This window comes from Psychrobacter sp. AOP7-A1-24 (assembly GCF_052376235.1).
Lineage (GTDB): Bacteria > Pseudomonadota > Gammaproteobacteria > Pseudomonadales > Moraxellaceae > Psychrobacter.
The window spans coordinates 1-57,671 of the sequence record NZ_JBQSVM010000002.1; the positions used below are offsets into that span (position 1 = coordinate 1).

45 protein-coding genes (1 of these 45 running past the window's edge) are annotated in these 57,671 nt (G+C 43.6%); 13 read left to right on the forward strand and 32 right to left on the reverse strand.

Going from position 1 to position 57,671, the window contains the following annotated elements; translation table 11 throughout:
- Window positions 1–636: hypothetical protein (locus ACT3QQ_RS01070; protein WP_444526567.1), on the reverse strand; the 636-nt coding region annotated here is incomplete at its 3' end.
- A 51-nt stretch (window positions 637–687) separates the two neighbouring features.
- Window positions 688–1,491: a sulfite exporter TauE/SafE family protein gene (locus ACT3QQ_RS01075; protein WP_444526674.1), complete on the reverse strand. Its 804-nt coding sequence runs from the start codon at window positions 1,489–1,491 to the stop codon at window positions 688–690.
- A gap of 169 nt (window positions 1,492–1,660) precedes the next feature.
- Between ACT3QQ_RS01075 and ACT3QQ_RS01080 the strand changes: the two genes are divergently transcribed.
- Both ACT3QQ_RS01080 and ACT3QQ_RS01085 read left to right on the forward strand, forming a co-directional pair.
- A complete protein-coding gene (locus ACT3QQ_RS01080) occupies window positions 1,661–2,650 on the forward strand; it encodes a biotin--[acetyl-CoA-carboxylase] ligase (protein WP_444526568.1) in 990 nt (329 codons plus the stop codon).
- A 71-nt stretch (window positions 2,651–2,721) separates the two neighbouring features.
- Window positions 2,722–3,450, forward strand: a complete 729-nt coding sequence (locus tag ACT3QQ_RS01085) for a pantothenate kinase (RefSeq protein WP_444522150.1) — start codon at window positions 2,722–2,724, stop codon at window positions 3,448–3,450.
- A gap of 111 nt (window positions 3,451–3,561) precedes the next feature.
- Here ACT3QQ_RS01085 and ACT3QQ_RS01090 read toward each other — a convergent pair whose 3' ends face one another.
- The 11 genes from ACT3QQ_RS01090 to ACT3QQ_RS01140 all read right to left on the reverse strand — a co-directional run bounded on the left by ACT3QQ_RS01090 (window position 3,562) and on the right by ACT3QQ_RS01140 (window position 17,660).
- Entirely contained in the window at window positions 3,562–4,749 is a 1,188-nt protein-coding gene (locus ACT3QQ_RS01090) for an isovaleryl-CoA dehydrogenase (RefSeq protein ID WP_444526569.1), read from the reverse strand.
- Between the two features lie 42 nt (window positions 4,750–4,791).
- The gene (locus tag ACT3QQ_RS01095; RefSeq protein ID WP_444526570.1) at window positions 4,792–5,712 is read right to left on the reverse strand and encodes a hydroxymethylglutaryl-CoA lyase; all 921 of its coding nucleotides are present in this window, start codon (window positions 5,710–5,712) and stop codon (window positions 4,792–4,794) included.
- 15 nt (window positions 5,713–5,727) lie between these two features.
- Complete coding sequence (locus ACT3QQ_RS01100) at window positions 5,728–7,839, reverse strand: acetyl/propionyl/methylcrotonyl-CoA carboxylase subunit alpha (protein ID WP_444526571.1); 2,112 nt, start codon at window positions 7,837–7,839, stop codon at window positions 5,728–5,730.
- A 77-nt stretch (window positions 7,840–7,916) separates the two neighbouring features.
- The gene (locus tag ACT3QQ_RS01105; protein WP_444526572.1) at window positions 7,917–8,726 is read right to left on the reverse strand and encodes an enoyl-CoA hydratase/isomerase family protein; all 810 of its coding nucleotides are present in this window, start codon (window positions 8,724–8,726) and stop codon (window positions 7,917–7,919) included.
- A gap of 151 nt (window positions 8,727–8,877) precedes the next feature.
- Window positions 8,878–10,488 (reverse strand): carboxyl transferase domain-containing protein, encoded by a 1,611-nt coding sequence (locus ACT3QQ_RS01110; protein ID WP_444526573.1) that lies wholly within the window; start codon window positions 10,486–10,488, stop codon window positions 8,878–8,880.
- Between the two features lie 135 nt (window positions 10,489–10,623).
- Window positions 10,624–12,378 carry an AMP-binding protein gene (locus ACT3QQ_RS01115; RefSeq protein ID WP_444526574.1) on the reverse strand — a complete coding sequence of 585 codons (1,755 nt, stop codon included), beginning with the start codon at window positions 12,376–12,378 and terminating at the stop codon, window positions 10,624–10,626.
- A 372-nt stretch (window positions 12,379–12,750) separates the two neighbouring features.
- Entirely contained in the window at window positions 12,751–14,004 is a 1,254-nt protein-coding gene (locus ACT3QQ_RS01120) for an FAD-dependent oxidoreductase (RefSeq protein WP_444526575.1), read from the reverse strand.
- A gap of 254 nt (window positions 14,005–14,258) precedes the next feature.
- A complete protein-coding gene (locus tag ACT3QQ_RS01125; RefSeq protein ID WP_444521041.1) occupies window positions 14,259–14,990 on the reverse strand; it encodes an amino acid ABC transporter ATP-binding protein in 732 nt (243 codons plus the stop codon).
- A 189-nt stretch (window positions 14,991–15,179) separates the two neighbouring features.
- Window positions 15,180–15,848, reverse strand: a complete 669-nt coding sequence (locus tag ACT3QQ_RS01130) for an ABC transporter permease subunit (protein WP_444520974.1) — start codon at window positions 15,846–15,848, stop codon at window positions 15,180–15,182.
- Complete coding sequence (locus ACT3QQ_RS01135) at window positions 15,845–16,591, reverse strand: amino acid ABC transporter permease (RefSeq protein ID WP_444520975.1); 747 nt, start codon at window positions 16,589–16,591, stop codon at window positions 15,845–15,847. The genes ACT3QQ_RS01130 and ACT3QQ_RS01135 overlap by 4 nt, the downstream gene beginning before the upstream one ends.
- Window positions 16,592–16,688: 97 nt before the next feature.
- A complete protein-coding gene (locus ACT3QQ_RS01140) occupies window positions 16,689–17,660 on the reverse strand; it encodes a glutamate/aspartate ABC transporter substrate-binding protein (RefSeq protein ID WP_444520976.1) in 972 nt (323 codons plus the stop codon).
- Window positions 17,661–18,036: 376 nt separating this feature from the next.
- On the opposite strand from ACT3QQ_RS01140, the gene hslO reads away from it, so the two are divergent.
- Window positions 18,037–19,017: an Hsp33 family molecular chaperone HslO gene (gene hslO, locus ACT3QQ_RS01145; RefSeq protein ID WP_444526576.1), complete on the forward strand. Its 981-nt coding sequence runs from the start codon at window positions 18,037–18,039 to the stop codon at window positions 19,015–19,017.
- Between the two features lie 78 nt (window positions 19,018–19,095).
- Here hslO and ACT3QQ_RS01150 read toward each other — a convergent pair whose 3' ends face one another.
- From ACT3QQ_RS01150 to ACT3QQ_RS01195, 10 genes are all read right to left on the reverse strand, one after another.
- Window positions 19,096–20,589, reverse strand: coding sequence for an alpha/beta fold hydrolase (locus tag ACT3QQ_RS01150; RefSeq protein ID WP_444526577.1), 1,494 nt, complete (start codon window positions 20,587–20,589; stop codon window positions 19,096–19,098).
- Between the two features lie 238 nt (window positions 20,590–20,827).
- Window positions 20,828–23,044: a PhoX family protein gene (locus ACT3QQ_RS01155; protein ID WP_444526578.1), complete on the reverse strand. Its 2,217-nt coding sequence runs from the start codon at window positions 23,042–23,044 to the stop codon at window positions 20,828–20,830.
- A gap of 296 nt (window positions 23,045–23,340) precedes the next feature.
- A complete protein-coding gene (locus tag ACT3QQ_RS01160) occupies window positions 23,341–23,970 on the reverse strand; it encodes a fumarylacetoacetate hydrolase family protein (RefSeq protein WP_444526675.1) in 630 nt (209 codons plus the stop codon).
- Between the two features lie 181 nt (window positions 23,971–24,151).
- A complete protein-coding gene (locus ACT3QQ_RS01165; RefSeq protein WP_444526579.1) occupies window positions 24,152–24,877 on the reverse strand; it encodes an ABC transporter permease in 726 nt (241 codons plus the stop codon).
- A 12-nt stretch (window positions 24,878–24,889) separates the two neighbouring features.
- Window positions 24,890–25,624, reverse strand: a complete 735-nt coding sequence (locus ACT3QQ_RS01170; protein ID WP_444526580.1) for an ABC transporter permease — start codon at window positions 25,622–25,624, stop codon at window positions 24,890–24,892.
- A 436-nt stretch (window positions 25,625–26,060) separates the two neighbouring features.
- Window positions 26,061–26,942: an ABC transporter substrate-binding protein gene (locus ACT3QQ_RS01175; protein WP_444526676.1), complete on the reverse strand. Its 882-nt coding sequence runs from the start codon at window positions 26,940–26,942 to the stop codon at window positions 26,061–26,063.
- A gap of 126 nt (window positions 26,943–27,068) precedes the next feature.
- On the reverse strand, window positions 27,069–27,944 hold the full coding sequence (locus ACT3QQ_RS01180) for a transporter substrate-binding domain-containing protein (protein WP_444526581.1): 876 nt from the start codon (window positions 27,942–27,944) through the stop codon (window positions 27,069–27,071).
- 48 nt (window positions 27,945–27,992) lie between these two features.
- Window positions 27,993–28,793 (reverse strand): transporter substrate-binding domain-containing protein, encoded by an 801-nt coding sequence (locus tag ACT3QQ_RS01185; RefSeq protein ID WP_444522165.1) that lies wholly within the window; start codon window positions 28,791–28,793, stop codon window positions 27,993–27,995.
- 311 nt (window positions 28,794–29,104) lie between these two features.
- A complete protein-coding gene (locus tag ACT3QQ_RS01190; RefSeq protein WP_444522166.1) occupies window positions 29,105–29,902 on the reverse strand; it encodes an ABC transporter ATP-binding protein in 798 nt (265 codons plus the stop codon).
- A 333-nt stretch (window positions 29,903–30,235) separates the two neighbouring features.
- Complete coding sequence (locus tag ACT3QQ_RS01195; RefSeq protein WP_444520985.1) at window positions 30,236–30,541, reverse strand: hypothetical protein; 306 nt, start codon at window positions 30,539–30,541, stop codon at window positions 30,236–30,238.
- A 425-nt stretch (window positions 30,542–30,966) separates the two neighbouring features.
- On the opposite strand from ACT3QQ_RS01195, the gene ACT3QQ_RS01200 reads away from it, so the two are divergent.
- The 5 genes from ACT3QQ_RS01200 (at window position 30,967) to ACT3QQ_RS01220 (ending at window position 35,832) form a co-directional block, all read left to right on the forward strand.
- On the forward strand, window positions 30,967–32,268 hold the full coding sequence (locus ACT3QQ_RS01200; RefSeq protein WP_444526582.1) for a glutamate-5-semialdehyde dehydrogenase: 1,302 nt from the start codon (window positions 30,967–30,969) through the stop codon (window positions 32,266–32,268).
- A 122-nt stretch (window positions 32,269–32,390) separates the two neighbouring features.
- Window positions 32,391–33,143, forward strand: a complete 753-nt coding sequence (locus ACT3QQ_RS01205) for a ribonuclease domain-containing protein (RefSeq protein WP_444526583.1) — start codon at window positions 32,391–32,393, stop codon at window positions 33,141–33,143.
- A gap of 1 nt (window position 33,144) precedes the next feature.
- Window positions 33,145–33,495, forward strand: coding sequence for a barstar family protein (locus ACT3QQ_RS01210; protein WP_444526584.1), 351 nt, complete (start codon window positions 33,145–33,147; stop codon window positions 33,493–33,495).
- 162 nt (window positions 33,496–33,657) lie between these two features.
- On the forward strand, window positions 33,658–34,932 hold the full coding sequence (locus tag ACT3QQ_RS01215; RefSeq protein WP_444520989.1) for a sodium/glutamate symporter: 1,275 nt from the start codon (window positions 33,658–33,660) through the stop codon (window positions 34,930–34,932).
- A gap of 201 nt (window positions 34,933–35,133) precedes the next feature.
- Window positions 35,134–35,832 carry a ZIP family metal transporter gene (locus ACT3QQ_RS01220; RefSeq protein WP_444526585.1) on the forward strand — a complete coding sequence of 233 codons (699 nt, stop codon included), beginning with the start codon at window positions 35,134–35,136 and terminating at the stop codon, window positions 35,830–35,832.
- A gap of 117 nt (window positions 35,833–35,949) precedes the next feature.
- Here ACT3QQ_RS01220 and ACT3QQ_RS01225 read toward each other — a convergent pair whose 3' ends face one another.
- The 4 genes from ACT3QQ_RS01225 to ACT3QQ_RS01240 all read right to left on the reverse strand — a co-directional run bounded on the left by ACT3QQ_RS01225 (window position 35,950) and on the right by ACT3QQ_RS01240 (window position 41,567).
- Entirely contained in the window at window positions 35,950–37,485 is a 1,536-nt protein-coding gene (locus ACT3QQ_RS01225) for an alanine/glycine:cation symporter family protein (RefSeq protein WP_444526586.1), read from the reverse strand.
- 430 nt (window positions 37,486–37,915) lie between these two features.
- Window positions 37,916–39,172 carry a serine hydroxymethyltransferase gene (gene glyA / locus ACT3QQ_RS01230; RefSeq protein WP_444522173.1) on the reverse strand — a complete coding sequence of 419 codons (1,257 nt, stop codon included), beginning with the start codon at window positions 39,170–39,172 and terminating at the stop codon, window positions 37,916–37,918.
- A gap of 449 nt (window positions 39,173–39,621) precedes the next feature.
- Complete coding sequence (locus ACT3QQ_RS01235) at window positions 39,622–40,122, reverse strand: chorismate--pyruvate lyase family protein (protein ID WP_444526587.1); 501 nt, start codon at window positions 40,120–40,122, stop codon at window positions 39,622–39,624.
- A gap of 86 nt (window positions 40,123–40,208) precedes the next feature.
- Window positions 40,209–41,567 (reverse strand): GNAT family N-acetyltransferase, encoded by a 1,359-nt coding sequence (locus ACT3QQ_RS01240; RefSeq protein WP_444526588.1) that lies wholly within the window; start codon window positions 41,565–41,567, stop codon window positions 40,209–40,211.
- 607 nt (window positions 41,568–42,174) lie between these two features.
- On the opposite strand from ACT3QQ_RS01240, the gene ACT3QQ_RS01245 reads away from it, so the two are divergent.
- Entirely contained in the window at window positions 42,175–44,394 is a 2,220-nt protein-coding gene (locus ACT3QQ_RS01245; protein ID WP_444526589.1) for an NADP-dependent isocitrate dehydrogenase, read from the forward strand.
- A gap of 248 nt (window positions 44,395–44,642) precedes the next feature.
- Here ACT3QQ_RS01245 and icd read toward each other — a convergent pair whose 3' ends face one another.
- Window positions 44,643–45,902 (reverse strand): NADP-dependent isocitrate dehydrogenase, encoded by a 1,260-nt coding sequence (gene icd, locus ACT3QQ_RS01250; protein ID WP_444526590.1) that lies wholly within the window; start codon window positions 45,900–45,902, stop codon window positions 44,643–44,645.
- A 437-nt stretch (window positions 45,903–46,339) separates the two neighbouring features.
- Here icd and ACT3QQ_RS01255 point away from each other — a divergent pair, with 437 nt between their 5' ends.
- Both ACT3QQ_RS01255 and copM read left to right on the forward strand, forming a co-directional pair.
- The gene (locus tag ACT3QQ_RS01255; RefSeq protein WP_444522178.1) at window positions 46,340–46,954 is read left to right on the forward strand and encodes a pseudouridine synthase; all 615 of its coding nucleotides are present in this window, start codon (window positions 46,340–46,342) and stop codon (window positions 46,952–46,954) included.
- A gap of 212 nt (window positions 46,955–47,166) precedes the next feature.
- Window positions 47,167–48,012: a CopM family metallochaperone gene (gene copM / locus ACT3QQ_RS01260; RefSeq protein WP_444526591.1), complete on the forward strand. Its 846-nt coding sequence runs from the start codon at window positions 47,167–47,169 to the stop codon at window positions 48,010–48,012.
- Window positions 48,013–48,160: 148 nt separating this feature from the next.
- On the opposite strand, the gene ACT3QQ_RS01265 is transcribed toward copM, so the two are convergent.
- Window positions 48,161–50,191 carry a M61 family metallopeptidase gene (locus ACT3QQ_RS01265; protein WP_444526592.1) on the reverse strand — a complete coding sequence of 677 codons (2,031 nt, stop codon included), beginning with the start codon at window positions 50,189–50,191 and terminating at the stop codon, window positions 48,161–48,163.
- A 324-nt stretch (window positions 50,192–50,515) separates the two neighbouring features.
- On the opposite strand from ACT3QQ_RS01265, the gene ACT3QQ_RS01270 reads away from it, so the two are divergent.
- The gene (locus ACT3QQ_RS01270) at window positions 50,516–51,001 is read left to right on the forward strand and encodes an FKBP-type peptidyl-prolyl cis-trans isomerase (RefSeq protein WP_444520999.1); all 486 of its coding nucleotides are present in this window, start codon (window positions 50,516–50,518) and stop codon (window positions 50,999–51,001) included.
- Window positions 51,002–51,496: 495 nt separating this feature from the next.
- Here the strand turns inward: ACT3QQ_RS01270 and ACT3QQ_RS01275 are convergent, their stop codons facing one another.
- Window positions 51,497–53,707, reverse strand: a complete 2,211-nt coding sequence (locus ACT3QQ_RS01275; RefSeq protein WP_444526677.1) for a carboxy terminal-processing peptidase — start codon at window positions 53,705–53,707, stop codon at window positions 51,497–51,499.
- 460 nt (window positions 53,708–54,167) lie between these two features.
- Here ACT3QQ_RS01275 and nagZ point away from each other — a divergent pair, with 460 nt between their 5' ends.
- Window positions 54,168–55,259 (forward strand): beta-N-acetylhexosaminidase, encoded by a 1,092-nt coding sequence (nagZ, locus tag ACT3QQ_RS01280; protein ID WP_444526593.1) that lies wholly within the window; start codon window positions 54,168–54,170, stop codon window positions 55,257–55,259.
- 126 nt (window positions 55,260–55,385) lie between these two features.
- On the opposite strand, the gene ACT3QQ_RS01285 is transcribed toward nagZ, so the two are convergent.
- Both ACT3QQ_RS01285 and ACT3QQ_RS01290 read right to left on the reverse strand, forming a co-directional pair.
- On the reverse strand, window positions 55,386–56,972 hold the full coding sequence (locus ACT3QQ_RS01285) for an OmpA family protein (RefSeq protein WP_444526594.1): 1,587 nt from the start codon (window positions 56,970–56,972) through the stop codon (window positions 55,386–55,388).
- Window positions 56,973–57,257: 285 nt separating this feature from the next.
- Window positions 57,258–57,671: the 3' portion of a hypothetical protein gene (locus tag ACT3QQ_RS01290; RefSeq protein ID WP_444526595.1), read on the reverse strand. The gene runs 1,221 nt beyond the window's last position; only the last 414 of its 1,635 coding nucleotides appear in the window; its start codon lies off the right edge, out of view — the gene reads right to left on this strand; its stop codon occupies window positions 57,258–57,260.

Below are 57,671 nucleotides of genomic sequence, written 5' to 3' on the forward strand. Positions count from 1 at the left end.
GATAAAACCTTTCTCTAATAAATGCTCATACATCAAACAGTATTTTAGGATTGGGTCTGGGTTTTTTCGTCCAGCGAGTTTTAACTCATTGGCTATCAATACATTCGCCTGATGGTTATAGGCTAGGTTGTCCATATACATTGCTTTTAGTTCTGTACTGTTTTCAAACATACCGCTATTACCATGTGTCGACCATGACCCACTTGGCTCAAAGTTGATAAATTGCTGATAAAATAAGTTCAGATAAACATCACTGCACAAACTCAGAAAAATATCGAATTCTTTATTTAGGTAGTCTTCAGAAAAAAACTTAACGCGGCGAACAGCTTCTCTCGCATTACAGATACCTATCGTTTGCGTTGAATACGTCTCTAGCTGCTCAGTCTCATTCATTTTTGTATTGAGCTTTTTGATGACTAATTGTTCAATCTCTTCTATATTTTTGTCCCTTACCTCTGGATGGGTTGCCCACTCAATGATTTGGCGTACGTATTGCTTTTTAGTGACACCTAAAATACGCTGCGGCTCCCATGCCAAAAACTCCACCATATTAGAGAGCCCAGTCGTCCATGATAACTGGTCTTTTAGATGATTCATTGATCCAAAAACTCGGCGATATTTTTCTGCAGCTTTCATACTAATAATGTCTCACGGTTTGCTTACTGATTTTATCAAAACTCATTATTGCTATAAAACGCCTAACCCACTCAATAATAACTGCCCTCCAGCAAATATCAATAACACGCCAAACGCACGCTTAAGCATCAGTGCGGGCAACACATGGGCAAGCTTGGCACCAACTTTTGCCATCGCAAAGCTGGCGACTGAGATAAACAAGAATCCTGTGACATGGACAAACCCTATCGTACCCTCAGGCAGATTGACCACGTCTTGACCGAACCAAGCAAAGCCTGCTGCCCCAGCCAATGCAATCGGTAGACCGCACGCCGCTGATGTGCCGACCGATTGTTTCATTGGTAGTCCTGCCCAATTCAAAAACGGTACGGTTAAACTGCCGCCACCAATACCGAAGATAGAGGACGCCATCCCAATGCCAGTACCTGCGCCAAACTGTACACCAGCCGACGGTAACGGTTTACCTACCTGTTCTTTATTAGAAAAGAACAGCATTTTTAGAGCGACCAACAACGCACCGAAACCGATGATCGCCTGTAGTGCCTGTCCATCAATCATATCCGCGATACCAGCGCCGACCAAACTACCAATAACCAATCCGAGCGCCATCTTGCGCCATACTTCCCAGCGCACGCCGCCACGCTTGTTATGGGCAGTCAGTGAGCTGATTGAGGTCACAACGATTGTCGCCAGTGACGTCCCAATGGCCAAATGAGTGATTACTCCTGGCGAAAAGTCATAAGCGGTAAAAATCCAAACCAATGCGGGCACGATAATCATGCCTCCGCCAACGCCAAACAAGCCCGCGCTGACACCCGCAAACGCGCCTGCAATCACAAACCACACATATAACATCATAGAACAAACCTTTTATAATACTCACTGGCGCTATAGTACTCGCTTAGGCGTGCTTAATTGTATTTGCCAAATTTCAGCGTGACCTTTATGCTGTTTACTCGGTACTGTCTGACCACAACAATCGCTCAGTATATCAAAGTTTCCTTTAACCACATCGACTAAACTTATGCCGCCACTCACTGGTTTTTCTACCTATTTATCCGAGCTCAATCACCGTCATGTGGCTAGTAGCGCCTCGACCAATAGCGAGCTAATAGAAGCCTTACAAAACGGCTCGTTAGATGTCGCAACCGTACACGTTTTGACAGCGGAAACCCAAAGCGCAGGTCGTGGTCAGCATGGCCGCTCATGGCAATCACCGCGCGGTAACGTCTATCTGTCGCTATATCATCCCGTGCATATGCCGATCAGTGGCTTGCTATCGCTCATCATTGGTCTCGAACTGGCAAAAATGCCTGTGATCCAAACGTTGAACGAGCAGCTACAAGCCCAAGGATTGACGCCAATTGGGGTGAAGTGGGCAAACGACTTGGGATTTTATCAGCAAGCTCAGAGACAATCTGAAAAGCTATCTAAAGAGCAATCTATAACGGACAGCTCGGTATTGGATTCAGTGTTGAATAATGATGTAGCAAATCAGCGTACGCTACCCTTTAATAAGCTGGCTGGAATTTTGATAGAGCCAGTGGCTCACTCTGGCAGGCTGGTTGGGGTGGTGATAGGTGTGGGAATTAATGTACAAGCGACACCAAAGCTCACAGCAAAAACTGCTGAAGGCATGAGTTACCAAGCGATTAGTCTACAAGATATTAATGAGATGCGACCTTTAGAGACGCAATCTGCGAGCCTACCAGAACTACCAATGCTCTATCAGCAGATGAGCAAAGCTTTGATGGCGGCGATGACACGCTTTGAGCATTTAGGTATAGAACAGCCAACAGGTCATACTTATTATTTGGATGGTTTTTTGGAGCAGTTTGCGATGATGGATGCATTGGCAGGTCTGCGTTTACGCGTTACTCAAGACTATAATAATCAACAAAAAGTTGTAACAGGAATTGCTTGCGGTATCGATACTCATGGGTGTTTGCAATTGCGTCAAGATAACGGTAAGATTTCTACGCTTTTTACTGGACGCATCGACGTTATTGATTAGGAACTGTCCTATACTTAGGCAACTATACTGATGAGTATCATCATCAACGAGCACTATATAAAGGGACTTTTATGCTCTGGCTTGATCTTGGAAATACCCGCCTAAAATACTGGCTAACCGATGATATCGGACAAATAGTCGCGCATGATGCCAAACAGCATTTGCAAGCGCCTGCTGAACTACTCATGGGTCTGACAGATCGCTTTGAGCGTTATGCGCCTGATTTTATTGGTATCTCATCGGTATTGGGCGACAATCTCAATGCCAAAGTATCAGAGACGCTCAGTCGTTTGAATATTCCGTTTGAGTTTGTCCATGTCGATGCAGCACATGCGTTGATGAAAAGTGATTACAATGATGAGCAGCTCGGCTGTGATCGTTGGTTACAGATGCTGGGTGCAGTCGATAAGAAGAAGCGCCAATGCGTGATTGGCTGTGGTACAGCGGTGACCATTGATTTGATTGATCATGCTGAACATTTGGGTGGATATATCTTCCCCAGTATCTACCTACAGCGTGAATCACTGTTCTCTGGTACTAAGCAAATCACTATCTCGAACGGTACTTTTGATAGCGTCAGCCAAGGCTTGACCACTCAAGACGCCGTACATCGCGGTATCTTGCTCTCTATTGTCGGCGCGATCAATGAGATTAGTCATCGTCACCCTAATTTTGAATTGATTATGACAGGTGGCGATGCCGCTATTATTTCGCAGCATGTCAATCGCCCCGTACGCTTGCGTGATGATTTATTATTAAACGGTTTAGCAAGATATTTTGATTACCGTAATAAGTCGTAGTCGATTATCGATGACTAAATAGCACTAAGTCACATTGTTATATTGGCGCAAAAAAGGCAGTACGTTTGAAACGTACTGCCTTTTTTATTTAGATAATGCTCTAGTCGCTTCTTATTTAGTCTCGTTAAACAGCTCACGACCGACTAGCATACGGCGGATTTCACTGGTACCTGCGCCAATTTCATATAGCTTGGCATCACGCCAGTAGCGGCCAAGTGGATACTCGTTGGTGTAGCCATTACCGCCAAATATTTGGATACCTTCGCCTGCCATCCACGTCGCTTTTTCGGCACACCATAGAATCACACTGGCACAGTCTTTACGTACTTCTCGACTATGACCAGCACCGCGCGCGTCCAACATATCGAGATTTTTGCCGACGGTGTATAAGAAGCTACGACCGGCCTGTAGTATCGTATACATGTCGGCAACTTTACCTTGGATAAGCTGAAACTCACCGATGGCTTGACCAAACTGCTTACGATCATGGATATAAGGCACGACATTGTCCATCACTGCTTGCATGATACCGATAGGACCTGCGGCCAATACGGCACGCTCATAATCTAGGCCGCTCATCAGCACCTTAACGCCCTCATTTAGACCACCCAAAATATTTGCACTTGGTACTTTTACATTATTAAATGTCATTTCGCCAGTATGGCTACCGCGCATGCCGAGCTTATCAAGCTTTTGCGCGGTACCAAAACCATCCATGCCTTTTTCGACGATAAAAGCCGTCATGCCTTTTGCGCCCATTTCAGGATTGGTCTTGGCATAGACAACCATTACATCTGCATCAGGACCATTAGTAATCCACATCTTGCTGCCATTTAAAATATAGCTACCATCTTTTTCTTCGGCTTTGAGCTTCATACTAACGACATCTGAGCCAGCGCCTGTCTCACTCATTGCTAAGGCACCGATGAACTCGCCACTGATTAGCTTTGGTAAATACTTTTGCTTTTGTTCCTCAGAGCCATTACGTTTGATTTGATTAATACACAGATTGGAGTGTGCGCCATAGCTAAGCGCGACCGATGCCGAAGCGCGGCTAATCTCTTCCATCGCGACCATATGTGCGACATAGCCCATGTTAGAGCCGCCGTACTCTTCAGGAACGGTAATACCATGTAGACCGAGGTCACCCATCTTCTGCCAGAGATCCATTGGGAACTCATCGCTACTGTCAATCTCCGCAGCACGTGGGGCGATCTCGTTTGCCGCAAACTGCTGCACGACATCACGTAGAGCGTCAATATCTTCACCAAGTTGAAAATTTAATCCAGGTAAACTCATAACCATTCCTTGTATTTTAATATTTAATTTTTACGATAACTTCTAAGACTGACGTTTATTGATTAAGGCACGTGCTACGTTTGAGCCATTTGGACGCTTTAAGAACTCACTGATACGTTCGCCTGCTACAACCAATTTGTTCAAATCAATACCAGTACTGATACCCATGCCATGTAGCATGTAAACCACATCTTCGGTCGCAACATTGCCAGTTGCGCCTTTAGCATAAGGACAACCACCTAGGCCAGCGACGGAAGTATCAAACTCGCTAACACCTATTTGTAAGGCAGCCAAGGTATTGCTGAGTGCTTGACCATAAGTATCATGGAAGTGCCCAGATAGCATAGAGATATCAGCATGCTCAAGCGCCGCTTGTAGGGCACGCTGTACTTTGAGCGGTGTACCAACACCAATTGTATCCGCAATACCGATCTGCTCTGAACCGATCTCAACCAATCGTTTGGTGACGTAGGCTACTTGATTAGGATCAATCTCACCTTCATAAGGACAACCGACCGTACAAGAGATAACGCCTCGTACCTTGATGCCTTGTTCTTTTGCCGCAGCAGCCACTGGCGCGAACCGCTCAATACTCTCATCGATACTACAATTGATGTTTTTTTGGCTAAAGGTTTCGCTGGCTGAACCAAAAATGACAATCTCGTCAGGACGATGCAAGATAGCATTTTCAAAGCCGCGCATATTAGGTACTAGTACCGAGTAGCAAACGTCCGTCTGCCGCGTAGGCGCGAGTGCATCAAGCAACTCACTGTTATCGCCCATTTGTGGCACCCATTTTGGCGAAACAAAACTGGTCGCTTCCAATTTTTTGACACCCGCCGCAATCAAATCATTGATAAGCGTCTGCTTAACCTCAGTCGGTACCGTCATTGATTCGTTTTGTAGTCCATCGCGCGGGCTGACATCAACGATGGTGACATGCTCTGGATACGAGTGGCTCATACTTATTATCCTTTTCTATTCGCTTTCACTATCGATACGTAATAGCTCATCACCATCAGCGACTAAGTCACCTGCTCCAAACAACAGCTCTGCTACCACACCATTCGTCGGTGCCGTAATAGTATGTTCGATTTTCATGGCTTCGATGACTGCTAACGGCTCGCCTTTTTTCACAGTATCGCCAACGCCTACTTTGAATGCAACCACTTGCCCTGGCATCGGTGACTTCAAACTACCAGCCGCTGCTGTGTCTTCGCCCACATGTGCCATGATATCAATAAGCGTAATTTCATCACGTCCACTATCTGTGAATACGTAGACCGTCTCATTATTCACCCAGCTTTGAGCATTGATGCGGGCACCTTCTAACCACAAAGTATGATTATGCACGTCACTACTATCATAACTCACCTGACCCTCATAAACCGTTTCGGTCTGAGAGGCCACATTGATATTGCGATCATCTTGCGTATTCGAGATTTCTTTGCCAATGACGAGCATAAAACTACTGAGATTATCGCTGCCCTTTTTACTATCAACACAATTCGCATTGTGCCAATTACTGATGCGAGCGCTATAGGTCTGCTCATCATAAACCAAGCTAAATGAACGGGTATAATCGCTATAAGCACGGAAACCAGTTGACTTGCTAAATGGATCTGAGCCTTGCGTGGTCGCTTCGCTCGCTAATTGCTGCGCAATAGCTGTCACCACAAGCGTCGATAACCCAAGAGGATGCTGGTCAAAAAGCTTATCCTGCTCACGCTCAATCAATGCGGTATCAAGATTGGCTTTGCTAAATGAATCGGTATTTAAAATATAGCGCAAAAATGCTACGTTATTTGGCAGACCAACGATACGCGTTTGTGCCAATGCCCGATCAAGTCTCGCCAACGCTTGCTCGCGTGTGGGAGCATGGACGATAAGTTTGGCAATCATAGAGTCGTAAAATGGACTGATGACGTTACCCTCACGTACGCCATCATCGATACGCACATCAGTGCCACTTTTATCAATAATGAACGTACTATGCTCAGGCTTTTGATAAGTGAATAACGTACCTGTCGCTGGCAAGAAATTGTTATCAGGGTTTTCAGCACAGATACGTGCCTCAATTGCATGACCATTAATAGCCAGATCATCTTGCGTTTTTGGCAACGGCTGACCTGCAGCGACCGACAGCTGCCACTCAACCAAATCGACACCAGTAATCGCTTCACTAACAGGATGCTCAACTTGCAAGCGCGTATTCATTTCCATGAAATAAAAATTCATAGCGTCTTCACGCTGCTCAACGATGAACTCAACCGTACCTGCACCAACGTAATCAACTGCACGTGCTGCTTCAATTGCCGCTGTACCCATTGCTTCACGCATGGCAGTATCAACACCCGGCGCTGGCGCTTCTTCTAGTACTTTTTGATGGCGACGCTGTACTGAGCAATCACGCTCAAACAGATGCACATAATTACCATGCGTATCACCGAATACTTGGATTTCGATATGTCGTGGTTTTAGCGCGTATTTTTCGACCAATACTTGATCATTACCAAAGCTGGTAATCGCTTCACGGCGACACGAGTCGAGCAGGTCAATAAAATCGCTGCTTTGCTCCACGATACGCATGCCTTTACCGCCGCCACCTGCACTGGCTTTAATCAAGACAGGATAGCCAATACTATCGGCCTGCTGCTGCAAAAACTGTGCGTCTTGGTTATCACCATGATAGCCCGGTATCAGCGGCACGCCAGCCGATTCCATCAAGCGCTTAGACTCAGACTTGCCACCCATGGCGCGAATAGCATCGGCTGATGGACCAATAAACACCAAGCCAGCATCTTGGCAAGCCTGTGCAAAATCTGCGTTCTCACTTAAAAACCCATACCCTGGATGAATTGCTTGAGCACCGGTCTGCTTAGCAATAGCGATAATAGCATCACCTTTTAGATAACTGTCTTTCGGTGCCGAACCGCCCAAATAAATAGCTTCATCACAGACAGCCACATGCTTAGCACTGCGGTCCGCATCAGAATAAACAGCAACGGTACTGACGCCAAGACGCTTAGCAGTCGCAGCCACTCGGCAAGCAATTTCACCACGGTTGGCGATTAGAATTTTAGAAAACATAACTATCCCTGTGTCTTGTCGTTGTTATTTGACGTCTTGTCTATTTGCCCATTTGCCTATCATTGTTCTGCTACTAGTTAGTCTGCTGTCAGCCAAGCAGGCTTGCGCTTTTGTAAAAATGCTTGCACGCCCTCTTTACCTTGTGTTGATGAGCGGATATCAGCGATACCTTTGACCGTGTCAGCAATCAGCTCATCGGTAATAGGTGCACCAGCGACATCGTGTAATAGCTGCTTGCAGGTTTTGACTGCATCAGGGCTATTTTTGACGACTTTGTTACAGAACGCAGCCACTTCATCGCCTAGCCACTCTTCGCTAACACGCTCATGGATAAAGCCAAGCTGACGCGCCTTTTTGGCATCAAACACCTCAGCACTTAGGAAATAACGCTGCGACGCTCTAGCACCTAGCGCTCGGATAACATAAGGGCTAATGGTGGCAGGTGCCAACCCTAAACGGACTTCGCTGAGGCAGAAATTAGCAATCTTGACCGCAATGGCTACGTCGCAAACAGCGACTAAACCCATACCGCCTGCATATACATCACCTTGAATGGCCGCAACGGTTGGCTTAGGACATTCATAAATAGTTTTAAGCATTTGTGCCAATTTATCAGCATCCGCTAGATTTTCTTCATAGCTATAATCTGCCATGGCACGCATCCAATTGAGATCAGCGCCTGCACAGAATGCTTTGCCAGCCGCAGCCAAGACAATAACACGTACCTCATCATCAGCACCCAACTTCGTGAAAGCCTCTGTTAGCTCGGCAATCATCTCATCGTTAAAAGCGTTACGTATTTCAGGACGATTCAATGTCACTGTCGCCAAGTGCTGCTCGACGTTAACCAATAGGCTTTTATAATTTTTATCGCTGTCTTTTTGCATAACTTTCTCTATATTTCCATGTAAATACTTAAACAAACTCTTGGTCAACTCATAATAATGTTAATACAAGGAAACCGAATGTAGATGTACAAATCGTACTTTAAATAAGATTGATGCAGTAGTCGCTTATTATGGGAAAACTTTAGAACGCTTACATTCTAAAGACACCAAATTTTGTCTCTTCAATCGGTGCGTTATAAGCCGCGCTCAACCCTAATGCTAATACATTCCGGGTATCGGCAGGGTCAATCACGCCGTCATCCCACATGCGCGCGGTGGCATAATACGGGTGACCTTGCTCTTCATACATTTCACAAATCGGTGCTTTAAATGCCGCTTCCTCTTCGTCGCTCCACGCTTCACCTTTACGATCAAAGTTATCTCGCTTGACTGTTGCCAATACCGAGGCAGCTTGCTCACCACCCATGACAGAGATACGAGCATTTGGCCACATCCATAAGAAACGCGGGCTATAGGCACGACCGCACATACCGTAGTTACCCGCGCCGAACGAGCCACCGACGATAACCGTAAATTTTGGCACTTTGGCATTGGCAACTGCCATTACCATTTTGGCACCATGACGAGCAATGCCTTCGTTTTCATATTTTCGACCAACCATAAAGCCTGTAATATTTTGCAGGAATACTAATGGAATTTTGCGTTTACAGCACAGCTCGATGAAGTGCGTGCCTTTTTGCGCAGATTCACTGAACAGAATGCCGTTGTTAGCAATAATACCAACAGGCATCCCTTCGATATGAGCAAACCCGCACACCAAGGTAGTGCCAAAGCGCGCTTTGAACTCATCAAAGGCACTGTCATCAACGATACGGGCAATGATTTCTCTGATATCAAATGGCTTGCGCTTATCTGTGGGAATAACACCATATAGCTCTTTGGCGTCATAACGTGGCGGACGTGGTGTGATTTGATTAAGGATGTTTTTTGCAGGACGATTTAGATGACTGACGATATTACGGGCGATCGATAGCGCGTGGGTATCATTTTGCGCTAGATGATCAACCACACCTGACAGCCGCGTATGTACATCACCGCCGCCCAAATCTTCTGCGGTGACCTCTTCGCCCGTCGCTGCTTTGACCAGCGGCGGACCACCCAAAAAGATTGTGCCTTGCTCTTTAACGATAATAGATTCATCGCTCATAGCAGGCACATAAGCACCGCCAGCAGTACAGCTACCCATGACCACAGCAATCTGCGGAATACCTGCCGCACTCAGATTGGCTTGGTTAAAAAAAATACGGCCGAAATGCTCTTTATCAGGGAACACATCATCTTGGTTCGGTAAATTGGCACCACCTGAGTCAACTAGATAAACGCACGGCAGATTATTTTCTTGCGCGATTTCTTGGGCACGTAGATGCTTTTTGACCGTCATTGGGTAGTATGTGCCGCCTTTTACCGTGGCATCGTTACAGACAATCATACACTCGATGCCATTGATACGACCAATACCTGCAATCACACCAGCCGCCGGAATCTCTTCACCATACATATCATGTGCAGCCATCGGTGCCACTTCTAGGAACGGGGTGCCTACATCCAATAAACGCTCGACGCGCTCACGGGGTAACAGCTTACCACGCGCTAAATGCTTGGCTCGTGCGCGCTCTGAGCCGCCTTGAGCAACCTTACGCAAGTGTACATACAGGTCATCGACTATCTCTTGCATCGCGGCACTGTTTTGCTGAAAGTCGCTTGAGTTTGGACTCAGTTTACTGGTTATGATAGCGCTCATGATATCCCTTTTTTTCTTATACATAGATAGATACATAGATGTGAGTGGCTTTTTATATAAATGATACTAACTGCTATTGTTAAGCATTACTCACATGGTTAGTCTTATATTTTTTAGAATGGATAAGTAAATTTACTACAAACCCAATTCTTCTTTCATTTGCTCAATTATTTTATACTTTTGAATTTTGCCAGTGATGGTCATTGGATATTCAGTCACAAAGCGATAGTAAGCGGGCACTTTATAATGAGCGATATGCTCACTACAGAACTCGCGGACTTCTTCTTCAGTCAAACAGCCAGGTTCTTTCGGAATAATCCAAGCTGCTAGCACTTCTCCATAGCGCTCGTCTGGTATCCCGACGATTTGTACATCACGGATTTTCGGATGGCGGTAGAGATAATTTTCAATTTCTACTGGATAGATGTTTTCACCACCGCGAATCACCATGTCTTTACTTCGACCGACGATTTTGACATAACCGTCCTCGTCCATTGTGGCCAAATCACCCGTATGCATCCAACCGTCTTGGATAGCTTCACGCGTTTTAAAACGACTGCCCCAATAGCCTTTCATAATCGAGTAGCCACGTGTGAGTAGCTCGCCTGTCTCACCCAGCGGTACAATTTCGCCCGTTGCGGTATCGACAACTTTGACCTCAAGCGCAGGCTGTACCAGACCTACCGTCGAGACCTGTTTATCAAGTGGCGTGTGCTCATTGGTCTGGCAAGATACCGGACTGGTCTCTGTCATACCATAAGCAATAGTGACTTCGCTCATGTGCATTTTATCGATGACGCGGCGCATGACTTCAATCGGACAGCTAGACCCCGCCATGATGCCTGTGCGCAGAGTAGATAGATCAAAGTCTTCAAATTCAGGATGGTCAAGCTCTGCGATAAACATCGTAGGTACGCCATGTAGACCCGTACACTTCTCTTCTTCGACTGCTTGCAATACGGTCAATGGCTCAAAGCCATCGTTTGGATAGACGATACAACCGCCATGCGTGAGAATCGCCAAATTACCAAGTACCATACCAAAACAATGATACAAAGGTACTGGAATACACAGTCTATCTTCTTCCGTAAGGTTCATGGCCTCACCGATGAAGTAGCCGTTGTTAAGGATGTTGCGATGGCTCAGGGTAGCGCCTTTTGGGGTACCCGTCGTACCACTGGTGAACTGTACATTGATAGCATCGGTATTTTTAAGCTGCGCTTGACGCTCGGCTACACGGGGATCGTTGGCATCGCCTTCGCTCATCCATGCAGAGAATCTCTGCATAAAACTAAAGGTCTCGTCCGACTCTGGCTCATCAATCCAAATAATACGTTCAATCGTTGGAATTTCAACCAAATCAAGCTGAGTATAGTCTTTATGGTAAATCTCAGGGCACAGTTCACGAATTAAACTGGCATAGTCACTGGTTTTGAAATGACGCATAAGCACGAGTGCTGAGCAGCCCAGTTTATTTAAGGCATATTGCAGCTCAAAGGTACGGTAGGCAGGATTGATATTAACGAGGATAACGCCGACTTTTGCCGTAGCCAATTGCATGAGTAACCATTCAGCATTGTTATGCGACCAAATACCGATACGATCGCCAATCTCAAGCCCCATCTCAATCATGCTACTGGCTAATTGATTAACTTGCTGCTGCAGCTCTCGATATGTCCAGCGGATGTTTTGATGACGGACGACCAATGCTTCGCGCTCAGAATATTTGGAGACAATAGCATCAAAAAAATCACCGATTGTCGCTTCAATCAGCGGTACATCAGGACCTTTGTCATAGCTTTGGGTAAGTGGTGCATTCGCTGAGCGTGCGCCCATATTGATACTAGGAATATTTTCTAAAATAGCATCGAAATCATAACTTTGAGTCATAACGAGTCCTTTCGTTTTACTTTTTATATTATTTACAAATAGCACTTATTAATAGCCTGCGTGCAAACCTTCTTCCTTGAGCAGGTCTTACATAGCATTTAGCTACTATAACGCCATAAACGAAAGCCTGTCAACAATATCAATACATTATGTATCATTTAATTAGGTAAACCGAATTTCTATTTAGTAAAAGGTAACATAGAATCATGGCAAATATTTGACACGAAAAAGCCAGCCACATTATAGATAATGTGGCTGGCTCAAATATTGATACTATCTTTCAGTAGGATTTTCTGGAAAGGAATCTCACAAAATATATCATTTATAAATGATAATCCGATAGAAATTTGTCAAAATATCTCACTGTAATCTTTATACTTTAGGGACTACAGGCGCTTTAATCGTTACCGTTGCACTCACCTCATCGCTGTCATTTAGTAAGTCCATCACCAACTCTCCATCACTTTCTGTCTTAATCTGCCAATTGCCTGCTGCTTGCGGCACGCCCGTCACCATCACAGAGATAGCTTTGTTTTTTAGTCGGATCATTGGTGGCTTATGAGCATAGCCAGCATGGTCTAGGTCCAATATATCATCAGCAATAGTCGCAGCTTGCGCCCGTAACGGTGCCACATAACGGCACGGTACACCATTGATAGACATACAATCACCAATCGCATAAATATTAGGTGTACTGGTACGCAAAGTTGGCGCATCCACCACGATACCCGTGCGACGATCAAACTCCACACCAGCAGCAGCAGGTAATTGTTCATTAACTGTCAAACCTGTACTGGCAATCACATGATCTACAATCAATGGTTCGGTCAGTTGAGTATCCGTATTATCTGTATCCGATGGTAGCGGATCATAGTCTACTTTTAGCTTCTCTGTATTGTTACTGTCGTTAGCATTGACACGAGTGACAGCTGATACTTGATAGCCGCCTAAAAAGTTAATGCCTTGTGACTTCACCGCTTGAGCGATACGAGCCGTCGCTTTTGGTGGTAGCATTTGTGATAGTGGCGCATCGTTTAAATCAATGAGCGTCACCTGATGACCAGCTTTTAGTAAATCTTCTGCAATCTCTGTCCCAACCATGCCCGCACCGACGATAGCAACGTGCTGACTACCAGTCGCCAACTTTTCTTGTAGCTGTCCAAAGCGCTCAATATGATTGACATGCCATACCAAATCTTCTGGCAAGCTTTTTGGAAAAATAGGATGCGCACCCATGGCGAATACCAGCTTGTCATAGCCAACAGTAGCGTAGTTGGTATAGACAGGGTCTGAGCGCAGTGCAGAGACAAGCTGTAACTGTTGAGTGGTTGCATCAACATCCGTTACTTGTGTATTGGCAAGTAGCTTAACATTTGCGGCTTCTGCGGCATCAACGCCAGTTGCTCTAACCAAGTCTGCCGCACTTTTCTTTTGGCTAATCGCCATGGTCAGCATCGGCTTGTGATAGCGATCTCCATTATCAGCGGTGACTAAAGTAATCGGAATGTCTTTATCTTTTGCACGGATCGCATCGATGACATGCCAGCCTGCCAGTCCTGCACCAACGATGACGATACCTTTTGTTGTTTCTGTATTCAATGCTACAGGTGGATTTTCTACGCTCATATGAACTCCAATGCGGTTTATGAATTATTTTAATTATCAAAAATATTGACCGCTATTGTATCAGTAAACAGCCATTCACTCACCTATCTAGCAGTGTAATCATGCAGGTAGGTATCTAACCTTACGTAAGCGCTTAAACTAAAGGGATAAATCTCATTATATTTCATTGGCACAAAAAAGCGCCTACTAATGAGACGCTTTTTTGTCAGAATTGATTATGGTTGCAAAGTTTAATATAAGTAAGGTCGATACTTTTAATGATTTAAAATCTTCGACAAGAACATCTGAGCACGATCACTTTTTGCGCCTTCAAAAAACTCATCTTTACTACAGTTTTCAACGATATGGCCTTCGTCCATAAAAATAATACGATTGGCGACCTGACTGGCAAAGCCCATTTCATGTGTCACGCACATCATGGTCATACCGTCACGAGTCAGCTCAACCATCACATCTAGCACCTCTTGAATCATCTCAGGATCGAGCGCGGAGGTTGGTTCATCAAATAGCATTGCTACTGGATCCATTGCCAATGCTCGTGCAATCGCGACGCGCTGCTGCTGACCACCAGACAGTTCTGCTGGGTATTTCGCCGCTTGCGCGGTTAGACCCACACGGTCTAGATAGGCCATTGCCTTTTGTTTGGCTTCAGACTCTTTACGGCCCAATACTTTGATTTGCGCGACCGTTAAATTATCAATAATCGTTAGATGTGGAAACAGCTCAAAATGCTGGAACACCATACCGACGCGGCTACGCAACTTAGGCAAGTTAGTCTTTGGATCGCCGACAGAGATACCATTGACCATGATGTCACCTTTTTGAAAAGGCTCAAGCCCATTGACTGTCTTAATCAAGGTCGACTTACCACTACCCGATGGTCCACAAACGACGACGACATCACCTTTATGTACATGCGCCGTACAGTCAGTCAGTACTTGAAAATCTCCATACCATTTGCTGACGTTAGATATTTCCACAACCATCTCATCACTAGCATGACCACTATTGGTAACCAGCCCGCCAAAGGCATTTAAGTATGTATCAGCATTGCTCATCACTGGCTCCTAACCACATTATTTTCGATAATCATTATTTAAAAAGGTAAATCAAACACTCAACTCGAGGTCGCTACATTCAAAAGCGCTAGCGTTAGTCTTATTCAAGTCGCTAGATTAAAATCGCAAACGCTTTTGTAGTTGCTGTACGCCAATAGAGGCACTTAAACTAATCACAAAATAGACAGCACCAGCGCCTAAGATATAAGGCGTGAGTAATCCCATTAGCTCGCCGCGAACGTATGCTGCGCGGAAAAAGTCGGTCAAACCAATGGCAAATACCAGTGTCGTATCTTGGAATAAGATAATACATTGCTGCAAAATGAGCGGCAGCATTTTACGAAAAGCTTGTGGCAAGATGACCAAACGCATGGTCTGCCCATAAGTCATGCCAAGCGCTTTAGCCGCATTGATCTGTCCACTACCAATAGACTGAATACCAGCACGGACTACTTCAGAAAAATAAGCGGCTTCGAACATCATAAAGGCAACCACACAGGATGCAAAAGCAGCATCGAGTTGCAAATATTTTCCCGTTACCCAAAGATAAATCATCGGTACGGCAAAATAAAACCATAGTAGTACCAGTAGCAGCGGTACAGAGCGGAAATAATTGACGTATAGCTTGGCGGGAATCTCAAGCGCTTTGATACCTGATAAGCGCATTAGTGCCAGTACAGTACCTAAACTAATACCGCCCAAAATAGCTAAAAATAGCACTTTTAAGGTGGTAATCATGCCGCCCATTAAACCAGGATAGGCTGTTGCCAATTCGGTCATATTCATTTCTGACCTCCCGCAATAAGCCCAGGCACACGCAGTTTACGTTCAATCAAACCCATAATAGCGATTAAGGACAAATTGAAAACCAAGTAAATAATTGTCGCGTAAGTATATATCTCGATACTATTTTGAGTGTATTCACTGATGGTTTTGGTTTGACTAATCAGCTCCATCACCCCCACAAGTGAGGCCACAGAAGCGTTTTTAAAGCAGTTGGTCAGCTCAGAGCTGAGTGGTGGTAAGATAATACGGAATGCCTGCGGTAGCAGAACTTCTTTATAGACTTGTGGGATGCTAAACCCTAGTGCATAGGCAGCATTGAGCTGTCCCTCCGGCAATGACTCAATACCCGTCCGTACCTGCTCAACGATACGAGCAGCAGTAAATAAACCAAGACCGATACTGGCTGATAGCATGGCTGAGGTATTCGGAGACAAGTCCTTATACCACCATTCTTGTATCGTCGGCGTGAGCCAACCAGGCGCGATATAAAACCAAAAGAACAATTGTACAAGCAATGGAATATTGCGAAAAAATGTCACATAAGCCGTACCGATTGCACGAGCAGTTTTGTTTGGCAAGGTGCGCATGATACCGAAGATAGTACCGACGACCATCGCGATGGCCCATGCGATACTACCAATCAGTAGCAGCCAGCCAAGACCAGTGATCATCCAATGGATATAAAGCTCGCTGCCAATACCAGTCTGCTCAAAGAGCACACCCCAGTTCCAGCTATAATTCATGGTTGTCTCTCCGAGCAACGATTGATAAGCCTATACGTCAAATAAAATTACTGATTATCTGAACATATAGGCAAGCTATGTTGAGGGACAATGAGCGTTACTGCGCTGCTGCTTCTTTAGGCTGAGCACTGTCATGCGGGTTGGCAATCAAGGCCTTTAGATTATCTGACATCTCAAAGTTTAGGTTGACGTTCTTTGGTGGGATTGGGTTCAAGAACCACTTGTCATAAATGCTATTGATTTCGCCTGAGCTAAAGACGTTAGCAAGTGCTTCATCGACCACTGCTTTGAACTCAGGATCATCTTTACGCATCATACAACCATAGATTTCAAACGATTGCGGCTCACCAACGATAACCCACTCATCAGGATTTTTTGCTTTGGCTTTTTCGCCAGCCAGTAGTACATCATCCATCATAAACGCATCAGCACGACCATTTTCTAGCATAAGGAAGCCTTCGCCATGATCTTTTGCTGAGATGATATTGGTATCCATGCTGTTTTCATCATTGTATTGACGGATATAACGCTCTGAAGTCGTTCCTGCTGTCGTTACAAGGGTTTTGCCTTTTAAGTCTTCAAAATCTTGAATACCAGAATCTTTTTTGGTCAACAGACGCGTACCGATTTCAAAGAAACCATTAGAGAACGCGACTTGCTTTTGACGTTCTTCGTTATTGGTGGTTGAGCCACACTCAAAATCTACTGTGCCGTTTTGTACCAACGGGATACGAGTTTGCGAGGTAATCAAGTTATAACGAACGTTAAGATCTGGCATATTTAGCTTTTGCTTAACTGCTTCAACCACTTTCATTTCCAAATCGTGCGCATAGCCAATCGGCTGATTAGGATCATCAGCGATATAAGAAAAAGGAATAGAGGAATCACGGTGACCGACAACGATAGTGCCAGAGTCTTTGATTTTTTGTAGCGTACCGTTGGTGGTTTCTGTCGTCGCGGCATCATCTGCTGGCGCATCAGTGCTGGTTTGACTACTGTTATTACATCCCGCTAAACCTAATGCCATAACAGCAGCTAAAGTCAACGGTTTGGAAAATGAGTATGACATGAAATACATCCTTTTATCGCAAGATTGAGTGAGTGCTTGGACGATATAGGTCTAATTGACCCGTCTGCCCCGCATCCGTACGGATGTTGCTGTTGTTTATCACAATGCAACTTAATGTTACTGTACAACAATTTTGCAGTAGAGGGTAAATTTTTTTCGAGAGAGTACATATTTATGAATATATTCATTTTCTAACTATCAGATGATGGTTCATAATGGATATTTACTCAGAGCTTTGTACAAATAGCCGCTTTGTTACATGAGCTTATTATCAGCTATTACTATTCATAATCGTTCAAACAGTCTGCTAAGTATGATTGATAAATCGGTAATAATCCCCATAAAGCAAACAACTTCTCTATAGTACAAATGACCTATGACTCAAGATATCCAAGTCCCAAATACGGACAGCCAAACTACTGGTAACCATGGCAGCAACGACATTCGCCAACGTTTTTTCGTTGAAGATTCTCCCGTACGTGGCGATGTGGTGCGCCTATCACGCAGCTATGCGAGCACGATTGCACAAAAGCCCTATCCTGAAGCCATTAAACGCTTACTGGGCGAGATGCTGACCGCAGCGAGTTTGCTAATCAGTACGGTCAAAATCAATGGTCGTCTATCTATTCAGCTGCAATCATCGGACAGTGACAGCTTGCTAAACTGGGCAATGGCAGAATGCGATCAAGACGGTATCATTCGTGCGCTTGCTAGCTGGAAAGGCGAGACGGATGAGCAAGTACAAGCGTGGGACAATATGACCCATGCTAAAGAAGCGTTTGCTGAGCTTGGTGCGATGGGTCAAGGCGTATTGTTTATCAATATCCAGCCTGATGGCGGCGAGCCATACCAAGGTATCGTTGAGCGTAGCCATGATAATTTAGCGGACTGCTTGGCGCATTATCAAAAGCAATCGGCACAGATTCCAACATTAATCAACCTAGCATCTGACGGTCTGCAAGCAGGTGGTATCTTAGTACAAATGCTACCACGTACTGCTGAAGAAACGTCTGAAGTTGAGCAAAACCGAGATGCAGGTATCGACGATGATTTATGGACACGCTTGTCTGTATTGACGCGCACGGTAAAAGCAGAAGAGCTAACAACGCTGGATACTAACGAAATACTATATCGCTTGTATCATGAAGAAAACATCGTTGCCCCTGAGCCTGCCCCTCTAGCGTTTGGTTGCACATGCTCGCGCGAGAAGTGTGAAATGGCAATTGAGCAAATTGGTGAAGCAGAAGCGTTAGATGTCGTCGAAGAGCAAGGCGGGACGTTTGAGATGGATTGCGGATTCTGCGGTGAAATCTATACCTTTAATAAAAATGATATAGCAGCGATATTTGCTCAATAGTTTTTTATCATCATAAGCCATTATTTATAAAAACCCTCAAGTGTGATGCTTGAGGGTTTTTGTTTTATGATTAAGTTACTACACCACCAAATCCAAACTTCTAGGATAAGAATGGATGCGCGGACGCCCAGCGTAGTCACTTCGACCATTATCAAGTAGCCATTCAACAACCTGCTCGCGCACCCGCCTGCTATGAATCAAGTTCATATGATTCACCCCATAAAACACTGCTTTATGACCATCTGGCACAAACAAAGCATGCTCAGCGCCATCTTCGCCCAACGCTGAAGCTACTGATACCAAGCTATCTCCTAGTAGATCTGTCACCTTAGAGTCATAATGCGTTTCAAGCAAAGCACTGGCGACAAAGTAAGTTTTAATATCACTTGGCAGCTGTGCAGGATGACGGAAATCTTGTGGCAACACGCTACGACCCTCCAATGCCTTCCAGTCTGCATCACGAATACTACCATGACGTAGATCGATAATACCGGCACTTCGCATATCACCGAGCTTGGCCAGCGAGCCTGCAAACGGCAGCTTGGCAATGATATCTTGCACATAGTTGCCGATACGCTCAAGGACTGCCCCGTGATGCGGCGAACCTAACGTGATGAGATTGCCTACGCGTTTTATCCAGTCTAGGCGATCTTGCTCACCATAAAACAGTGCACTACGAGCAACCAAACCACCCATACTATGACCGACCAAGTCTATCTGAGTGATATTTGGGCTGTCATTGACCAGCGCTTGCAGTAATTGAGAGAACTTACGGCCGCTACGTGAGATACGGCGACCTGTGTTGTAATCCAAATACAGAACCGTGGTATCGGGCTGGCTGATGTGAATGGCCTCACCTAAATCATGATCCACTTGAGCTTGCCAACTTAAATGACTCATACATAGACCATGGCACAAAATAGCGATGCGTCCTGATAGTGCCTCGCTTTGTGGTTTGCCGTCTTGAGTATAGAGCATCATCGGAATGGCGAGCGCATTCTGGTTATTGACAAGATGGTCGCCCATGACACCATTGAGTACATTGACTAGCTTTTTTAGTGAGTCTGGTAATGGCTGCTCTGATTTTTGGATAATTAAGTTTTTGTATATGCGTAGTACAGATGCTAGATTGTTACCAACCATCTGCATGACATGACGTATCGTGCCATAGATACGTCCAGTAAATCCGCGTGACCATTTGTTTAAATGCTTGTCATTGAAGCGGCCTAGCGGACGCAAGATAACTTCACGGTGGATAGCCTCTACAATTTCTGTAATCTCAACCACACCCATGGTGGCAAGCTGCGCCAATCCTTCAAAAAAGTCAGTTAAAGACACAGGTGTTTTATTGATTTCATCGCTGTCATCCGAATCTGCTAGTAGCTTAACCAATTCATCCATATCGATGGCTTCGAGTTGATCGATTTGCTCATATAGGTGGCTGTGTAGCGGTACGCTAGCGTCTGGGATGAAATGCGCATCGAGCTCATGGTGGATACGAGTATAGCTGTTATCATTTTGAGCGTCGCTGTCACTAACACTGTCGTTATAAAACACACTTGTACTGCTCATAGTATTTACACATTCAGCGAGAGAAGTTATTTTCTATATTATCCTGTAACTACAGCGAATAGAAGTGAATGGTTCGACTTTAGCACTGGATGGCGACCAGCAGAGCCAGATTACTGATAGACGGTTTCTTTAACAATCAAATCAACGTAATAATAAAAAATCCCAAGCTTTAACTTGGGATTTTTATAGTTGTACTCATTTTGGTTATTGCTGTTGACCACCTATAACTTACGCCTATCTATGTCGTGCTATCAGCTGTATCAAATGATTCTGCCAGTATGACATCACCATCCTCACGAGTAATCATGACAGTCGCTGAGCGAGGAATACTACCACCAGCTACAGCACCCCATGTATTACCTGGATGCTGAATATTGATAAACAGCGTTTTAAAGTCTGGCGCCATGGTGATACCTGTCACTTCGCATCCTTCAGGACCGACAAAGAAACGTTTTATATTGTCATTGCTAGCAGATGTACCGACTCGGGTTGATTGTCCTGCTGATGTGGTCGTCATCGAGCCATCACTGACCTTGCCTGGTAAAGCCGCAAGCAACATACAGCTACTGGTATCGGTATAAGCACCGTCATCTGTCTGAATCCATAAGACACCGCGTGGGTCAAAGTATAGGCCGTCAGGTGAAGAAAAGTCGTTATTGTCATTTAGCTGGGAGAGGTTTTCTGCTGATAAATAACTTGGCGCACCAAACAAATAGATATCCCACTCAAAACTTGTTGCGGCATGGTCACCGTCCGATTCTGCCCAGCGAATGATATGGCCATTGTCATTACCAAGTGCCTTTTCGCTTGACTGATAGCTACGTGGATTGGAAGCTGAGATGGGCTGATCATCACGTACACCGCGATATTTATTATTGGTCAATGTCACATAGACATCGCCTGTCATAGGACTGACCGATACCCATTCAGGACGATCCATCTTAGTAGCGCCAGCAGCATCGGCAGCTGCACGGGCAAATACCAACACTTCATCTTGACCATTGAATGGTAATGCACTATTAAAAGCATCCAGTCCATTCTGACCATGAACGAGCGCTTTCCACTCACCGCTACCATCTTCGTTGAATACCGCCACGTATAGCGTGCCTTCATTCAGGTATTTATCACCTGCTTTTAGTCCGCCGCCGATATCCGAGTTTGACCACATCGCTTTGGAGACAAATTTATAAATGTACTCACCTCGGGCATCATCACCCATATAGAATACTACTGGCTTGCCTTGCTCGACAGGCGCATACGCGCAATTTTCATGGGCGAATCGGCCAAGTGCAGTGCGTTTCTGCGGTATAGAGTTTTGGTCAAACGGGTCAATCTCAGTAATATAACCAAAGGTATTGAAGCCATAGCGATAATCTTCAGCTGCACTGGCACCGACTGCGGTCATATCCCAGCGCGAGAACTCGTCTGCTATTTTGGCATCCTTTTCTTCTGGGGTATGCCATAGATACTCCCAACCTGGGAAGTCCTCTACCGCACCGTAGCGTTCGCGAGCATAGTTGTCATTAACGCTCAATTGATTGGCATCTTGTCCACGGGCAAACACACCCAAGAAGTTTTCTTCAGTAGTCAGATAAGTACCCCACGGTGACAGACCTGCGCCGCAGTTATTATTGATACCGCGAGTCTGATAGCCTGTCGGATCAAACTTGGTTTTAACTAGAGCAGAACCTGCCACAGGGCCAGCCAGTTGCGCTGTTGTACTACTGGTGATTCGGCGATTGTATTTAGAGTCAGGTACCATCTCATAACCCATACCATCTGCACGGCGAGTTAACTCAACCACCGACACACCATGACAGTTGACTTCGCGGCGGATGTCGCTTGCGAGACGACGGTTTTGAAAGATAGGCGCAGCATCATTATCTTGCGTGACGTAATAGCCAAATGGGCTAAGCTCACTGCTGTTAACGTATTCATGGTTCATGACGAGCAAGCTATTTTCTGACGCTTTGGCATCGTAAGCGTTACCATTTTTGCCAAAGAACCACATCCCATCATGGTTGTCACCCATACGCCATTCGAATGACTCTGCTGATTGCTCGCGATTGTCTTTCCAATCCTCGATACCAGAATTCAGCGGTGTACCAAGCGGTAATATCATCTCTGCCTTATAGCCTGCTGCTACGGTCATCGTCTCTGCAGTTGAATGCGCGACTGCCTCAAACTTCAAGGTATCAGGACGCTTCAGATCACCCTGCGCAGGAATGGCTGCATCATTGTCATTACTGACCATATTTCTATCATCATCTTCACTACATCCAGCTAAAGGTAATGCGCCAAAAAAGGCGGCAGCCGTCAACCCTGTGCCACCTTTTAAAATACTACGGCGGTTCAATCGACGATTGATAATCGTCTGAAAGTCAGTATTATTAGTAGGATTTGAGTCTTCAACCACTTCGTGGGCAAGCGTTCGCTCATTGTTCAATAATGTCATTATCAGTCACCTTGCTATTAGGCTAGATTGGCAGAGAGTTGATCGTGGCTTTATCATTACAACCACAAAAATACGAATTCCGCTTAAGTCTACTCAACCTTTATGACAGCACGCTGAACAATAGGTGACAAACTGATGACAATCGACTGTACTAATGATGATTGAGAAATAGATTAATTTAAAGATAGAATGATTTTTCAGTTGGCAAATTTAAGAAATAAATACAAAAGCTTAAAAACAAAAACCCCAAGCAATGGCTCGGGGTTTTAAATATACATCTGTTATCGCAAAAAAGCTTACTGTACTTGTGATACCCACTCATGATCACCCAATTTTAGCTGAAGCTTGTCACCTGCTTGCAACACACCAACACCGCTTGGCGTGCCAGTCATAATCACATCACCTGCTTGCAAGTTAAATGCATGGCTAATATTAACGAGCAATTCATAGACAGGAAACAGCATTAAGGCGCTATCGCCATCTTGCGTTAATTTATCATTGATAGACAGCTGATACTGTACATTCTGCAGATTACCAAACGCTTGTGGGTCAAGCCAATCAGCAAGTACGCAGGCTCCGTCAAAACACTTGGCACGCTCCCACGGATGACCTTTTTCCTTTAGTTTGCTTTGCAAATCACGTAAGGTTAAATCCAGTCCCAATGTCACGCCACCAATCGCTTGCTGAGCCTGCTCAATTGTCGCCATAGATAAGTCAGCTGATAGCTGAATACATAGCTCGGCTTCATAATGAGTCTCGCCAAGTAGCTCTGGACTTGGGCGAACCACATCACTATGGATAGAGACCACTGAAGACGCAGGTTTCATAAACAGTATCGGCGTAGTTGGTACTTCATTGCCCAACTCTGCAGCGTGTGCTGCATAGTTGCGACCAACACAAACAACTTTACCAATAGAAGCACGCAGGCTTTCATTATGATTGATAGCACCCTGCTCGGCAACAACACCAGCTGCAATGGTGTTAGCTAATGACTTATGTGGTGATTGGCTCATACTAGACTCTCCCTGTAAATGATGGCTATTTTATCAGTAGTCCATACTATATTGTCTACAGTAACTGTGACGATTTTTAGTTGCTAACTGCTAACTATGAAATCGTATTGGTCACGACATCTGGTGGTACATAACTGGCATGACGGTTCATACGCTTTTCGAAAAGTCTAAAGCTAAACAAGATAACCCATGACAGTAGTAGATAGACGATACCAGCGGCAAAGAATAGCTCCATCAAGGTATAAGTCCGCGCACTAATTGTACGAGCGACACCTGTGATATCCATCAATGCAATAGTCGAAGCTAGCGCACTACCTTTTAGCATAAAGATAACTTCGTTACTGTACGCTGGAATCACAATACCAAATGCGCGCGGTAGCGTAACACGTGTTAGCTTTTGCCATTTTGACATACCAAGAGCGTCAGCGGCTTCAAGCTCTCCAATAGGAATCGTCTGAATCGCACCGCGTATGATTTCTGCTAGATAAGCACTGGTATTAAGGGTAAAGGCGATGATGGCGCACCAATATGCTTGGCTAAGTACTGGTTCCCATAAAAACGACTCGCGTACAGCCTCGAACTGACCCAAACCGTAGTAAATCAGAAATATCTGTACCAGCAGCGGCGTGCCACGGAAAAAGAAGATATACAGAAACGGTAGTATCTGTACCACCCAACTCTTAGACAGTCGTAGCAATGCCAAGACCAAACCGAACAGCAATCCAATCACACCTGAAAATAATACCAGCTGTACGGTCAATACCGCACCACCTAATAAATCAGGGATATGGTCAAAAATGACCTGCCAATTCCAATCCATAGTATCTCTCCTCTATCCTATGGTCGATTGACTGTGAGTGGATTGACGACTTATCTTCTTGGCATAGCGTGCCGCAGGATTGGCGCGCCACTCAAGCCACATCATAAATCCAGTAATCAACATGGTCAGACCCAAATAAATAAGCGCTGCTGCCATATAAAAGGTAAATGGCTGCTGCGTTGACTGTGCCGCACGCGATGACTGATACATGATGTCCTTGAGACCCACGACCGATACTAATGCAGTATCTTTGAGCAATACCAAAAACAAATTACCCAAACCTGGTAAAGCAATCTGCCATACTTGCGGCAACGTGATGCGATAAAAAGTCTGCAAAGGACGCATACCAATCGCTTGGGCAGCCTCTCGCTGTCCTACTGGAATCTCCTGAATGGACATGCGAAAAATCTCAGTCGCATACGCACCAAAAGCAATAGACAGCGCCATGACACCACCCCAAAAAGCGCTAATTTCGACATAGTCGTTATAGCCGAACTTTTTGAGAATGCTCATCAATAAGATAGAGCCGCCATAATAAATAAAGAGCACCAATAACAGCTCAGGTATACCGCGCATCGTCGCAGTATAGACAGTCGCAAGTTTACGTAGCAACCAGATATTGGACATCTTGGCAGTTGCGCCGAGCAAGCCTAAGCCCAGACCAATTATCAGACTGGTCACAGCTAGCTGTATGGTGACGGTAGCGCCGCTTAATAAAAGCGCGCCAAATCCTTGTAAATCAAACACGATTATCCACTCAGTCTCTTTATATTAGCAATTTGCAAAATATGAGTTAAAAGAATCAGCATCAATAGCTGAACGCGGCGAAACACCGTATTTTATACCAAATCAATAGGGATGGTCGGCGTCAAAAAATGACGTCAGAAGAATACGATTAACGCTGCGATAATTGACACAGTAGAAATGAGCGCTGATTTTATCATATTCACTCGCTGTGATGTTAATACTGACGCGTAAAAGCTGAGCCTAAGCTGTACTTAAACAGACACTTACCTCTAGAAGCCTACAATAAACCAACTAAATTTGAGCAAAAATGATGAATGATGACGATTTATATTTGATGACGTAATCACCAATAAAAAAGGACATCACCATGATGGCGATATCCTTTTATTAATCGAAACAATATTTTTTGACTGTTATTTTTGACTGCTGTTAGTTATTAACTAGCCGCTTCTAACGTTGGTTGCTCACTAGTATTTGGCTCTACGTCTTCACCCACTGTGCCCGTTTCAGACACTGGTACCGCAAAGTACTTTTGATTGATTTTATCGTAAGTACCGTCTGCTTTTAGATTAGCAAGAGATTGATTAATCTTCGCTTGTAACGGATCACCTGGGCGTACCGCTATCGCAAAGTTATCATTGATATCAATCTCATCACCTTTTAGTGCATATTTGCTGCCAGCAGATGAGCTCAGCCATTCTATTGCAGGCAGCTTATCAGAAATCATCGCATCGACACGGTTTGAACCAAGATCTAAAAATGCATTGCTCAACGTATCATAAAGCTTCATATCGGCTTTTGGATACGTATCTTCTAGCCACTGTGATGAAATGGTCGAACGCTGTGCAGCAATAGAGTGAGAGTCGATATCGCTGTTGTTGCTAGGGTCAAAGCTGCTGTCTTTTTCTGCTAAAAAAACCAAGGCATTGCTAAAGTAAGGATCGGTAAAGCTGACCTGCTCTGCGCGCTCTGGTGTGACCGACATCGCCGCCACAATCGCATCATACTTACCCGCTTTTAGACCGGGGATAATACCGTCCCAGTCCTGCGCTACAACCTCGCAAGTTACCTGCATATCCGTACAGAGTGCATTTGCTATCTCAACATCAAAGCCACCAAGGGTCCCATCAGCATTGGTATAGTTAAAAGGTGCATATGCCCCCTCTGTACCGATGCGTAATACCTCATCTGTAGAGGCTGCCATTGCTTCGGTAGCCTCTGAATTGGTATCAGTCGCATTCTCTTGGTTATTGCTACAGCCAGCAACGGTAAAGGCTGTCGCTAGCGCAAGCAATGACATAGACAGACGTCTGGTCATATTCACATTGAATTTGTCAGTCGTGGTATAGATTGGGGCACACTGGTTGCTCATGATCATCCTTGGTTTTTACTTGAGTAAACAACACGTCTTTAAACAATAGCAGTCAAACTGCTAGATATCGTATTAGTTAGCTGGCGCTTCTTCTTCAACATCATCAGTGTCCACTGCTTTTTGAGCAGCAGCAGTGGAACTAGTACCAAAATAGCTACCAGTGATTTGATCATAGGTGCCGTTGTCTTTTAGCTCAGCCAATGCCGCATTAAATTTAGCAACTAACGGATCGCCTTTACGGAATGCAATACCCATTGCATCATCATCAGTACTGATCTCGTCACCTTTGATTTCGTATTCTTGACCTGCCTCAGTTTTTAACCAATCAACGCCCACTACTTTGTCAGACATAAGCGCGCGCACACGACCTGATGTCAGATCTAAATAGGCATTATCTTGAGTATCATAAAGCTTGATGTCAGCATCGTCATGCTCGTTTTGCAAATACTGTGATGAAACCGTTGAACGCTGTGATGCAATTGGTTGACCTGTTAGCTCATCAACACTAATATCATCACCTTTTTTACCGATTAAGATAATACCACTGTGAAAGTATGGGTCGCTAAAATCAACTACTTCTTTACGCTCAGGAGTGATCGACATACCAGCAATAGCTGCATCAAATTTTTGTGCATTTAGCCCTGGAATCAGTCCATCCCAATCTTGAGAAATAACTTCACATTCTGCATTCATCTCTTCGCACAAGGCATCAACCAGCTCAATCTCATAACCAATTAGATTACCCTCAGCATCGGTGTAACTAAAAGGCTTAAAGCTTGATTCTGTAGCGATTTTAAGATCCAAGGGCGCTTCAGTAGCGGTATTAGCTTCAGTATTTTCTGCTGGTGCTGAGCTATCGTTACAACCTGCCAACATTAGCATTGCTGCGCTAAGTGGTGCTAGCCATAATACTTTTTTACCCATTGATGATGTCATTGAAATTGTCATTTTTACTATCCTTTACTATATTGGTTTATGTTCTCTAGACACACAAATTTATTGACCAAAATTGGCTTGTTCTAGACGTGCTAGCTCACCGTTGCTACGGATTTCGCTAAGCGCGTTATCAAACTCTGCTTTAAGTGAGTCATCTTTGCGGACAGCAATGGCAATATTGTCATCGTTATCAATCTCATCACCGACGATACCAAAACCTTCTGAGTTATCTACTAACCATGATTTTGCAGATACTTTTTCAGCCAATACAGCATCGCTACGACCAGATTTTAGGTCTAAATAAGCGTTATCATAGTTATCGTATAATTGAACGGTATTGCCACCTTTACCTTCGTAGTTATCCTGTAGATAAGCTCCAGGCGTAGTAGAACGTTGACCACCAAGCGTTACGTTTTCGATCGCCATAGGATCAAAGTCACCATCAGTGTTGGTCAGCCATACCATCGTGTTGGCAAAGTACGGCTCGCTGAAGTCTACTTTTTCTTGACGCTCAGCGGTGATAGACATACCAGCAATTACCGCATCATATTTTTGTGCTAATAGACCTGGGATAATACCGTCCCAATCCTGTGCAACGATTTCACAATTGGCTTGCATTTGATCACACAAAGCATTGGCAACATCGATATCAAAACCTGCCAAGCTGCCATCAGCGTTGGTGTAGTTGAATGGAGGGTAAGCGCCCTCGGTGGCGATACGGATGGTTTTACCAGTGGTTTCTGCTGCAGGAGCGTCAGCATTGGTATCGGCGGTTTCATCGGCAGGTTGGCTACAAGCGCTCAACATCAATGCAGCAGTAACGGTCATCGACGACCACAATAGGCGAGAATTCGACATCATACGTTCCTTAAATTCTGATGGGTTTTAACATAAGTTTTTGACAGGATTTTCTGGCTTAGGGTTCTGATATTTTGTTCTCTGACGTCCCTGCCAGACAAGCAATATAGATAGCAGAAAGGCAGACAGCCACGAGATGTGACGGTCTATAAACCTTTTGATAATACCTGAGTAAAATATCAAAAACAAACGTTTTGCATACTCATAGTTATCATTGGGTAATAAATAGTCAACAATGGTTACGTTGAAGTAATTTTGTATTCGGCAGGAAAGATAGTGGCAAAGGTATTGCCACCATAATATTAGACAAAAAATTAGGTAGGACGGTGTGACGCCATAAAGTCTTTGACGCGCTCAGAGGTAGGGTTATCAAAGACTTGCTCAGGTGTACCAATCTCTTCAACTACCCCTTGATGCAAAAAGACGACTTTACTTGATACTTCACGGGCAAAGCGCATTTCGTGAGTGACGATAAGCATCGTACGCCCCTCTTCTGCTAGCTCGCGCATTACTGCAAGCACTTCGTTGACCAGTTCAGGGTCTAGCGCAGAGGTTGGCTCGTCAAATAATAAAACTTGTGGCTGCATAGCAAGCGCACGAGCAATCGCGACACGTTGACGCTGACCACCAGATAAATTTGCAGGATAAGCGTCTTTTTTGTCGAGTAGACCTACTTTGTCGAGTAGTTTTTCCGCATCACTGATGGCTTGGGCTTTCTTAATTTTTAGGACCTGCGTTGGCCCTTCGATGATGTTTTGTAGGATCGTCTTATGCGGCCACAGATTAAAGTTCTGAAACACAAATCCGACGCGAGCACGTAAGCTTTCTAATTGCTTCACTTCTGCCGCTTGTAGTTCACCTGATTTGGCAGGTTTTAGCATCAGCTCTTCGTTACCGATCAAGATACGACCATGATTGGGGTTTTCAAGAAGGTTAATACAACGCAGCAACGTCGACTTACCTGAGCCAGATGAGCCCAAAATAGAGATAACATCACCATCATAAGCAGTTAGGGATACTCCCTTTAATACTTCTAACGAGCCGTAGCTTTTATGGATGTCTTGTAAGTCTAGGGCGATAGGCCGAGTCGGGTTTTTTGCAGTATCAAGCATGGTTCAGCAGACTTCCAATAAATATGAGTGAAAACACGAATAAAATGAGCGCTATATAGCTATACCTATATAGTATATACATCTAGAGCATTATCGTAATATGCCTGATAAGGCAAAGAGAAAAATGTCATATTGTCTCTTATTACGCAGTAAAAAGGCAAATACTGTCTTTAACCAACGGGTTAATCAGCATACGAGAAACCATTAATACAAAAAAAGCCCAGACTGAGTTTATCGCTCTGGGCTTTATTTTATCACTTTAGAATAAGAGACGTTGTGTTATCTGATAACTGTCTTTTAAAGTATGCAGTTAATGTACCCTATACTATGCAACTAGTACGTCGACACGTGCTCTGAGTCTTCGGTGCCATCTAGCATATCTGTGTCTTCTTCTGTTGCAACTGCCACGTCGTCGTTATTAGTAACGTCAACACCTTCATCATCGGCACTAGCCACAGCCACATCATCAGATCCACTCGCTGACGCAGTTTCTTCTACAGAAGTTTGCGCATCCACTGCGGTATCTGTTTCAGTCTCCATTGGTGTTTCGTCTTGTTTACCGCACGCACTTAGGGCCAGTGCGCTCGTAACCAAACCTACTGTTATCCAACTCTTAATTGTTTTGTTTGTAGTAGCCATGTTCATTCTCCATCATTCATTATAATAAGATTAAGTACTAGCTATAAATAGCCTTGCTGTTTAGTACTTACTATACTGAGGATATGCTGTAGCTACCTTAGTATTTACAACACAATTCTGTTAAAAACACGTAAAGATATAGTGTAGTACTGATAACGCGCCTACTTTAAAGAATCTATTTAACATGAATAATATGTTTTCAATAGGTACGTATAAGATTGTTGCAACGCGGGTTCTATTCACAAAATCAACTTTACTATCGACCTCATCTGCTCTATGTTAAATAGCATAATGACCTATCGCCATCTAAGTAGGCATTCAAAATTTCTTTTTTTGCGACATTTTTCTCCTGTTTAGAGACTTTTACCTATATAAACTGAGCGCCTTTATTTAAGAAAACCTGTATTACATAAGGAAAATAATTTATGAGTCAAACAAATACTACAGATATTACGACCTATATGCAGTCTGTTGGTAAGCAAGCAAGAGCTGCTTCTCGCGCACTCGCTGCTGCCAACACTGGTGATAAGAACTCAGCACTCATGGCCATTCATGATGAGCTAGTCAATGCTAAACAAGACATTTTGGCTGCCAATAAAATCGATATGGATAATGGTCAAAAAAATAATCTTGATAGCGCACTCCTCGATCGCTTGGAATTAAACGAAGCACGATTCAACGGTATGCTTCAAGGTCTTAAAGACGTCGCTGGACTTCCTGATCCTATTGGTGAAGTCACTGACATGACCTATCGCCCATCTGGTATTCATTTAGGCAAAATGCGTGTACCACTGGGTGTGGTCGGTATGATTTATGAGTCACGTCCTAATGTAACGTTAGAAGCCGCATCGTTGGCGCTCAAATCAGGCAACGCGATTATCTTGCGCGGTGGTTCTGAAGCATTTGAATCTAATCAAGCGATTGCTAAATGCATTATCAAAGGACTTAGCCATACTGACCTATCGGAACATAGCGTACAGGTGCTACAGACGACCGATCGTGCGGCCGTTGGCGAGCTAATTACTATGACTGAATATGTCGATGTTATCGTGCCACGTGGTGGTAAAGGTCTGATTGCACGTATTAGTAACGATGCAAAAGTGCCTGTGATCAAGCATTTAGATGGTAACTGCCATACCTTTATCGATAGTGATGCAGATGCTGAGACTGCCATCAAAGTCAGTGTCAATGCCAAAACGCATCGCTACGGTACTTGTAATACGATGGAGACACTCCTGGTTGATGAAGCTGTCGCTAATGAGCTATTGCCTAAAATTGCAGAGGCTATCATCGATGCTGATGATGCCATGCAACTACGCCTCGATGACCAGTCACAAGCCATTCTAAATGAAAACGCCAAACTTGAAGGGCATCTATCAGTTGCCACTACGGAGGACTGGGATACTGAGTATTTAGCCCCTATCCTAGCGGTAAAAGTAGTCTCAGGTATTGATGAAGCAATTGAGCATATCAATACGCACGGTAGTCATCATACCGATGTTATCATTACAGACAACTATACCAAGTCTCAACGATTCATCCGTGAAGTGGATTCGGCCAGCGTGATGATTAACGCTTCTAGCCGTTTCGCTGATGGTTTTGAATACGGACTCGGCGCTGAGATTGGTATCTCAACGGATAAGATCCATGCTCGTGGTCCTGTCGGCCTCGAAGGCCTGACTTCACAAAAATGGATTGTTTATGGTCATGGCGAAACTCGTGCGTAATTACGCCAGTATCGTCTATCAATAAGAGTAATCAGAAACGTCAGCAATTATGCTGGCGTTTCTTCGTTTAAATCATACGTATTTGAGTTATAGACGTTTACACTATAGGGAGCATTACAAACATGCAAAGTGGCAAGATTAAGCACTGGAATGAAGATAAAGGCTATGGCTTTATCGATGTAGATAATCAAAATGAAGATGTATTCTTTCATATTAGCAAAGCACGATTAGCAAAGCCTATAACGGTTGGACAAGACGTCTACTTCAACAGTACCCGTAACGACAAAAATCAATTGAGAGCCACTGAGGTAACCTCATCTTCGCTGAACCTTGATCAGGACACTGCATCAAATGCTCCAAACTATAAATCTACTCACACTAGCAAAAATAGCCATCGCAGCACTCATAACTCAAACAGCAGCAGTCAAAATAGCAATCGAAACAAGAAAAGCCCGCTATCTACCTTATTTAGCCTCATCGCTATTATCGCAGTCGCGTTTTATTTCTTTGATGATATAAAGTCGACTGCTTTTTCGGATGACGCAGCGCCCACCGCTATATCTCAAACTTCATCAGGCAGCTCAAACCAAGTGCCAGCCTCTTCCGTCACGGGTGATGCACAAATAGATAAGACCATCATGTTGATCAAGCAAGGTGGACCCTTCCCTTATCCAAACAAAGACGGCACGACCTTTTATAATCGTGAAGGCCGATTGCCTACTCAGTCTCAAGGCTACTATCGTGAATATACCGTACCCACCCCTGGCGTATCGCATCGCGGTGCACGGCGTATCGTCACTGGTGGCTATCCACCTACCGTTTATTACCTAACTGTTGACCACTATGACAGCTTCAAAAAACTGGACGTAAAATAATATGAGCCAAGCCATACATTATATTAAGCAAGACCACATTAACCAAAACGGTACAGCACTTCATGCCAGCATTCCAACTGAGGCTGTTACCATACGCGTGGGTGACTCACTTGATAAAACCGCCTTACTATCCAGTCTGGCTACAGCCTGTGATTTCCCCAGTTATTTTTCATACAACTGGGACAGTGCATGGGACTGTTTGACTGATAGTGATGCTCGTCATTTGATATTAGATCTGACAGTTATAAAAAAAATAAACACTGAAGATTTTAATGTTTTCAAAACCATCATTGAAGAGGCCTATCAGACGTTTGGCAAGCCGCAGCTATGGATTATTGTGCCGCTTGAATAAAAACTGTCTGCATAGGTATTGTCTACATAGCTACTTTTCAGTGTACTGGCCGAGTGTTTGACACGCCCACATACTCAATCATGAATACAACAACCTGAATTCGAGATAAAGCCACATTTATCCCGAATTCAGGTTACTTCATTTTATAGAAAGGATTAACCTATGGAGATTACCTTAAACGGTTATTACACTCTGATATTGGCCACCTTGGTGCTATTGCTTGGACGCTTTTTGGTCAGAAGAGTCAAGTTTTTAGAAGACTTTAATATTCCAGAACCTGTTGCTGGTGGTTTGGTCGCGGCAATTGTTGTCTATGCTCTCAATATGGTTTGGGGATATAGCTTTAATTTCCATCAAGGTTTACAGACAGCTACCATGCTGATGTTCTTTGCTTCTATTGGGCTAAGTGCTGATTTTAGTCGATTGAAAGCAGGTGGTACGCCTTTATTAATTTTCACTATCGTCGTTTCCTTGTTCATTGTCTTACAGGACATCGTCGGTGTCGCTATGGCAAGCGCGTTAGGACTTGACCCGCTGCTCGGTTTGGTTACAGGCTCTATCGCTTTAACAGGTGGTCATGGTACGGCAGGCGCTTGGGGTATTACGTTAGAACAAGACTATGGTGTGGTCGGTGCAACGACACTTGGTATTGCGGTTGCTACTTATGGTTTGGTCGCGGGTGGTATCGTTGGTGGCCCTGTTGCCCGTCGCTTGATCAATCGACTTGGCCTAAAACCAACGCCAGCCAATCCTGATCCTAGTGATATCGAAAAAGTTGCTGGTGCGCAGTCGTTATATAGTACCAAGCATGATGAAGAGTCTGCTAATAGCAATAAAGATATCTTTGAAAGACCTGATAGCATGCGCTTTATTACTGCTTCTTCTACTATCGAGACTTTGGCGCTATTTGCAGCGGCATTGGCGTTTGCCGATGTGATGACCATGGTGGCTGAAGGTACATGGTTTGAGCTTCCTACGTTCGTATGGGCACTAGCAGGCGGTGTCATCATTCGCAATGTACTAACGATGGTTTTCAATTTTGATATGTTTGACCGTTCGATTGATGTATTTGGTAATGCATCTTTGAGTCTATTCTTGGCCATGGCATTATTGTCTTTAAAACTATGGCAGCTGACTGATTTGGCAGGCCCTGTGCTGATCATATTGGTTGTACAAACTATTATCATGATTATCTACGTCTATCTGATTACCTTTAAAATCATGGGTAAAGATTATGACGCAGCTGTATTATCAGCAGGTCATTGTGGTTTTGGTATGGGTGCGACACCGACAGCGATTGCTAATATGCAGGCAGTCACCGATCGCTATCTGCCTTCGCCTAAAGCGTTCCTAATCGTACCAATGGTAGGCGCGTTCTTTGTGGATATTGTTAATGCCACGATACTGCAGATATTTACCAAGTTGCCATTTATGTAATATGCAGGTTATATAACACCAGAAGCTATTTAGTTGAACTTAAAAACTCAAAACCTCAACTTATATGGTTGGGGTTTTATTTTGCGTGCAGTTTTACTCAATGCGAGCAACACGCAAACGCTACCTGCCTGTTACGCAAACTATAATGTCTTGAAAACCGCGAACCGTTCTCAATAGGTGTGGTTAAAAAAGGAACGTACTATGTTGATATTTGCAGTTATTATCGTGGTATCAGGTACACTTATTATAGGTGCTCTTTGGGGCTTATACGGTCATTTGCCTAGCTGGATGGAAGGCAACTTGCTCGCCATCGCAGGCGGTGCGCTAATGATATCTGTGGTGATTGAGTTGGTACAACCTGCTGTGACAGAGAGCGGCGTTCTGATGACAGCAGCCTTTACGCTCATGGGTGCGCTGGTGTTTGCTGGTACTGATTATCTGATTGATGAAAAACTGAACTCGAAAGGCGGTGCTGGGCTGTTAGCGGCTATCACCCTAGATGGTGTACCCGAAAACCTAGCGCTGGGAGTGTCGCTGCTAAGCGGTAATGTGATGCAAGTTGCTGCACTGGCCGGTTCTATTTTGTTGTCTAATCTACCAGAGGCAGCGGGCGGTGCCAAAGAAATGCGTAAAAACGGCAACAGTCATAAGCAGATATTAATGCTTTGGGTTGGGGCGGCAGTCTTATTGTCGCTTGCAGCTATTCTAGGTAAAGTACTGCTCAAAGACGTTGATAAAGGCGTGATCAGTGCCATCGACTGTTTTGCAGCTGGCGCTGTGATTGCGTCACTTGCGACTGAAGTATTTCCGACGGCTTTTAAACGAGGCAATCATTGGGCGGGTATCAGTGCAACTATTGGCCTGATATTGGCATTGGCATTAAGCCAGCTTAGTGGTTAATATTCTTCTATTATCCGCTTGATGGCTTACTTATAAACCCATATAACAAAACCGCCTAGCAAAAGCTAAGCGGTTTTTTTGATTATCAAATTATAATAGAGTGTTCCACCAAACCTATTATTTATACTTCTTGATTTCGCCACTCTTCACACGAGCAACGAAAGATTGAACCTCTTTTTTCACAACTGGCATTAAGAAGTACAAACCGATGATGTTAAAGATGGCCATAGCAAATAAAGCTGCATCTGAGAAGTCGATAACAAAGCTAAACTGTACGATGGTACCGATAATGACGAAGACCAAAAAGATAAGTTTGTATATTATCTCGCCCGCTTTACCTTCACCGAACAGGTAAGTCCAAGCTTTTAGGCCATAATATGACCACGAAATCATCGTTGAGAAAGCGAACATTATTACAGCGATGGCTAAGAAGTACTGAAAAATTGGCGCGGTCTGCATAAAGGCGGCACGGGTTAGATCCACACCAGTAATAGCTTGCGTTTGCAAGTTTGCGGCAGTGTTCACCCCAGAGATAGTAATAACGAGCGCCGTCATAGTACAGATAATAACCGTATCAATGAAAGGCTCTAACAGCGCTACCAAACCTTCAGTAGCAGGCTCTTTGGTTTTTACCGCTGAGTGAGCAATAGCGGCTGAACCAACACCCGCCTCGTTAGAGAAAGTTGCACGTTTCAAACCTTGGATTAATGCACCAATAAAACCGCCAGCCACGCCAGCACCCGTGAAAGCACCCGTAAAAATCTCACCAAAGGCGGCGCCGATATGGTTGAAGTTTGCAACCAGTACGATGACACTCATTGTGATATACAATAAAGCCATAAAGGGGACGACTTTTTCGGTAACGGTTGCAATACGAGGCATACCACCGATGATAACCATACCAACTAAAAATGCTAAGCCAATACCAAAGAATATACTGTAATCCGTTGGAATGCTAAAAGTAGAGCTCATGACTGCAAAGGCTTGGTTACCCTGAAACATGTTACCAGCACCAAAAGTCGCCAATATAGTCATGAGTGCAAAACCAACGGCTAACAGCTTACCAAATCCGCCCATACCACGTTCAGCCATACCGCGGCTCAAGTAGTACATAGGTCCACCCGATACGGCACCAGAGGGCAATATCGTACGATATTTGACACCTAACGTACACTCTACAAACTTGGATGCCATGCCGAACAGGCCAACCATAATCATCCAAAAGGTAGCGCCAGGTCCACCAATGGCGAGTGCCGCACCCACACCGGCAATATTACCAAGACCAACGGTACCTGATAGCGCAGTCGCTAAAGCTTGGAAATGACTAACTTCACCTTCTTCTTTTGTAGCAGGGTTTGGATCAGTATATTTACCTCTGACAATATCTAGAGATAGCCCTATGAGACGAAACTGAATAAAGCCAAAGTAGAAAGTAAATATGAGTGCTGCAACTAATAACCAACCTACGATGAGCGGAAAGCTGACATCGCCAAGAGGTACTGAGAAGAAAATAAGATCGACGAACCAGCCAAATATATTGGCCATAAAGGTATCGAGGCCAGCACCAAATGCGGCTAAACCTGATTGTTCTGCTGCTTGCGCAAAAGTAGTACTGAGCAACAGCATCATTGTAACTAAATATTGTCTTTTCATGTAAATTCCTTTATTGAAAATAATATTCATATAATCATTTACAGCGATACTGATACAAAGTGTAATTATTTATTGCACTTTGTATCAGTATTATTACTAAATTCTCAATATCGACTATATACTAATAGTTTTACATAAACAAAAATATTTTTATATTTTTCTAAAAAAGATCAACTTAGTGCTTTGAATTTGATAACCAAAATGAGTCAGACTCACTATATTTATAGAAAAATATTGACATTTATTTTGAGTATAAATAACAAATTTAACTATAATTAAAAATGCTAGATGACAATAGCAGTAAAGGTTCACGTTAAATAATCTAAGGTTTATAGAAAGTAACAACAAAAAAACCGCCTAGCAGAAGCTAGGCGGTTTTTTTGTTATACAACGTTTAATCAACGCCGTTTAAATCAGTACAAAATTAAACTTACTGGTTTTTTTCGTAAACTGGCAACTCTTTGCAGATTGCTTCTACTTTGCCACGTACTTCAGTAGCAACCGCTTCATCACCGCGGCTGTCGAGCACGTCACAAATCCAACCTGCCAAGTCGCCCGCTTGTGCTTCGTTGAAGCCGCGAGTAGTAATGGCTGGTGTACCGATACGGATACCAGAAGTCACAAATGGTGATTTTGGATCGTTTGGTACAGCATTTTTATTCACAGTGATGTGAGCTTCGCCAAGCCATTTGTCCGCTTCTTTACCCGTCATTTCTTGCTTAACGAGACTGATCAGCATGAGATGGTTTTCAGTACCGCCAGAGATAACTTCATAGCCGCGCTCTTGAACCACTTTTGCCATCGCTTGTGCATTTTTTACTACTTGCTGCTGATAAGTAGAAAAGCTGTCTTCTAACGCTTCTTTGAAGCAAACCGCTTTGGCAGCGATAACATGCATCAATGGGCCGCCTTGGTTGCCCGGGAATACAGCAGAGTTTAGTTTCTTAGCAAGCACTTCATCACGAGACAAAATCATACCTGAACGAGGGCCACGTAGAGTTTTGTGCGTCGTCGTTGTAACCACATCAGCAAATGGTACTGGGTTTGGATAGACGCCGCCTGCAACTAGACCAGCAACGTGAGCCATATCGACCAATAAATACGCACCTACTTCGTCTGCGATGTCACGGAAACGCTGCCAATCGACTACTTGTGAGTATGCCGAAAAACCAGCAATAATCATTTTTGGCTTATGCTCACGCGCCAAGCTCTCTACTTGGTCATAATCAATTAAGCCAGTACCATCTACCAAGCCATACTGAACCGCATTGTAGTTCAAACCTGAGAAGTTGATGTGCGCGCCATGCGTCAAGTGCCCACCAGCGTCTAGGCTCATGCCTAGTACGGTGTCATTTGCTTCTAGCAATGCTAGAAATACCGCTGAGTTTGCTTGGCTACCAGAGTGTGGCTGAACGTTCACATATTCTGCACCGAACAACTCTTTAGCACGGTCAATCGCCAATTGCTCAACTACGTCCACATGCTCACAACCACCGTAATAACGCTTGCCAGGATAGCCTTCTGCGTATTTGTTGGTAAGGTCAGTACCTTGAGCTTCCATCACTGCTTGTGAGCAGTAGTTTTCAGAGGCGATAAGCTCGATGTGGTTTTCTTGACGAACGCTTTCTGCGGCCATCGCTTCAGCAAGTACTGGATCAAAATCTTTGATAGAAATATCTTTAAACATAGTGATGTCCTAAGTAGTGACTGTCATTAAAAAACGTCATTGAAAAGAAGCTTATAGCCTGCCCACAATAAAACAACTACTGCGTCAACGTCGCTCGAAGTATGCTTGATACCTCTGCACGCTGTCTTTCTGTAATCTGTTTTATGGTATGACCATTATTGTGAATGGAGTCTATTAGCAAAGATTAAAATAAGAATAAATACAGACGAGTGACCTGTTATCAACTTGACTGATTCGTCAATAAAACCGATGTACATTTACGTCGATATCATCACGAAAGCTCAAGTGTAACATGAAAATTTGTACTGCGAACGCAAAAAAACCTCACCTTAAGATGAGGGAATTAAATGGCCATATAACATAGATAAATAGCCAATAAAATAAAGTATTTACCTGCTTAAAATTTTCGCTAATTTCCCTTTCTATGCTGATTTAGCCATAAAATATTTTTACAGGTCACCAGATAAAAAGGCGGGTAAGAACGTTTCGCTAATCATGAGCATGCGACCATACCAATCATAACGCGTTTGCCGTTGCCAACCGTCACTGGTATGACTGATAAAGCGCTCATTTGGCAAGGTACGGCGACGCTTGAATAGCACGTAGCCGATAGGCGTATTTTTCAAATGTTGCAAACGGCGTGATTGACCTTTTAAGCTGTTCAAAGGAAAGATACTTTGTGCTTGCACCCACGGCGCTTCATCATTGCCATACAACTGAACTTCACGTACCCATGCCAGCAGTGGACGATTGAGCATCATACCTTGTACGCCCAGCTGCCTTTTCTGTCTTAAAGTTAACGAACGATAGCCTTCAAAGCTGCGTTTTACACGCAGCGGTTGCCCTGCCTTCTCTTCTAATATAGCAGTGAGAGAGCCTTCGGCATTTAGCCAAGGTATAAGTTCAGTAGGAGGTAGATCGCTAATGGAGCTGAAAGAGTTGCTGGTCATAGTTTATGGCGAGTATTCTTTAATGATTGTTTGATAGTTAGAAGATGTTTGCAAATAGAAGCAAAGTTAATAAAAGCTGATTACCGTTATGAGTCCTTGCCATCAAATTCAGGCATGTTGTCTGCATTAAAAGGTAAAGCTTCGAATGCCTGCTGACGATACTGCGCCATATGCATCCGGTCTCTGGTACAAAAATCACCAATCGCTGGTACAAAACGCGGATCATAGATACGGTGGATAGAGTGTGTCGTCGTTGGAATGAAACCACGTACCAGTTTATGCTCACCTTGCGTACCTGGGTCGAAAGACATTAATCCTTGCTCAATAGCGAACTCAATACCTTGGTAATAGCACAGCTCAAAATGCAAGCTGTCATACTCGCCTAGCGCACCCCAATAACGACCATACAAGGTGGTATTATTATCAACATCAATACTATCGCTATCAGGTTTATCATATAAGAACAAACTACTCGCGATAATCTCACCACTGGCATCGAGTGCTTGCGCAAGCATTATATGCTCAGGCATGCTCGCTGCCAATGCCATAAAAAAGTCTAACGTCAGATAAGGCTGCTGCCCGCGTACTGCATAGGTCATCACATAACAATGATAAAAAGCCTTCCAGTCAGCATCGCTAATAGAATCACCGCATTTTCGCTGACAGCTAATACCTTGCTCGGCAACTTTACGGCGCTCAGCCCGAATGGTTTTTCGCTTTTTGGCTCTTAAGGTCATTAAAAACGAATCAAAATCTGCAAATGGCTTGCTGTCATTAAGTAAGTCTTTATTTTGCCATAAGAACTGGCAGCCTTGTCGTTCAAATATCGGTAGCTCAATAGCAGCTGACTCTACGCCGTTTTCTTGAGCAGCTATCGCAAGCTCCACATCAATTTCAGTTGGCATAGATGTAGTGGCAATAGAAGCTAAACCAGGTGTCACAAACAGTCCATGCCAACTTGAAGCACCTACTTGTTGAGCGATATCATCAATACCTGCCATGGCAGTTTTTAGGATGTCTTCGCTTAAAGTTTCACTTTTTGCCAGCCAAATTCGCTGACCAGTAATCGGTGTGTATGGTGAACTAGTGACCAATCGTGGATAATAATCAACACCGTAGCGCGCATAAGCTTCAGCCCATGCATGATCAAATACAAACTCACCGCGATGATGGCCTTTTATAAATACTGGCATGACAGCCACAGGTTGCAATGTATCTTCTGCCGCGCTGTCTACTAAAGTATTGGTGTTATCCGCACTATTAGCATCAACAACAACACGATGTACCATAATAAATATTGGTAGCCACCCTGTATGTTCACCAATTGCCCCCGTATCAGTCATTGCTTGCCAAAAAGCGAATGACATAAAAGGAGTATCTGGCGTCTGCCACTCTGTTTGGCTCTGCCAGCTGGTATCATTAATCAGCGCATACTCTAAACTCATATTCACCGCCATTATTATAATCGCTATATGTTTATCGATAACCAATCTGTTGATGACCTAGACTAGCAAATTTTTACGACATTGCTGTCACAATTTGCAAAAACTTATCTGCACCCAACAAAAAACCACCAACGATAACGCAGGTGGTTTGTACGACTGCAATCATGAGCAGCAAAATCAATATAAAACGTCATGAAAAAATAGTTGTTGTATGGAAAAGATGATATCGAAGCCGATGACTGATAGAATAAGATTGTTATTAGCTTAGTATAATTCGAAACCGTAGGGTACAAGCTAAAACAGTATACTTAGTTCATGGTATACGATTGACATCCTATCAGATTTATAGTGGATTGGTTATAATGTAGCGTCAATGACTCACTTTTGGGCAATTTTGCACCGACTGTTAACGTGTTGCCTTGAAATGCTTTATTCATGAATATTATTAAAAGAAAATATCTTATCTGTCTTAAAAATTTCTAAGAAGCTACATATGAAGTACTTGTTCTAACCATATCATTGATTATTGCATAGTATCATTGACGCATATTCAGCACTATATTTGAGCTTTATTATTAACTACAGCCTAAAGGAAGATCTCACTAAAATGTCAAAAATTATTTATACAAAAACTGATGAAGCCCCAGCGCTGGCGACTCTGTCGTTCTTACCTATCGTCGAAGCTTTCACTAAAACGGCAGGCGTTGAAGTTGAAACTAGCGACATTTCTGTTGCAGCGCGTATATTGGCCGAATTCCCTGAATACTTGACCGAAGAGCAACGTGTTCCTGACAACTTAGCTGAGCTAGGTCGTTTAACTCAAGATCCAAACACCAACATCATTAAACTGCCAAACATCAGTGCTTCTGTACAGCAGCTAAAAGCCGCTATCAAAGAATTACAAGGTAAAGGCTACGCAATTCCTGACTTCCCAGAAGATCCGCAAACTGATGAAGAAAAAGAGCTACGCAAGCGCTATGGCAAAAGCTTAGGCAGTTCAGTGAACCCAGTACTTCGTGAAGGTAACTCAGATCGCCGTGCTCCTAAAGCCGTCAAAAACTATGCACGTAAGCATCCACACTCTATGGGTGAATGGAAGCAATGGTCAAGCACGCACGTATCACACATGCATGGTGGCGACTTCTACGATGGCGAGCAATCTATGACGTTAGACAAAGCTCGTACTGTACGTATGGAGTTGTTGCTTGATGATGGTACTCAAAAAGTATTAAAGCCTAAACTTGCTTTGCTTGATAAAGAAGTCATCGATCTGATGGTCATGAGCAAAAAAGAACTGCTAGCGTTTTATGAGCGTGAAATGGAAGATTGCCGCGAAGCCGGTATTTTGTTCTCACTACACGTAAAAGCGACCATGATGAAAGTCTCGCATCCTATCGTGTTTGGTCATGCAGTTAGAATCTACTACAAAGAAGCCTTTGAAAAACATGGCGATTTCTTTGATGAGCTAGGTATCAATGTCAATAACGGTATGGCGGATCTATACGACAAGATTTCAACGCTACCAGCTTCAAAACGTGAAGAGATTGAGCGTGACCTACATGCATGCCAAGAGCATCGCCCACGTCTGGCTATGGTTGACTCTTCGAAAGGTATCACCAACTTCCATTCACCAAGCGACGTAATCGTTGATGCTTCTATGCCAGCAATGATTCGTTCTGGTGGTAAAATGTGGGGCGCTGATGGCAAAATGTATGACTGTAAAGCAGTAATGCCAGAGTCTACCTTTGCTCGTATTTACCAAGAAATGATCAACTTCTGCAAATGGCATGGTAACTTCGATCCAAAAACAATGGGAACTGTTCCTAACGTTGGCCTAATGGCTCAAAAAGCGGAAGAATATGGCTCACATGACAAAACGTTTGAGTCTAGTGATGCTGGTATTGCACGTATTGTCGATATAGATACTGACGAAGTATTACTTGAGAAACGTGTCGAGAAAGGTGACATCTGGCGCATGTGTCAGACCAAAGACGATCCTATCCAAGACTGGGTAAAACTTGCCGTACGCCGTGCTCGTGAATCAGATACGCCTGTTATCTTCTGGTTAGACCCATATCGTCCACATGAAAATGAGCTGATCAAAAAAGTTAAAATGTATCTGAAAGACCATGACACTGAAGGCTTGCACATTGAAATCATGTCTCAGGTTCGTGCGATGCGTTATACTCTAGAGCGTGTTGCTCGTGGTCTAGATACTATCTCTGCCACAGGTAACATCCTACGCGATTACCTAACTGACTTGTTCCCTATCCTAGAGCTAGGCACCAGTGCCAAGATGCTATCAGTTGTACCATTAATGAAAGGTGGCGGTTTGTTTGAAACTGGCGCTGGTGGTTCTGCACCGAAGCACGTTGAGCAGCTTACAGAAGAGAACCATCTACGTTGGGATTCACTCGGTGAGTTCTTGGCCTTGACGGTATCTTTGGAACATTTAGCAAACAACGACAACAATGCTAAAGCTCAAATCTTGGCAGACACGCTAGATACAGCAACAGAAAAACTGCTGTTAAACGACAAATCACCATCACGTAAGACGGGTGAATTGGACAACCGTGGTAGCCACTTCTATCTATCAATGTACTGGGCAGAAGAGCTTGCTGCGCAAGACCAAGATAGCGAGCTAAAAGCGCAATTTACACCATTCGCGCAAAAGCTAAAAGAAAACGAAGAAGCTATTGTTAAAGAACTTAACCAAGCTCAAGGCAAGCCAGTAGATATTAAAGGCTACTACTACGCTGATGAGGAATTGGCTAAGAAAGCAATGCGTCCAAGCGCTTTGTTCAACGAGACACTAGCATCGCTATAGTTTTAAGTGATGGCTCTTAAACCATTAAGCAAAATCGCTTTTGGTTTTTATAGCTAGAAGCGATTATGCGAGTTTAAATCTAAGTAAAAAACACCTCAACCGTCTTAGAACGTTGAGGTGTTTTTTATGTAATGTCTAAAAGCTTTATAAAGAGTGAAATGAAAAAGCCACCTATGTGAGTAGATGGCTTTTAATACATAATAACTGGTACAGAGTAATAAAATAAAATGCTTAGAGCTTAAGTAGTCTTAGGCTTCCATATGCTTAATAATCGCCTTACCAAATTCCGAAGTACTTAGTAAAATAGCATCTGGCATCAAGCGCTCAAAATCATATGTGACTGTCTTATTAGCAATCGCGCCTTGGATACCACTGATGACTAAATCAGCTGCTTCCGTCCAGCCCATATCACGAAGCATCATCTCAGCAGACAATATCAATGAGCCTGGGTTTACTTTATTTTGACCCGCATATTTAGGCGCAGTGCCGTGTGTCGCTTCATAAACAGCGATTGCACCACCCTTGTTTGCACCTGGCGCAATACCAATACCGCCTACTTCAGCCGCTAATGCATCAGAGATATAGTCACCGTTTAGATTGAGCGTCGCCACTACAGAATAGTCTGCAGGACGCATCAAAATCTGCTGCAAAAATGCATCAGCGATGACATCTTTAATAATAATATCATTACCTGTTTTTGGATTTTTCATGGTCATCCATGGACCGCCATCTAATGGCTCTGCACCAAAACGCTCTGCTGCCAGCTCATAGCCCCAGTCTTTAAACGCGCCTTCTGTAAACTTCATGATATTACCTTTGTGCACTAGGGTCACATTTGGTAGATCATTATCGATGGCATGCTGAATCGCTTTACGTACTAGGCGTTGCGAGCCTTCTTTTGAGACAGGCTTGATACCGATACCGCATTCTTCAGGGAAGCGGATGCTGGTCACACCCATCTCCTCTCTTAAGAAATTGATAACTTTTTTGGCATCATCGCTGCCCGCTTTCCACTCGATACCCGTGTAGATGTCTTCTGTGTTTTCACGGAAGATAACCATATTCGTCAGCTCTGGATGCTGTACTGGACTTGGCACGCCTTCAAACCAGCGTACGGGGCGTTGACATACGTATAGGTCAAGGTTTTGACGTACCGCGACATTTAATGAACTAAAGCCACCACCTACTGGTGTGGTCAATGGACCCTTGATACTAATGACGTAGTCTTTTAGAATCTCTAGCGTCTCGCTTGGCAAATAATCGCCGTCATACACTTTTGCTGCTTTTTCACCAAGATAAGTCTCCATCCAAATGATAGACTTCTTGCCGTGATATGCTTTATCAATTGCAGCATTGACTACTTTTATCATGACAGGTGTAATATCTACACCGATTCCATCACCTTCCACAAACGGAATGATCGGATGGTTAGGAACATTTAATGTGAGATCTGCGTTTACGGTCACTTTTTCGCCGTCTCTTGGCACGATAACCTTATCATATGACATAGATGATACTCCTTGGTTGTATGTTGGACGTCGCAAGTGAACTTAACACTTTATTATGCTAACCGTTTTATTGTAGTTGTAACGCTCTAAGCGCTTACCAGACAAGCAAAGCTTTGATGAGTACGATACTTGCGACATTGATTTTAACAATATTGAAGATAGTTTTACGTTAAAAAATCAAAATAAAGACTCAATTAATGTTTGTCGCTTGCAGACAGTAGATTTTTTCCCATTAAAAACATAAATACCACTATCAGAATACGGATTTAGGATAACAGCAAATCTATACAAGCGCTGTCCTACTTTTGTAGCAGGTCATGTAGCATACAGCACATTAAATATATCGCCCGTAGTCTTGCTGCTTAATCCTAGCTCTGCATCACAAAACATACGCTACAATGATTCATTGTCCATTAAAAACTAGGAAACACCTTTTTATGTCTACTTCTAGTCTCATTTTATTCAACAAGCCTTACGGCGTACAAAGTCAGTTTAGAGATGATAGTAATAACGACCACACCACCCTATCGCAATACTTTACTGACAAGGCTTTGCGAGTCGCTGGTAGGCTAGATGCCACTTCAGAGGGATTACTGATTTTGACCGACGATGGTCGCGTTAACAAAGCAATTACTCATCCGCCAAAAGCAAATGCAGGGCGCAAACAAGGTAAAACTTATTTAGTGCAAGTAGAAGGAATCCCTACTGCTGAGCAACTCAGTAAGCTCAAACGTGGCGTGGTTTTAAAAGATGGTAAAACGCTACCTGCTGAGGTCAAACACGTCAGTGAAGAAGAACTACCGATGGTACTGTGGCAGCGCAATCCGCCAATACGTGAACGTAAAAGCGTGCCGGACTCATGGTTGATAATGACTATTTATGAAGGTAAAAACCGCCAAGTTAGACGTATGACCGCGCATGTCGGTCTACCTTGTCTGCGTTTGATACGTTGGTCGGTGGCAGGGTTTGAGCTAGATGGGTTAGCTGTTGGAGATTTTGTACGCGTTCATCTAAATAGTGATCACTGTCGTCAGCTAGGTATTTCTAGCTAGGTTCTAGTTTAAATGCTTTAGGGTTCAAATATTACCTAGTAGTTCGCGCTGCTTAACTGTGAATATCAAGCTCTAACAGTAATATATTACGACCTATTAAACATAGTGTCTCGAATGAGTAAGGTTTATCTGCTAACATTCAGCACGTAATTGATTATGTATAATAAGTATTATCCATTTATCGTTTGGTTTTTTCACAATAGGGATATGTCATGATTGCTTCTCATCGTTTTTTTTCGTTGGTCACTAGTATTTCTGCGGCGCTCGTATTGAGTGCCTGTCAACCAACGACAGAGAACAGCCAATCAACTCCTGAAGAAGAGACGTTACCACCAGTTACTGACATATCCCATGCCGAACATGATGATATGGTAGATGAGGCTGCGACCAATGATAGCGATGGCAGTGTCAATGATGAGCCTCAAATGAGCGACATGCTCAGAGACTATACGAGATCAATGACTAGAATGCATGATGAGATGATGATTGGTATGGGTTACAACGACCCTGATACTGCCTTTGCTAAAGGTATGCTAGGACATCATCGCGGCGCGGTAGAAATGGCAAAAATAGAGCTCAAGTATGGCACTGACGAAGCGATGCGCCAACTTGCTCAAGAGATTATCACGGCGCAGCAAACTGAAATCGATGTTTTAAACAAATGGCTAGCTAGTCATCCTGACACTGCCAAACCTAAGCCAAATACTATAGCGATGCAGCAAGCATATGCCAACAGCATGGAAAACATGCATGGCGAAATGACTTTGGGCGTATCTGATCCCGTACCTGATATGGCATTCGCACGCGGCATGCTACCGCATCATGTTGCTGCTGTTGATATGGCAAAAGTTCAGCTCGAATACGGAACAGATGAAGAAATGCGTCAGTTAGCGCAAGACGTTATTGATACCCAGCAAATTGAAATTGATATGATGAAAAACTGGATTGCTGCGCTTGAGGCCACAAATCACGACGAAGATGATAGCTCTGTCACAAACGATATTGAAAATGATGTCACTGACGATGAAGACCCAGAGCACCAGGCTAAAGAGCAGTAAGCGTATAGATCGCCAACTATTGCCGCTCCAATCATTTAAATTATTCAAACACATAGACAATATTGTAGATTATTAAAAAACCCTCTTCTAAGCATTGTTGCTCGGAAGAGGGTTTTTATATGGCTTGGTATCTACCATATTATCAAAGCTACCGTTTCATGACATTAAGCCACGTCTCCCAACCTGCATTACCTTTTAACTGCTCATTATCATTCTCTAGGACCTTATCTCCTTTTGCTAAGCGTAGGCTTACTTTATGAGGAGATATTGCTCCAGTCATGCTAGTTTTTTCATCTTGTGGTTTGGCTTTAGTCGTCGTTTCAGGTTGAATCTGAACGCACATCAGCTCATCACGACGGAACAAATAACATTCAACAGAATGTGCTTTATTAACCGAGGTGATAAGCTGTTTCGTATCCGCTTTGATACCATCAATCGCGATAATAACGTCATGTGCTGAAATACCAGCTCTAGCCGCAATACTATCTCTCATCACACGATTGACCTTGAGCCCAGCTGGCGTTTCATTACAACGCATACCCCATGGTACATGCTTGTCAGCGGTCTCTTTAGTATTTGCCTGTATTGTGACACCGTTTGCAATTAGCAGCGCTTCAATTGGAAGCTCTTCTACCCCATTGACGTAACGGCGTTCAAAATCTTCCCATTCTGCTAGCGGCATAAACTGCTTAATGACTAAGCCCATATCGGCACTACTGATGCCAATTCGCTTACTGTCGTTCTGCTTAGCTTGAGTATAAAAAGCTTTGACTACATCGAACAAGCGATAACGACCGTCACTATTTTTAAGTAAGGTTAAATCCAGACATAAGGCTACCAACGCCCCTTTATTATAGTAGCTAATTCCCGCATTACCTGTATTTTCATCAGTACGATACAGCTTAATCCAAGCATCAAAACTTGACTCTGCCACACTTTGATTACCACGCCCTGGAGTCTGATAGTAGCGATTAATTTGCTCGGCTAGCAGCCGCAGATAATTGGCTTTATCAATCACACCCGATGCTTGCAACATAAAATCATCGATATAAGATGTGAACCCTTCAAACACCCAAAGTAATGGGGTAAAGGCCTCACGGCGCAAATCGACATCAATCATGACATCAGGACGTACCGTCTTCACCCACCATGAATGAAAATACTCGTGACTACATAAGCCTAAAAACCGCTGATAATCTGTACTCGGTAATTTTGGCTCACTGGCACTTGGTAAGTCATTGCGCGGCGTCACAAGGCTAGTAGAGTTGATATGCTCGAGCCCGCCATAGTCTTGTCCACTAGCAAAGGTCATAAACGTATAATCATCAAATGGCGTATCGCCTAACCAACCTACGTAGGTCTGACAAATTTGAGTAATATCCTGCTGCAATCGACCTAGATTGGCACTCTGCTTACCTGAAAGATAAAAACTGTGATGTATCGTCTGATGCTCACTATCATGAATAATAAAATCAAATTTTTCTTGTTCTGCGATTTCGAATGGATAATCAATTAACTCGTGATAATTGGCTGCCTGCAATCTGTAAACGTGCTGACTATCCACTTGCTTGCTATCTCTATTCTGTTCATCGGACTGTAGATACGTAGCGTCCAAACCACAAGCCAATAGTACTTTACTACTCTCTTTATCTGCAAAAAAAGTATCAGGCACAATCAAGCTGACTTGAACAGGCGCTTGCTCTTGTCCTTCGACAGCTAGCGCAAGTGATGTGAAATTGCCATAAAGTCGTTGCTGATCGACATAGGCCGTACGCACAGACAAGTCATAGCAATAGACTTCGTACTCAACAATTACTTTCTGCCCTGCCTGCACAACTGGTAGCTGCCAAGTGTTTTTGTCCAATTTTTGCGCACGATAAGTCTCTGGCTGCTTGTCACTATCTGTTGTTTGAGCCTCTACTATTTGATAATGTACCGCGGTGATGTTTCGAGCAAACTCGCGCATCAAATAACTGCCAGGTATCCACGCTGGCAACCAAAGCTGCGGAGCATCAGATACTGCTGTAAAGCTCAATGACACGTCAACTAAATGCTCGTAGAAACGGGTAAAATCAAATTGATAGCTTATATTATCTGTCATTTTAGCTTTAGCATCATCGTAATTGGTTAAAACATTGCTCGCTAGTTGTTTATCAATGGTATTGGCAAATGCAGTCATCGTATCTCTCGTCCTTATCTTTATAATTATGCTAGAAGTCCTGCTCTAAAAAAGCAACTCCTAAACTAGGAATAGCCAATAGCTATGCATTAACTATAGAAAATAGCAGTTATTATTGTAAATTGTGGCATTAATTGGCATTTTTTATGTTTTTTGCCTTGAAAGTTATATATGCCATCTCAATTAAAGATGCTAACTGCTAAAGTTACTTTAATAAACTGATGATAATTGACTAATGACGTGGCCTTTTGGCTTATAGATTGGCTTTTTTAGGTTTATTGCAACCGTATTTAATTTTTTACATAGATATATTTAGGATATTTTATGACTACTATCGCAAAAGACACTGCCGTCAAATTCAATTACACACTAAAAGACGACGAAGGCAATATCCTTGACCAGTCACCAGAAGGTCAGCCACTTGCTTATCTACATGGTCACAGCAACATCATTCCAGGTCTAGAAACACAACTAGAAGGCAAGTCTGCTGGCGAGAAAGTCAATGCAGTTGTTGAGCCTGCTGACGGCTATGGCGAGTATCAAGAGCAAGCAGTACAGCATGTACCACGCGAAAACTTCCAAGGCGTTGAAGACATTCAGCCTGGTATGCAGTTTCAGTCAGAAGCTGGCGGCCAAGTCATGTTGGTTACGGTAACTGCTGTAAATGATCAAGAAGTTACTGTTGATGCAAACCATCCGTTGGCTGGTAAGCGTTTGACATTTGATGTTGAAATCCAAGAAGTACGTGCAGCAACTGAAGACGAACTAAACCATGGCCATGTACATGGCGCAGGTGGCGTTGAGCACTAATCTCTTTTAGAGAAGAGTTAAAATAGTTAGATGATAAGTTATTAAATTTATCATCTAAACTAAAAGGCCAGTAGCCGATAAGGTTACTGGCCTTTTTTATGCTTACTTATTACGTATACATTATGATTCAATTTAAACACATCCGCTTAACCAAAGACTCTGCTATAAAATCACTAATGTCCAGACGTAACAAAGCCGCATAACGACAAGCGTCATGCGGCTTTTATTACCAACTATCCATGTTAGTGTTACGTGATACCTAATCCCGGGGCATCTCATAACTGACAGGCATCCAGCCTTATCATCCTTAATCAGCAAACTACTTATCCCTAGTGCGACCTTTAAGATACCAATCCCTAGTATCAATGAACCGTTTCGTTCAATCGTGCCGTACAGTTATAGTCGCAGATTGACCCATCATTAGTAAGAGGTCTAAACGTCAATCTATGTAAGCATATGCTTACATAGATTACGCAACGCTATAATAACTTCACATTATAGCTGCTCTTCAGGGCTAAGCATTGTTTTAGGTTCCGCGCTAAGCATGAGATAAGCTGCCTCATTGATAAACGCCTCATCCTCTGGTAGTTCTGGGCGCTCAGCTGCTTTCATACGGCTACGCTCTTCGAATTTTGCATCCATCGCTGCCTGATAAGTATTCCAGTTAGCGTACGGGCGCTCACCAGTGGCGATAAGACGTTTATTCTCTGCTTCTAGCGAGCGTTTTTCGATCAGTTGCATTTTCGCTCGGCGGCTATTGATATCTAAACGTACAGGTTTCTTTTCGTCTTCCATATCACGAATATCATTCAACGTCGACAGATACGTAAACTGTGGATTTTTTTGTTGGCGAACTTTAGACTGCTGATTGAGCGTTGCCAACGTATCACTGGTGAACTTCCCTTCAGGCTTATACGGCGCTGTTTTGATCGTATCCCAAGGCAATGCTTTTTTCTGAGCGCGCTCGCCAAAGGTTGCATCATCATAGATATTGACTAGCTCAACATCCGGTACGACTCCTTTATTCTGTGTACTACCGCCAGTGACACGATAAAACTTACGCTGAGTTAAAGTGGCAGAACCTAATGCTAAACTATCGAGCTGTATCTGTGCAGAGCCTTTACCAGTCGTCGTACTACCAACTACTAGTCCACGACCATAGTCTTGAATAGCAGCAGCAAATATCTCACTAGCTGAGGCCGATGCTAAGTTGGTAATGACGGACATTTTGCCATCATACAGCTGCTCACCGCCATCATTGTCACGGTATACTTGAATATTACCGCGATTATCACGAATCTGTACTAGCGGTCCGCTCTTGATAAAGAAACCTAGCATCTTGGCAACTTCATCCAATGAACCACCTGGGTTGTTTCTCAGATCAACCACCAGGCCATCAATATCCTGTTTATTCAATTCTTTTAGCGCATTTTCGGTATCGATACTGACACTACGATAATCTTCACCGTTACGACGTGCTTGATAGTTGAGATAAAAGCTTGGAATCTCAAGTACGCCAATACGCTTCGGCGTCTTATCAATATTAGGACGCTGAACCTCTACCACACGTTGAGTAACGCCTGATTCTTCTTGCTGAATAATATCACGCACCACCGTGACCGTACGGGCGCTAGCATCTGGCGTGTTAGGCTGACGTAGTTTGAGCGTGACCGACGTACCGCGTTTACCGCGAATCAAACTAACAATTTCACGTGTTGACCAACCAACCACGTCCGTCATAGTTTCACCATCTTTGGCGATACCAACGATCAAATCATTGGGCTTGATTTGACCTGACTTGGCGGCTGGACCACCATCGACTAAGGTCACAATACGAGTATAGTCGGGATTTTTTCGGTCTGGACGAATAGAGACACCAATACCTTCTAATTGAAGACTGGACTGGATTTGCAATTCAGTCGCTTGAATCGGTGCATAGTAATTACTGTGCGGATCATAAGTCAGCATCGCCGTATTTAAAACAGTCTCCATGATTTCATCATCTTTGAGACGCTTAAATTGCTCTTGTTGACGTGATAAACGATTTTGTAAAATCTCATTTGGCGTACGCTCATCGTTACGTACCAAGTCTTGTCCACGAGTAATATCAGGATTACTTAAAAACACTTTCTCTTTGGCTTTTTCGTCTTCTTGACCGAGCGTAATACTCATCAACTGAAACTTTAGCTGACGTTCCCAATAATCACGTTGCTCTTTTTTGGTTTTGAAATGGCCAAGTTTTTCACGATCAAGAATGATGGTGTCATCACCTGTCAGATCAATATCTGTTTTGAGCATCTTGGTGGCCATCGCAAAGTACTCGTTTGAGCGTTTGCGGTAACGATCATACACCTCTACCCCTGCAGACAGATCACCTTGTTTTAGACGAGCGCCAAAGTCTTCAGCGTGTTTTTTCTTAAGCTCATCGACATCAGACTGCAAAAACAGCGTATGGTTTGGGTCAAGAGTATCGATATACATTGATAGGATTTCACTACCAGTCTTGCTATCTAAAGGCTGATTGAGATAATGACTACGGTCCAGCAAAGCCGCTACTTGACGGGTTGTAACCTTTTGCTCAGGGGTTTGTACGAAACTTCCCGTATTGGTTTCTGCGACTGCAGTACCGTAGGTTTGGGTCAGGATAATACCAGCGATGCCCACTGACGCTGCACTGAGTAACCACTGTGCTGGTTGTTTTTTCATCATATGTACCTAGTTATTTGAAGTTAATAGTATTGGATAATTCATCAGAATCAAAAATACTTGAATCTGTTATGATCTATAAATGCTGTGTTTTTTATTCTTATACTTTATACATTATTAAATACTGATATATAGTCAAAAATCAATCAATATTATCACGTACATGAATACTAAACTGTCTCAAACTGTATAAGCAATCTTACACGCTACGTCTGTACATACCAATCTTTCTATCACTTTTGTCGCATATAATAATTGAAGGCTATCATCATCGATATGACGACTAAACTTAATGGCTACTAGCAAATTTATTTGAACCCAATAGTCTGCCGCATTATGCTCAATCAATAATAGCTGTCATAATAAGATATCTGAACAATGACTGATAAGCGATAAGATAGCCATATATCGACAGTCACCCTCATAATATAACGATGTATAAAATAATAAGGATTACGCAATGTACGGCGTCTTAATGATAGATATTGATAGTACCGCTTTGACCGCTGAAGATATCAGTTTGATTAAACAAGCACAGGTCGGCGGAGTCATATTGTTTGGTCGCAATGTCACAGACGCTGCCCAAGTCAGAGCACTGTGCGACGATATACGTTATCACAATCAAGACATACTTATCGGTGTGGACCAAGAAGGCGGACGAGTCGCGAGATTGCGTGAAGGTTTCACGCCATTACCCGCTATGGGTCGACTGGGTGAACTATTCAATCAAGACCCCAATCAAGCACTTAGCTGCGCCTATGATTGCGGCTATCTGATGGCAGCTGAAGTATTGGCTGTAGGCATCGATTTGAGTTTTGCACCCGTACTGGATAGAGACGGCATTAGCCAAGTTATCGGTGACCGCAGCTTTCATCATGAGCCGCAAGCCATCACTGCGCTTGCAACACAGTTTATGCGCGGTATGAAAGCAGCTGGCATGGCAACGACTGGTAAACACTTCCCCGGTCATGGTGCCATCGCTCCTGACTCTCACGTATCAGAAGCCATCGATACGCGTAGCTTAGACGAAATCATCAATAGCGATATGCAGCCTTTTGCTCAAACGCTACATTGTCTGGACGCGCTTATGCCAGCACATGTAATATTTTCACAAGTAGACGACAAGCCAGCTGGTTTTTCTAAAATTTGGCTACAAGATATTATTCGAGATGAGCTCAAATTTGATGGCGTACTTTTCTCTGATGATTTGTCAATGGCAGGCGCAAAGGCCGCTGGTGATGTCAGTGCTCGCGTAAAAGCGGCCATTGATGCTGGTTGTGATATTGCGCTGGTATGCAACGATCGTGTTGCTGCTCATGAGGCTGCTAAAGCAGCGCAAGATCTACCTTACCCTAATCAGCAACGTATCAAAACCATGTGCGGCACTGTACCAACATGGCAGGGCGATCTTGAATCTACCTGCCAGCAGTTTGAGTACTGGCAGCAAGCAAAACAGAATGTCACTCAAACTTTTTTTAGCGCTCAAACTGATACGCAGACTGCCAATGTTCAGACTACTAAAGAATCAACAGATCCTACGCTGTATAAATAATAGCTTGTTCAATTGTCATTAAGCAGCATAAAAAAACCGCACCTTGGTCAGATGCGGTTTTTTTGTTTGGCTGCTACTGTCTAGCTATGTTCAAAACTAGCTATGTTCAAAATCAGAACATGTAGATTAGTTGGTTGGATCCACTGCAGTACCTTGAGTAACATCATCGTTATCTGGCAACAAATCATCGTTATTACTATCTAATGGGTTCATATCTGGATCTAACGAATCACCATCTATCATCATGCCATCGTTTGCATCGACAACTTCATCATTAACTAAAAACTCAATACGGCGATTACGGAAGCGACCTTGTTCGGTTGAATTGTCCGCGATTGGTTCTGATTCACCCATACCTTTGGTATTTAATTTAGCTTCATCAACTCCTTGAGATACCAGATACGTTTTTACTGAATCGGCACGCTCTTGAGACAGCTCCATATTATAGCTATCAGAGGCTTGGCTGTCTGTGTGCCCGACAATCATGAGCTTCATATCAGGTACATTATTGATAATTTCTGCAGCACGGTCCAATAGTTCTTTATTGACTTCAGGAATGACCGCTTCATCTACTTGGAAATTAATCACTTGAATACTCAAAGCGCGGGCAACATCACGTGGGTCTGGGTTTTCACCAAGATTGGTCATCGCAACATCGGCAGCAGCAAGACTATCATCAATCTCGCCTTGTATGTCTAATGGGCCTTCAGCTTGGACTGTCATAGCAGGAGCAGCTGCTTGCAAGTCAGTAACCAACTTATCCAGTGCATCTTTATCAGGCGCATTGACAGTGATATTATCGCCTTTGATAATCATGCTCGCATTCGGTACATTTTTGACAATCGGTAGTATTGTGGCCAATTGAGCGGATGCTGGCATATCTACTGCAAAGTTATCGTCAACATCAGCGCGACACTTGTTTGCTTCGTCACCAAACGCCCCAGTCAATGCATTCATTACGTTGGTTTGTAGTGTCTCATCACCAACGCTCATACGACAAGCATACAGCTGGCTATTCTCACCAGTTGCGATGCTTAACGATGCAGGCTCTACATCTCCAATGACTGATGCCGATCCATCAGTGGCAGCTGCTTGTTGCGTTGCCGCGGCAGGCGTTGCCACAGGTTCAGGGTTTTCTTGACAGCCTCTTAGCAACGCCCAGGCCAATGCCCCTAATATAATCAAACCAATAATCGGTAATAGCGCTTTCATAAAGCTACCCTGCTCCTCTTCCTCTTTCTGTAGCGGTGCAGTACTAGTAGTATCTGAAAAGGGGGCACTTGTCGCAGCAGCTGCGCTAGCCGGTAAGACGCTGCCTGCCCATGCAGGGATATGGTGCTGATAGCTATTTAAATTATCATTCAAAAACTGCGGTACTGGTGTACTACCAGCTAAGCTTTTGATCTCATGAAAAGCCAGTGGGGCTGCCATCGTAATTAGACCCCGTGATGCGGTTGCGTCGACGTTATGTTTCCCTGCCAATTCACGAGAGATTTGGTCACGGTGTGCGTCTTCTGTCCATACACGGTCATAAAAGGCATTGTCATCACGAGCGATATTTTCATTGGCAAAACGGCTAAAAGTGTCATTATCTGCAAGACGAGCAGCGAAAATTGCATAGAATTGTTCTAGTAAGTTTTTCTTAGCAGGACTTCCGCCATCTTCTAATACTGCGGGACTAACGGTACGTGTCAAATGACTAATAATATCCATAATGTAACCCTCTCCTGATTTATTTCTTATTCAATTATTTAAGCGTTCATTTTACAAGGTCTTTGCAGGTGATCAGTTATAGATCCAATATTAGCTACAGATCTAGCCAAGACTCCTATTTCGCTACGTTTATTTTTATTTATTATAAGACCATTAAGACAACGTTCACAGTCACCTCGTTGTTGTGTAAATGATACAGTAAGTAATATTTCGGTTGGCTCACGTAACTGTAGTCTAGAACATATAAAAGGATACACCGTATAAAAGAGCGTGCCTTATAAACAGTTATCTAACTTGAGCTGGTTCAGCAACGATGATCGTGTTTGCCATCTCATCCACTTCGGAAGGTGAAAAAGGTCCTGGCGGTCTGGTCGTTCGGTTATTCGAAGGGAAGTTGTTGGGAATATTACTTGCACCGTTAGTAGGCAGATTGTTGGGTGTATTGTTAAAGCTATTATTGTTAGGCAAAGGAGTTGGTATCACGCCATCTCCAGTATCGTCGTCTGATGCTTGGTACTCGACAGAGTTGCTATCTGCCACGTTATTATTGAATTGATTATTGCCCCCTTCACCATCATCTACAAACTGGTTATTTTCGTTTGCCATGTTGTTTGTAGTATTACCAGTCTCGCTATTATCAGGTAAAGGTAATGGCGCTGTACTTTCGACTACCATTGCTGGTGCCAAGCTACGTATTTC

Excerpts from the sequence above, each read along its gene's own strand:
- ACT3QQ_RS01245 (WP_444526589.1), top strand. The coding sequence starts at position 42,175 with ATGTCAAAAATTATTTATACAAAAACTGATGAAGCCCCAGCGCTGGCG.
- ACT3QQ_RS01130 (WP_444520974.1), bottom strand. The coding sequence starts at position 15,848 with ATGAATATGACCGAATTGGCAACAGCCTATCCTGGTTTAATGGGCGGC.
- ACT3QQ_RS01185 (WP_444522165.1), bottom strand. The coding sequence starts at position 28,793 with ATGATGTCGAATTCTCGCCTATTGTGGTCGTCGATGACCGTTACTGCT.
- glyA (WP_444522173.1), bottom strand. The coding sequence starts at position 39,172 with ATGTTTAAAGATATTTCTATCAAAGATTTTGATCCAGTACTTGCTGAA.
- ACT3QQ_RS01220 (WP_444526585.1), top strand. The coding sequence starts at position 35,134 with ATGTTGATATTTGCAGTTATTATCGTGGTATCAGGTACACTTATTATA.
- ACT3QQ_RS01155 (WP_444526578.1), bottom strand. The coding sequence starts at position 23,044 with ATGACATTATTGAACAATGAGCGAACGCTTGCCCACGAAGTGGTTGAA.
- ACT3QQ_RS01200 (WP_444526582.1), top strand. The coding sequence starts at position 30,967 with ATGAGTCAAACAAATACTACAGATATTACGACCTATATGCAGTCTGTT.
- ACT3QQ_RS01075 (WP_444526674.1), bottom strand. The coding sequence starts at position 1,491 with ATGTTATATGTGTGGTTTGTGATTGCAGGCGCGTTTGCGGGTGTCAGC.
- ACT3QQ_RS01205 (WP_444526583.1), top strand. The coding sequence starts at position 32,391 with ATGCAAAGTGGCAAGATTAAGCACTGGAATGAAGATAAAGGCTATGGC.
- ACT3QQ_RS01265 (WP_444526592.1), bottom strand. The coding sequence starts at position 50,191 with ATGACTGCATTTGCCAATACCATTGATAAACAACTAGCGAGCAATGTT.
- ACT3QQ_RS01270 (WP_444520999.1), top strand. The coding sequence starts at position 50,516 with ATGACTACTATCGCAAAAGACACTGCCGTCAAATTCAATTACACACTA.
- ACT3QQ_RS01180 (WP_444526581.1), bottom strand. The coding sequence starts at position 27,944 with ATGACAATTTCAATGACATCATCAATGGGTAAAAAAGTATTATGGCTA.
- hslO (WP_444526576.1), top strand. The coding sequence starts at position 18,037 with ATGACTCAAGATATCCAAGTCCCAAATACGGACAGCCAAACTACTGGT.
- ACT3QQ_RS01095 (WP_444526570.1), bottom strand. The coding sequence starts at position 5,712 with ATGAGCCACTCGTATCCAGAGCATGTCACCATCGTTGATGTCAGCCCG.
- ACT3QQ_RS01215 (WP_444520989.1), top strand. The coding sequence starts at position 33,658 with ATGGAGATTACCTTAAACGGTTATTACACTCTGATATTGGCCACCTTG.
- ACT3QQ_RS01210 (WP_444526584.1), top strand. The coding sequence starts at position 33,145 with ATGAGCCAAGCCATACATTATATTAAGCAAGACCACATTAACCAAAAC.
- ACT3QQ_RS01285 (WP_444526594.1), bottom strand. The coding sequence starts at position 56,972 with ATGGATATTATTAGTCATTTGACACGTACCGTTAGTCCCGCAGTATTA.
- ACT3QQ_RS01165 (WP_444526579.1), bottom strand. The coding sequence starts at position 24,877 with ATGGATTGGAATTGGCAGGTCATTTTTGACCATATCCCTGATTTATTA.
- ACT3QQ_RS01225 (WP_444526586.1), bottom strand. The coding sequence starts at position 37,485 with ATGAAAAGACAATATTTAGTTACAATGATGCTGTTGCTCAGTACTACT.
- nagZ (WP_444526593.1), top strand. The coding sequence starts at position 54,168 with ATGTACGGCGTCTTAATGATAGATATTGATAGTACCGCTTTGACCGCT.
- ACT3QQ_RS01190 (WP_444522166.1), bottom strand. The coding sequence starts at position 29,902 with ATGCTTGATACTGCAAAAAACCCGACTCGGCCTATCGCCCTAGACTTA.
- ACT3QQ_RS01110 (WP_444526573.1), bottom strand. The coding sequence starts at position 10,488 with ATGAGCGCTATCATAACCAGTAAACTGAGTCCAAACTCAAGCGACTTT.
- ACT3QQ_RS01140 (WP_444520976.1), bottom strand. The coding sequence starts at position 17,660 with ATGTCATACTCATTTTCCAAACCGTTGACTTTAGCTGCTGTTATGGCA.
- icd (WP_444526590.1), bottom strand. The coding sequence starts at position 45,902 with ATGTCATATGATAAGGTTATCGTGCCAAGAGACGGCGAAAAAGTGACC.
- ACT3QQ_RS01100 (WP_444526571.1), bottom strand. The coding sequence starts at position 7,839 with ATGTTTTCTAAAATTCTAATCGCCAACCGTGGTGAAATTGCTTGCCGA.
- ACT3QQ_RS01085 (WP_444522150.1), top strand. The coding sequence starts at position 2,722 with ATGCTCTGGCTTGATCTTGGAAATACCCGCCTAAAATACTGGCTAACC.
- ACT3QQ_RS01120 (WP_444526575.1), bottom strand. The coding sequence starts at position 14,004 with ATGAGCGTAGAAAATCCACCTGTAGCATTGAATACAGAAACAACAAAA.
- ACT3QQ_RS01195 (WP_444520985.1), bottom strand. The coding sequence starts at position 30,541 with ATGGCTACTACAAACAAAACAATTAAGAGTTGGATAACAGTAGGTTTG.
- ACT3QQ_RS01125 (WP_444521041.1), bottom strand. The coding sequence starts at position 14,990 with ATGGTTGTGGAAATATCTAACGTCAGCAAATGGTATGGAGATTTTCAA.
- ACT3QQ_RS01240 (WP_444526588.1), bottom strand. The coding sequence starts at position 41,567 with ATGAGTTTAGAGTATGCGCTGATTAATGATACCAGCTGGCAGAGCCAA.
- copM (WP_444526591.1), top strand. The coding sequence starts at position 47,167 with ATGATTGCTTCTCATCGTTTTTTTTCGTTGGTCACTAGTATTTCTGCG.
- ACT3QQ_RS01175 (WP_444526676.1), bottom strand. The coding sequence starts at position 26,942 with ATGACCAGACGTCTGTCTATGTCATTGCTTGCGCTAGCGACAGCCTTT.
- ACT3QQ_RS01115 (WP_444526574.1), bottom strand. The coding sequence starts at position 12,378 with ATGACTCAAAGTTATGATTTCGATGCTATTTTAGAAAATATTCCTAGT.
- ACT3QQ_RS01135 (WP_444520975.1), bottom strand. The coding sequence starts at position 16,591 with ATGAATTATAGCTGGAACTGGGGTGTGCTCTTTGAGCAGACTGGTATT.
- ACT3QQ_RS01080 (WP_444526568.1), top strand. The coding sequence starts at position 1,661 with ATGCCGCCACTCACTGGTTTTTCTACCTATTTATCCGAGCTCAATCAC.
- ACT3QQ_RS01150 (WP_444526577.1), bottom strand. The coding sequence starts at position 20,589 with ATGAGCAGTACAAGTGTGTTTTATAACGACAGTGTTAGTGACAGCGAC.
- ACT3QQ_RS01255 (WP_444522178.1), top strand. The coding sequence starts at position 46,340 with ATGTCTACTTCTAGTCTCATTTTATTCAACAAGCCTTACGGCGTACAA.
- ACT3QQ_RS01275 (WP_444526677.1), bottom strand. The coding sequence starts at position 53,707 with ATGAAAAAACAACCAGCACAGTGGTTACTCAGTGCAGCGTCAGTGGGC.
- ACT3QQ_RS01105 (WP_444526572.1), bottom strand. The coding sequence starts at position 8,726 with ATGCAAAAAGACAGCGATAAAAATTATAAAAGCCTATTGGTTAACGTC.
- ACT3QQ_RS01090 (WP_444526569.1), bottom strand. The coding sequence starts at position 4,749 with ATGAGTTTACCTGGATTAAATTTTCAACTTGGTGAAGATATTGACGCT.
- ACT3QQ_RS01235 (WP_444526587.1), bottom strand. The coding sequence starts at position 40,122 with ATGACCAGCAACTCTTTCAGCTCCATTAGCGATCTACCTCCTACTGAA.